Origin of the sequence: Streptomyces anulatus, from assembly GCF_000721175.1 — a bacterium.
In the GTDB taxonomy this organism is placed as follows: Bacteria; Actinomycetota; Actinomycetes; order Streptomycetales; family Streptomycetaceae; genus Streptomyces; species Streptomyces anulatus_C.
The window spans coordinates 170,009-211,828 of sequence record NZ_JOEZ01000018.1; the positions used below are offsets into that span (position 1 = coordinate 170,009).

20 protein-coding genes and 5 pseudogenes (1 of these 25 running past the window's edge) are annotated in these 41,820 nt (G+C 70.0%); 14 read left to right on the forward strand and 11 right to left on the reverse strand.

All coding sequences use genetic code 11. The features are described from left to right. The 4 genes from IG90_RS0122840 to IG90_RS0122855 form a co-directional block, all read right to left on the reverse strand. Positions 1–1,192: the 5' portion of a hypothetical protein gene (locus IG90_RS0122840; protein ID WP_030587529.1), read on the reverse strand. The gene continues 65 nt to the left of window position 1, outside the view; 1,192 of the gene's 1,257 nt are visible here — the first part of the coding sequence; its start codon is at positions 1,190–1,192; its stop codon lies beyond the left edge, outside the window. A 65-nt stretch (positions 1,193–1,257) separates the two neighbouring features. Continuing rightward, a complete protein-coding gene (locus IG90_RS0122845) occupies positions 1,258–5,289 on the reverse strand; it encodes an Eco57I restriction-modification methylase domain-containing protein (protein ID WP_030587532.1) in 4,032 nt (1,343 codons plus the stop codon). Then, entirely contained in the window at positions 5,289–8,246 is a 2,958-nt protein-coding gene (locus IG90_RS0122850; protein WP_030587535.1) for a DEAD/DEAH box helicase, read from the reverse strand. The genes IG90_RS0122845 and IG90_RS0122850 overlap by 1 nt, the downstream gene beginning before the upstream one ends. A gap of 50 nt (positions 8,247–8,296) precedes the next feature. After that, a complete protein-coding gene (locus tag IG90_RS0122855) occupies positions 8,297–14,593 on the reverse strand; it encodes a protein kinase domain-containing protein (protein ID WP_030587539.1) in 6,297 nt (2,098 codons plus the stop codon). Between the two features lie 339 nt (positions 14,594–14,932). On the opposite strand from IG90_RS0122855, the gene IG90_RS46065 reads away from it, so the two are divergent. From IG90_RS46065 to IG90_RS0122905, 9 genes are all read left to right on the forward strand, one after another. Continuing rightward, a complete protein-coding gene (locus tag IG90_RS46065; RefSeq protein ID WP_233436060.1) occupies positions 14,933–18,664 on the forward strand; it encodes a sigma-70 family RNA polymerase sigma factor in 3,732 nt (1,243 codons plus the stop codon). A 62-nt stretch (positions 18,665–18,726) separates the two neighbouring features. Beyond that, positions 18,727–21,900, forward strand: coding sequence for a helicase-related protein (locus IG90_RS0122865; protein ID WP_030587545.1), 3,174 nt, complete (start codon positions 18,727–18,729; stop codon positions 21,898–21,900). Then, entirely contained in the window at positions 21,897–23,750 is a 1,854-nt protein-coding gene (drmB, locus tag IG90_RS0122870) for a DUF1998 domain-containing protein (RefSeq protein ID WP_030587548.1), read from the forward strand. The genes IG90_RS0122865 and drmB overlap by 4 nt, the downstream gene beginning before the upstream one ends. After that, complete coding sequence (locus IG90_RS0122875; RefSeq protein ID WP_030587552.1) at positions 23,747–24,838, forward strand: DEAD/DEAH box helicase; 1,092 nt, start codon at positions 23,747–23,749, stop codon at positions 24,836–24,838. The genes drmB and IG90_RS0122875 overlap by 4 nt, the downstream gene beginning before the upstream one ends. A 603-nt stretch (positions 24,839–25,441) precedes the next feature. Next, positions 25,442–26,953, forward strand: coding sequence for a DUF1254 domain-containing protein (locus IG90_RS0122885; protein ID WP_233436061.1), 1,512 nt, complete (start codon positions 25,442–25,444; stop codon positions 26,951–26,953). Positions 26,954–26,971: 18 nt separating this feature from the next. Further along, positions 26,972–27,136, forward strand: coding sequence for a hypothetical protein (locus tag IG90_RS44360; RefSeq protein WP_157846334.1), 165 nt, complete (start codon positions 26,972–26,974; stop codon positions 27,134–27,136). Next, positions 27,136–28,527, forward strand: coding sequence for a SulP family inorganic anion transporter (locus IG90_RS0122895; RefSeq protein WP_030587557.1), 1,392 nt, complete (start codon positions 27,136–27,138; stop codon positions 28,525–28,527). Before IG90_RS44360 ends, IG90_RS0122895 begins: the two co-directional genes overlap by 1 nt. Before the next feature lie 260 nt (positions 28,528–28,787). Next, positions 28,788–29,213, forward strand: coding sequence for an aspartate 1-decarboxylase (panD, locus tag IG90_RS0122900; RefSeq protein ID WP_030587559.1), 426 nt, complete (start codon positions 28,788–28,790; stop codon positions 29,211–29,213). Between the two features lie 60 nt (positions 29,214–29,273). Then, positions 29,274–29,627 carry a GNAT family N-acetyltransferase gene (locus tag IG90_RS0122905; protein ID WP_030587564.1) on the forward strand — a complete coding sequence of 118 codons (354 nt, stop codon included), beginning with the start codon at positions 29,274–29,276 and terminating at the stop codon, positions 29,625–29,627. A 765-nt stretch (positions 29,628–30,392) separates the two neighbouring features. Here the strand turns inward: IG90_RS0122905 and IG90_RS0122910 are convergent. Further along, positions 30,393–31,790 carry a type III PLP-dependent enzyme domain-containing protein gene (locus tag IG90_RS0122910; protein ID WP_030587567.1) on the reverse strand — a complete coding sequence of 466 codons (1,398 nt, stop codon included), beginning with the start codon at positions 31,788–31,790 and terminating at the stop codon, positions 30,393–30,395. Between the two features lie 309 nt (positions 31,791–32,099). Beyond that, a pseudogene (locus IG90_RS0122915) lies at positions 32,100–32,993 on the reverse strand (NADP(+)-dependent, decarboxylating phosphogluconate dehydrogenase); the annotation flags it as partial. A gap of 220 nt (positions 32,994–33,213) precedes the next feature. Between IG90_RS0122915 and IG90_RS46070 the strand changes: the two are divergent. From IG90_RS46070 to IG90_RS43695, 4 genes and pseudogenes are all read left to right on the forward strand, one after another. Then, a pseudogene (locus IG90_RS46070) lies at positions 33,214–33,421 on the forward strand (transposase family protein); the annotation flags it as partial. A gap of 148 nt (positions 33,422–33,569) precedes the next feature. Next, complete coding sequence (locus IG90_RS0122920; protein WP_411572640.1) at positions 33,570–35,753, forward strand: S8 family serine peptidase; 2,184 nt, start codon at positions 33,570–33,572, stop codon at positions 35,751–35,753. Next, entirely contained in the window at positions 35,750–36,457 is a 708-nt protein-coding gene (locus IG90_RS0122925; protein WP_030587575.1) for a hypothetical protein, read from the forward strand. Before IG90_RS0122920 ends, IG90_RS0122925 begins: the two co-directional genes overlap by 4 nt. A 201-nt stretch (positions 36,458–36,658) precedes the next feature. Next, a pseudogene (locus tag IG90_RS43695) lies at positions 36,659–37,053 on the forward strand (transposase); the annotation flags it as partial. A gap of 15 nt (positions 37,054–37,068) precedes the next feature. On the opposite strand, the pseudogene IG90_RS0122935 reads toward IG90_RS43695, so the two are convergent. The 5 genes and pseudogenes from IG90_RS0122935 to IG90_RS47130 form a co-directional block, all read right to left on the reverse strand. Further along, positions 37,069–38,121 (reverse strand): annotated as a pseudogene (locus tag IG90_RS0122935) (IS110 family RNA-guided transposase); the annotation flags it as partial. A gap of 28 nt (positions 38,122–38,149) precedes the next feature. Then, positions 38,150–38,452, reverse strand: a pseudogene (locus IG90_RS42305) (integrase core domain-containing protein); the annotation flags it as partial. Positions 38,453–38,456: 4 nt separating this feature from the next. Next, positions 38,457–39,875 (reverse strand): IS30 family transposase, encoded by a 1,419-nt coding sequence (locus IG90_RS0122940; protein ID WP_078585370.1) that lies wholly within the window; start codon positions 39,873–39,875, stop codon positions 38,457–38,459. After that, entirely contained in the window at positions 39,826–40,551 is a 726-nt protein-coding gene (locus IG90_RS0122945; protein ID WP_078585371.1) for an IS3 family transposase, read from the reverse strand. Before IG90_RS0122945 ends, IG90_RS0122940 begins: the two co-directional genes overlap by 50 nt. Further along, complete coding sequence (locus tag IG90_RS47130) at positions 40,548–40,853, reverse strand: transposase (protein WP_209443562.1); 306 nt, start codon at positions 40,851–40,853, stop codon at positions 40,548–40,550. Before IG90_RS47130 ends, IG90_RS0122945 begins: the two co-directional genes overlap by 4 nt. Before the next feature lie 96 nt (positions 40,854–40,949). Between IG90_RS47130 and IG90_RS0122955 the strand changes: the two genes are divergently transcribed. Beyond that, positions 40,950–41,567 carry a hypothetical protein gene (locus tag IG90_RS0122955; protein ID WP_030587593.1) on the forward strand — a complete coding sequence of 206 codons (618 nt, stop codon included), beginning with the start codon at positions 40,950–40,952 and terminating at the stop codon, positions 41,565–41,567. Positions 41,568–41,820 lie beyond the last annotated feature (253 nt).

A 41,820-nucleotide genomic window follows, 5' to 3' on the forward strand; every position in this document is an offset into this window, starting at 1 on the left:
TCCCGCTGGAGAGCCTGCCCGTAGTCGTTCTTGCTCGGTCGAGGGTCTCGTTGCCGAGGCTCTTGGCGGCACCGACGCCCTTCGCTCCTGATTCCAGCGCCTTGTCCCTTGCCTCCGCCGCCGCGACCGCCCATCGTCTTGCTTCCGAAGATTGGCGACCGGACTCGATCCCGAGCCGCCCGTGGAGGCCATGGATGCCGGTCACGACATGGTTGCTCGATTGAACGACGGCCGGGGACTTGGTCGGGTGCAGCAACACCTTCGCGTTTGCCTCACCTGCGGCCGTGTTCATCCGGGCCAGCAGACGCTCTGTACTCCGCGAGATGAGATCCAGGCGATTCTGCCGGGCGATCCGAATCCCGATGCGATGCCGGTCCAGTTCGTCCGGAGCCGCGTCTAGCACGCGGTCGAGTTCGAGCACCGCGATCGCGTCATTCAGTTGGAAGCAACGAGCCAGAACGGCGAGCCATTCCGGCGCCTTGGACTCGGCTTCCTTGGCCGCCGTCGCGAGATCACCGACCTTGGTCTTGCGCTCCATCTTCTCCGCGAGGGCGTCGAGTCGACGCAGCGCGTACGCCTGGGTCGACGCGATCGTCTCCGACGTGTTCTGCACCTTCGACCACGTGATCTCGGAGACCCGGCCCACCTGGTCCCTGATGGTCATGGCCTCCCCGATCACGAGTTCCACTCCGACCATGTCCGCCAACGCCTTGTCCTCCTGGGCGCGGAGCACGTCGGTGACCTTCTCGTCGATCGTGGCGAGGTAGTCGGTGATCTCGTCCATGGTTTGCTGCATCGCAAGCTGTGCCATCATTCCCGCGGCACCAGACAGACGCGCTGGGTTGGTCAGGAATGAGCCAGCCCCCTTGTCGACCTGAAGCCAGTTCTTGATGGATCCAGGTTTCCCCACCATCGCATGGCTGATCCCTGGCGTCTTGCTGTCCATCAGCCCGAACTTCTTCACACGCTGCGCGGACTCCTTGGTCAACTTCACCCAGAGGGCGGAATTGGCGGCAATATCCGAACCTGCCTGCGCGGCTGCAGCCCCGGTACCGAAGACGGACTTGAGCCTTTTCGGTTCACGGTCCTTTGACGACAGTCCCTCCGAGACGAGGAAACGTTCGACGTCCGCCGCGTTCCCGATGACCGCCAGTCCGTCACCGTCACTGATCAGCTGTATCTCGTTGTCCATTGCCCGCTCCTGAGTGGTTTCTCGCAGTTGAGAGTGGTCGGGACGCGTGCGGCGATCGCCGACGGTCAGGCGGGGTGTCGGGGGCCGTGGCCCGGGGGCGGGGTGAGGGTGGAGGTGTAGTTCTCGCCTTCGACGAGCGGGGTCTCCAGGGTGAGACCGGCGGCGGCCATGCGGTCGTACTCGGCGAGGATCAGTTCCTTGGTGCGGTACGAGCCGTACTTGGCCTCGTCCTTGCGGCGGACGATGGGGAAGGTGTCGAGGATGTAGTCGACGTCGTCGCGGGCTACGCCGTAGAGGTGGAAGAAGAGGGCGTCGAGTTCGGCGCGGATCACCTGTCGGCGACCCTCGTTCCAGCGGAACGGAGCGCCGGTATCACCGAGGTCGCTCGCAAATGCGGTGAGGTCGTGCGAGGTGAAAGTTAGCTCCAGTACTCGGGGGCTGATGAATTTCTGGAGGCGCGTAAGAATTCCAGGCAGCGGAACTGGAATTTGCTCGGACGTGCCTTTAGGGATACTGGGTTGGCTGAGGCTATTCCGCAACGCATAATCGTAAGGGAAGGAGTTGAAGCACGCCTCAAGGAGGGCGAGGTGATCTGCTGATGGGCCAGCAGATAGTATCCATCCGTAGGAAGCTGACCCCCAAGGGATGATTGCCGCAATGCAGGTGCGCTCGTCATTGCTTCGCGCCACACGTCGATGACCTAGCATTCCGGTAGTACAGTCGAAGCGGCGACGCGCGTGGCGGGCACGTGTATCTTCGAACGAGGTCCAATATTGCGGTTGTACTAGGTATTCGGCAGAGTCCAGTTGCGCGACAGTCGACTCGGGGCTTCCTGTTGAGTTACCGAATCGGTGAGAATACTGGTGTCCCATGCGTCCTTCGTAAAGGGGGAGCATCTCGTCCTCCCCCTTCCGGAATGTGTTTCCCTCGAGTGACCAGCCTTCCGATTCCAGGGTCTCGCGAGTATGGAGCAGATTGGAATCATGGGAGAGGTTGAACAAACCCTGCATGAAGGACACGCCCCATGGGTTCCCGCTTGGCTGCTCCGTCTTGATCATGACGGGGAAGCGTCGGTACATTCCGAGCGTGATCTCGGCATCCCGTCGGGACCTAAAGACTGGCAGCGTTCCGGTGTTCGGATTGAGCAGCCTGATCTCGTCCGGCGTCAGCGAGAACGCCTTATCCGGGTCGTCCAGCTCGGTCGTTTCGCGGAGGAAGAACGCGAACCTTGCTGCCGGTTCATGTAGAGACCGGCCCACGATAGACAGGATGCTGAACTTGAATGAGCGGTGCACGCCCGGGAAGAGGGGCGTAGCGTTCTCAAAGTCGTAAAGCACAGCGATCGACCCGCTCTGCACGAGGTCCTTGGAGAAGTACTGAGTCCTCGCATCAGTAGCGATCCCTGTCGGCACGATTACCCCTGCCCGCCCCTTCGGTCCGAGCAGGATGCGGTCCGTCTCTGTGAAGACCGAGTATGTGTTGAGGTTCCCTTGGCCAGTCAACGGAACCCGGCCCGAGCGCCGCAGGAAGTGGCTCTCGGCGTACACCTTCCGCTTACCCGCCTCGAACTCTTTGTACAACGGAAGCGTATCCGGCGAGTCCTTGAGCGCCTCGATCATCTTCTTGCGTACGGACGTACGGGATGCGTCGGCGATCTCTGGTGCGCGGTGGGCGAAGAACTCCTGCTCAGGGAATTCAACGCTGTCCCACGGCGGGTTACCCACCACGGAGTCGAAGCCGCCAGCCCAGCCCGTCGCAGAGGAAACTCCCCGGCCGTTCTCCGGAACGGAGAAGACCTCGGGGAATTCCAAGTGCCAGTGGAAGAAGGTGAACTGATCCCGTAGACGCTCGATCTCGACGCCGGTCTCTGCGGCGACACCCCCGCCACTTGGGTCCTCCAGCGCCTTGAACACCGAATGCGTCACCGCGCGCGGAGCGTCCGGCGTCTTGAGCCACACGAACGCCGCGCACCAGGCGTCGGCGACAAGCCGGGCCCGCTGGTACGCCGAGGAGCCGGCCCACTCCTCGTACGCCTCCTCCTGACGGCGCACGTCCGCCAACTCCTCCGCCTGAGCCAGCGTGATGGACCGAAGCCCTCTCGCGAAGACGGTGTTGGCGACCTGGACCGACTCGTCGCTGATGTCGAACAGGCTGCCCTGCCCGATCCGCTCCTGCTGGTTGATCTTCTCCAAAGCCTTCGCGTGCTTCTTGTCGTCGCCCTCGGTGGCGATGAACGCATCGTCGGGAATCCCGTCCCGCAGCAGCTTCGGCGTTGCCCCGATCAACCCATTGCCGTGCTTCACGTGCGCGTCCAGGAAGCCCAGCGGCTTCCCTGGCTCCAACGCCTCCAACCACAGCGACACCTTGGCCAGTTCCACAGCCATCGGGTTGAGGTCCACGCCGTAGATGCACCGGGCGACGACCTCATGCAGCGCATGCCGCACCGCGTCCAATGTCGGCTCGGGGTTCCGCTCCCGGACCGCCGCCACCTGCTTGGCGATGCGCCGTGCCGACGCCACCAGGAAGTGCCCCGATCCGCACGCCGGGTCGCACACCGTAAGCGACAGCAACTCGCCCACGATCGCGTCCGCCGGGTCGGCCGCCTTCGACTCCGACGCCGCCTCCTCGCCCCGCTTCACCGCGTCCCGTATCACCGGGTCCAGAGTCGAGTCCAACAAGCACTCGATGAGCGAGGACGGGGTGTAGTAACTACCTGTCGTCTTACGAGTGTTGCCCGCGACCTCGACCAGCGTGAACGTACGGTCGGCGGTGCTGTGCTTCGGCTCCAGCTCCAGCAGGGACTCGTACACGGAGCCCAGCTCCTCCGCGTCCAGGTGTCGGTAGTCGATCGCCCGCCAGCGCCCCGAGCTGCCGTCCCGCACCTGCGACAAGTGCCGTACGGCGGTCAACAGCGCCTCGTTCGACAGCTTCAGCCCACGCAACGGCGCATCCGCGTCCGTGTCGTTGAAGAGGCCGCCGAGACCGGGCAGGCCCAGTTCGGGGCGGCCCTTCTCGTCGCCGAGGGCGTCGAGGACGATGCGCAGGGCCTCGTACAGGTCACCGTGTGCCGTACCCCGCCGCTTCCTCGCGTGCGCACGCAGTCGGGCCGACGAGAAGTACGCCTCGTACCGCTCGCGTGCCTGCGGGTCCGCCTTCGGCGACAGCAGCGCGTCGCGGTCCTCCGCCACGAAGACGAACAGCAGCCGGTACACGAGCCGCAGCAAAGAGGCCTGAAGGGGCTTCGGGCGGACGTCCTCGCGCAGGGCCGTGTTCTCCGGGTGCCTGAGGAAGCCCGTACCCAGCGCGGTGATCGCGTCCTGGACGCCCTTGCGGAGCTGGTCCAGGGCGCGGGTGCCGGACGCGATGGCCTCCGTGCGCCACTTCTCCAGCCGGCACGCGGACGGCGGCGCGTCCTCCGCCACGTCGAACCGCGACACGTGCAGCACCCGGTACAGCAGCACGAACTCGCTGAACAGCTCGCCGTCGAAGATCGCTTCGAGGTCGAACTCGACGTACGAGGCCGTGGCCAGCGCGCTGGAGTCACGCAGCAGCCGTACCTGACGACCGTTCGTCAGAACGCCCCACAGGTGGGTCTCCGTGCGGTTCAGGCACTCCTGGAGCATCGACTGCGGCGGGACCGTGCCCACGCCGCCGGGGCGCTTGTCCAGGTTGGCGTTCCAGGGCGTCTGGTGGATCAGCGCGTGCTGCCATCGGTGGGAGACCGGGAACCTCTTCTCCGCGTCCGAGTCGGCGGCGATGCCCGCCGCCCCGACCTGCGTCAGCGGGCCGAAGCCGAGCTCTCGCCAGAGCGGGGCCAGCCAGTCACTGCCGGCACGACCGGTTGAATCGGCCGCCGGGTCGCCCGTCTCGCGGTCCTCGGGGAGGTGTTTGCGCAGCTCGCGCCAGAGCGGCTTCAGGTACTCCCAGCTGCGCTCGGCCTCGTCGCGTACCGATCGGGAGGACGGCAGGCCGTAGTCGGAGGGCTTCGAGCCGGCGACGTCCTTGCCCTCGGAGATCCGTACCAGCATGTCGGCGGGCAGCAGCCCCCCGACCGTGTGGACGGCGGTGAACACCTGGTTGCGGGTGACGGCGGACATCAGGCGGACACTCCAGGAGCAGCGGGGGCGGCGGCCGGGGCAGCGGCGGGGGCGGCGGGCAGGTACACGTACGCGCCGAGGACGTCGGCGGGCTTCTGCACGGTGACGGACAGGCCACGGACGATCTCGCCGGACGCCTGGCGCACCCGGCGGTGCGAGGCGTCCAGCTCCGCCGCCAGCTCCTCGCCGTACGACTCCAGATGGCCGTACACGTCGGGGAGTTGGCTGAGCAGGCGCGTCATCGTGCGCTCGGCGTAGTGGCGGTCCGTACTCTCCGACGCCGTTGCGTCGAGCAGGTCCCGTGCCCGCTCCGGCGGCAGCCACTCCGCCTTCCTCGCCGAGCCCTCGAAGGCGACCAGCCGGGCGTCCTCCGCGACCAGCTGCTTCTCGCCGCTGCGGGAGGGCAGCGTGAGGTGGAAGCGGTAGCGGACCAGGAGCAGGGTGGTGAGGGTGCCGACCGCGTCCGTGGTGACCACGCCGCAGCGGCGGGCCGGGCGGGCACCGTCCGCCTGGGTGTCCAGGGCGGCGTTCAGGACGTGGGACGCGAGGGCGCCCACGACCGGGTCCGTCCGTACCAGGGCCGCCTCACCGCGTGCCACCGCCGGGTCCGCGCGGAACGGGATCGGGCGGTCCTTCTCGATGACCTCCGCGCCGACCGTCGGGGCGAGCGCGTCCCGCAGGCCGATGGGCGTGCCGCCGACCTGGGCCGTGAAGTCCTCGCCGTCGCCGCGGAGTACGGCACCGAGCGCGCCCAGCGACTCCCGTACGAACGTGTCGACCTCGCCCGCGCCGCCCAGCGCCTCGCGGACCGCCGCGACCTCGCGGGCCACCTCCTGCGGATGCACGGAGCGCTGTGCGAACCGCGAGCGTGACGCCTTCTCGCGTTCTGCCGCCGAGTTCCAGTCGCTGTCCAGCTTCGCCGTGCTCACCTTGAACGCGTCCGCGCTGAACAGGGCGTCCTGGTCCTCGCGGCCCCGCATCAACAGCCACTCCACGATGGCGTCCGTGACGCCCGTCGACAGCTCGTCGGGTACGGAGACGGAGATGCCGAGGTCCTTCTTGATCTGGCGGTGCTTCTTGATGAGGACTTCGAGGACCTTGCCGTCGATGCCGTTGTCGTCGCCGTACAAGGTGATGACGCGGACCTGGTCCTTGCGCTGCCCGTATCGGTCGACGCGGCCCTCGCGCTGGTCGTGGCGGGTCGGGTTCCAGGCCAGGTCGTAGTGGACGACGGCGTCGAAGTGGTGCTGGAGGTTCACGCCCTCCGACAGACAGTCCGTCGCGATCAGGACACGGCGGGCGGCGGCGTCCCCGCCGGCCTCCTCGGCGAGCTTCTCGATGCGCTCCAGGCGCTGCTGCGGGGAGAGCGTGCCGGTGACCGCCTTGACGACGGTCCTGGCGCCGAGCGGGCCGCGCCTGCCGGACTCCTTGTCGTTCTCCAGCTGGGCGGCGAGGTACTCGGCCGTCGGGATGTAGCGGCAGAACACGATCGGGTTGTGGCCGTCCGCGAGCAGCGCCTTGAGGTGCTTGATCAGCGCCTTCAGCTTCAGGTCCTTCGCCGGACCTTCCAACTGCGCCGCGATGTCCGCGAGTTCGGCGAGGTGCGAGCGGGGGTCCTCGGTCGTCTCCGCGCCCGGCGCGACGTCCATGCCCTCCATCGCGTCACTGTCGGCCGCGTCGCTGTTGAGCGGGGCGCCCAGCTTGTCGGCCTCCTCCGCCGACGCGGCGATCGCCGCCGCCGAGCGGGTCCGCAGCGTCTGCGCGGCGGCGCGCGGGGACGACACCAGCGAGCGGAGCAGGGCGATCGCCGACCACCAGGCGATGCGCGCCTCCCGCTTGCCCTGACTGCCCGCCTGCTCGACGCGCTCACTCGCGTACGCGATCGCGTCGTCGAGCAGGGCCCGGTACTCCGGCGACAGCTTGTACGTCTCGTCCTTGAAGTAACGGTCCGAAGGGAACGCCGTCCGCTCCGCGAGGGAGTCGTCGGTCAGACCGTCCTCCTTGGTGAGGTACTGGCGTACGTCCGCCCGCTTACGCGCCACGAAGTGCTGGGCGAGGAGCTTCCTGCCCGCCTCCGAATCCAGGCTCACGTCGGCCAGTTCGGGCTTGACCAGGCCGAGGAGGTTGCGGAACGCCGACTCCTTGCCGCTGTGCGGGGTCGCCGTCACGAGCAGCAGGTGCCGGGTCTCGTCCTGCGCGACGCGGCGCAGCAGTTCGTAGCGGAGCTGGTTCTGCGAGGCCGTCGAGGTGTCGTCGGCGACGACGCAGGTGTGGGCCTCGTCGACGATCACCAGGTCCGGGCAGTGACGTACGAAGTCGTCGCGGTGGCGCGGCGACTTGATGAAGTCCGTCGAGACGATCACGTGCGGGTACTTGTCGAAGAGGGACTGGCCCAGGTCCAGGCCCCGTTCGAGGCGCGAGACCGTCGAGGAGAGGACCAGCTCCGCGTCGATGCCGAACTTCGAGCGCAGCTCCTGCTGCCACTGCTCGGCGAGCGCGGGCGAGCAGAGGACCGCCAGGCCGGTCGCCTCGCCCTGCGCGAGGAGTTCGCTCGCGACCAGGCCCGCCTCGATCGTCTTGCCGATGCCGACATCATCGGAGATCAGCATCCGGACCGTCTTCTGCCGCAGGGCCATCAGAAGAGGAACCAGCTGATACGCGCGCGGCTCCACCGCGATCCCGGCCAGCGACCGGAACGGTCCCGCGCCCGAGCGGAAACCGACGCGCAGCGCCGTACGCAGCAGGCCCGCCGCCCGCTGGTCGCCGAGGTCGCCCGGCTCCGGCGGCGCGAACTTCGCCTCGTCCACCGCCTCGAACGCCGGGAACACGGCGGCGATGTCGTCATCCGAGCCGCCCAGCGGACGCAGGACGAGCAGATCGGGCCTGCTCTCGGGAAGCACGACCCATTCCCGGCCGCGGGCCTTCACCAGGGAACCGGCGGAGTACGTGAGTGCCATGTGAGTCTTCGAGTCCTCGTGTTGGGTCCGACCGGATGGGGCGGGGGCGGTCAGCTTGCGGCCGGAGAGCCGAAGTAGCGGGCGTTGGCGGCGGCGACGGCGTCCCAGTCCGCGCCGTGCGCGAAACGGATCACGTCCCAGCGGGCGTTGAACAGGCGGTCCTCGGCGTCCTCGTCACGGGAGCTGTCCCGCTCCCTGTCCGGCAGGTCCACGAAGACGGCCACGTTCACACCGGGCAGGCGGTAGACGAAGTCGGGGGTCGCCATCGCCTCGGTGAGGAACGAGCCCGGCTCGTCCGGCAGTCGCAGGCCACGCGCCTTCGCCCACCCCAGGAAGTCGCCCTGAGCCGCAAGCTCGGCTGCGGCCGTCTCGAGGGCCGTCGGCTCGGCGGGGGACCGGTCGAGCAGCCGCCGGTACTGCTCCGAACGCGACTCGCCGCGCGACTCGCGCCGGGCCGTCGCCGTCGCGAACCGCACCAGCAGGTCCCGCACCGAATGCCGGTCGATCAGGGCGTGGTTGAGCTGGTTGCCGTACGTCAGCAGACACTCGTAGCAGCCGCGCGCGCACGGCCGGTCCGGATGCGGGCCTCCCTGATCGGCGCCGTCCGCGTCGAAGTGGCAGATGTCCAGGGCGCGTACGGCGGCCTTCGCCAAGGCGTCGGGTTCGGCCTGGAGGCGGCGCAGCACACCCGCGCCGCCCTCGGCGGCCTCCGTGAACAGGACGCGGTTTCGGGGACCGTCGTCCGGCGGCAGCAGCTCGCTGGACAGCTCGGCGTCCTCCAGCTCGAACGCGGCCTCGACGCCCCGCTCCAGGGCGTACATCAAGGAGAGCGCGACCGGCTCCGGCAGCGGCTCGTCCAGGGTGACGACAAGGATGTTGCGGCGGTCCTCCACGTACGGGATGACCCGCTTCTTGCGGCGCCGCTCGTTGCCGTCCGCGTCGATCACCGGCAGCTCGCTGGAGTCGCCGGACGCCTCGGAGGCGGCCTTGTCGTTCATCCAGCGGCCGTCCGCGAGGTCCAGCCAGTACCCGGCCGGCTCGTCGCTCCTCGCGCGCACCCGGCCGGTGTTGGTGATGCGGACGGTCGCCGAGTCGCCGTACGCCACGTCGGCGAGCGGCGCGCCCGACGCGTCGGTGACCGCCGCGTTCAGGCGGCCCTTGCGGGTGCCGTGGTCCTGGAAGCGGTACGACGTCTCCAGCTTGAAGCCGGCGCGGCGCCGCTCCTCCTCGTCGGAGGAGATCCGCTCACGGCGGGTGGTGTACACGGTGTGCAGGTGCAGCAGACCGTACGTCGCCGCGCCCAGCGGCTCGTGGCACATGGCGCAGCGGTCCTCCAGCTGCTCCGGATCGTGGTGGTAGCCGCAACCCGCGCAGCGGCGGGCCTCGCTGGTCGCCAGCTCGCCCGAGGAGTCCGGCGGCAGCTGGATGCGGGTCACCTGGTAGCGGGCGCCCTCGTGGTAGATCAGCGAACCCGGACCGAACTCGCGGATCGCGAGGAAGCGCGGCCGCTGGAGGTAGTCGCCGTCCCCGCGGCGGCGGCCCACCGTCGGAATGTACGCGGCGAGCGGGAGCCGCGGGAAGCTGTAGCCGGGCAGAAAGCCCTCGGACGCGAGATAGCGGTACGGGTTGAAGTCGGAGAGGACCGACTTGCTGTCGACGCTCTCGTTCATCAGCAGGTTCAGCTGTGTCTCGGCCTCGCGGCGGCGGGCGTTCGCCCGGACGCGGTCGCCCTCGGTGAGGCTGTAGTCCAGGCGGCGCCTGTTCTGGATGTACTGGTCGTCGAGCGCGGAGCGGAACAGCTGCCGCCAGCGGTCGAAGGCCTGGTCGAAGCGGGTCGACACCGTCGCCACCCGGTCCTGGATCCAGTCGTCGTGCCACCAGGTGGTGTCGGCGAAGTCGGGCAGGAGCGGGCCGAGGACGCGCAGGGCCGCGTCGACGGTGCGGCGCCGGGCGCTCTCGTCGAGGGAGGCGGCGAGGATGTCCGGCAGCAGCCCCAGCGCGGGGTTCGGGCGCTCCCCCGTGTCCGGATACGACACGTCGAGCACCTCGGGGACGGCACGGCCCAGCTTCAGGCCGGCCTCCGCGATCCAGATGCCCTGGAGGTGGGAGAGCACCAGGTCCTCGTTGGCGAGGTCCAGGCGCGGCGGGGCGACGGCGCCCGCGACCATGCGCTCCGAGCGGCGGAAGTAGTACTGGTCGTGGCTGTTGCCCGTCGCGCAGTACGTGGTCACGAGCGCGGGCTGGCCGCTGCGGCCCGCACGGCCCGAGCGCTGCGCGTAGTTCGCGGGCGTGGGCGGCACGTTGCGCATCATCACCGCGTTGAGCTGGGAGATGTCGACGCCCAGCTCCATCGTCGGGGAGCAGTACAGCAGCTTCAGCTCCGCCTTGCGGAAGGCCTCCTCGCGCTGCTCCCGCTCCTGAGGCGAGACCTGCGCGGTGTGCTCGCGTGCGAACAGGCCGGACAGGGTGCCCGCCGCGTCCTTGTACAGGTCGCGGAAGAAGGTGTTGACGCGCGGGCCGTCGCCGCTCTGGTAGGTGCGGGTCAGCGGGTCGTGCGTACCCCTCTCGCCCCTGCCCGCACGCCAGACGAGGGACTGGGCGGCCACCCGGTAGCCCGTCGCGGCCGGGGCGGAGGACCTGCGGTAGCGGCCCGCGCGCTGCGGCGCCTCCGTCACCTCCTTCACCAGTCCCGCCTTGGCCAGGACCTTCAGCAACTCCTCGATGACCAGCTGGAGACCGGCCGGGTCGAGCGTCCTGAACGACGTGTCCGCACGCCGCAGGTACTTGCCGAACTTGCCGCGCGCCGACAGGAACAGCGCCGAGCGGTCCATGCCCGGACGGGACGGGTGCGGATAGGCGGTCCCGACCTTCGGCCTGTCGGCGGCGGACAGCACCCACGGGTCGATCAGCCGCTCCTCGCTCGCCCGCTGGAGCGAGTCGAAGTCGTCACGGAAGTACGAGACGTCGATGGCGAGGGACCGGCGCATCTCGTTGAGCAGCGCCTTCGTGACCTCGGCCCGCAACGCCGGGTCGGCGTCGCGCAGCGCCTCGTGCGTCCCCGCCCACCGGTCCTGCTCGGCCGCCACCCAGTCCAGGTCCTCGTAGCCGATCTCCAGCAGACCGGTCTGCTCCAGGTTCGGCATGGTGATGCGCCAGCCGCGCTCCAGATCCAGATACAGCCGGAACGCGATCACGTCACGGAGGGTCTTGGCGGCGTTGCGGGCGAGGGAGGGCGGCAGATCGCTCTCGCCGGTGTAGTCGGCCGGCCCGATGGCGAGCGCGTTCGTCACCGACGAGGCCAGCTCCTCGTGGTGGACACCGTCCTCGCCCGCGTCCAGAGCCGCCCGGTACAGGGCCCCGCGCAACTGCGTGATCTGCACGAAGTCGTTGAAGTGACCCGCCTGGAGGGACGCGTCCTGCCGGTTGTCGACGAACGTGAGGAGCTTGCGCGCCTCCTTGTCCAGGCTCTCCTCCGGCACCGACTTCAGCGAGCGCACCACCGACGCGGAGATCAGCGAGGTCGCGGAGGACCGGCCCTCCTGGTCGAGCGTCGCCAGCTTCGCGAAGTCCCGGCCGCGCGTCTGCTCGTACGCGACCCCGCAGTGCAGACAGAAGAGGAACGGGGAGGGGACGAACGCGGCCTGGAGTTCGCCGCTCCCCTCGCGGCCCAGCGGATCGACGGTGACGGCACGCGGCACCCGGTCGCGGTACGACTTCTTCACGACCTCCTGGCCCTTGTCGTCCAGCTCCAGCCAGGACTCGGGCAGCCGGCGGTCGTCCACGGCGTACTGCACGTCGGACGGCCACGCCCGTTCGTGGTCGACGTACAGATAGCCGTCGCCCTGCCGCCCGCCCGTCGCCGAGGTGTCCCGGCGGGCCTCGTACCGGACCTCGCCGTCCCGCTCGGTCCGCCACACCGTCAGGTACTCCTGGCCGCACTCCCGGCAGAACGCCAGCGGCATCAGCAACTTGCCGTCGCTGCCCGGCTGTTCGAGCTGGTACGAGCGGGTGAGATGGCGGGTGGGTTTGTCCTCCAGGGTGACGTACACGGTGTCGCCCTTGGAGAGGAACTGGTGCAGCCGGAAGGCGAACAGGGGCCGCTCGGTCACCGGGTGGCGCGCCTGCGAACCTGCCTCCAGGGTGGCGCGGATCGCGGCGACGCACCGGTCCTCGGCGACTCCGGTCCGCTCGTGCAGCTCCCTCGCCGCGACCTCGATCTTCGTGGGCCGCTGCCGGACGAGCCGCCCCGTGGCCCCGTCGGTGGCCAGACCGAAGCGGGTCTCGATCCAGCGGGCCAGCGGGTCACGCACGAGATCGTCGTACGCGCGCGGCGCGGCGGGGGAGCCCAGGCGCTCGGCGGGCACGGTGTCGGGCGCCTCGTGGGTCGCGCGGACCAGGGTCTCGCCGATGACGTGCTCCGGGCGCACCGGCGTGCCGAACAGGGTGCTCGCCACCCCGGCGACGACCTTCTTCTGGTCGTCGAGCGTGCCCTCCGTCGACATGGTGGCCGAGGTGCCGATGCACTGCAGGTCCTGCGCCTGGCAGGCCTCGCGGACCCGGCGGATCAGCAGGGCGACGTCGGCGCCCTGCCGGCCACGGTAGGTGTGCAGCTCGTCGAAGACCAGGAACTCCAGGCCCCGCGCCATCCTGATGAGGCTCGCCCGGTCGGCCGGGCGGGTCAGCATCAGCTCCAGCATCACGTAGTTGGTGAGCAGGATGTCCGGCGGGTTGTCGCGGATCTCCTTGCGCTTCTCGTCGTCCTCCTGGCCTGTGTACCGGGCGAAGGTGACCGGCTCGCGACCCGCGCCGTAGCCGTCGCGCAGGTACTTCTCCAGCTCCTTGAGCTGGCTGTTGGCCAGCGCGTTCATCGGGTAGACGATGATCGCCCGCACCCGCTTGGGGGCGTTCGGCCCCTCGGTGTCCCGCTGGTGGAGCACCTTGTCCACGATCGGGACGATGTACGCGAGTGACTTGCCGGACCCGGTGCCCGTCGTCAGGACGTACGAAGCGCCGGACGCGGCGGCGTCGACGGCCTCGCGCTGGTGCTGGTGGAGTGTCAGCGGGCGGCCGTCGGGAACGGTCCCGCCCTCGGTCTTCCTCGCCTGGAAGATGCGGGCGCACTCGTCGTGCAGGACCTTCTGCCCGGCGAGTTCGACCACCGTGCCGCCGCTCTGGAAGAACGGGTTCAGCGACAGCCACGGGTCGGGCCACTGCGACTTGCTGTTGAGGTCGTCCTCGACGAACGCCGCGACGCGGTCGTCACGGATGACGGTGCCGCCCTCGGTGAAGGAACGGTAGTCCCTGATGAGTGTGCGGTGGACGCCGAAGACGTCCATGCCCGCGCCGGACGCGGTGACCGGAGCCGGCTCCCGCTTCGGCGGGCGGGCCTGCCGGGCGGGGGCCTGGGCGGCGGAAGCGCGCAGCGGGCGGGTCGGGTCCAGGGCGCCCCAGTGCGGCAGCCGCGGGGTGTCCCCGTCCCGCCCGGCCGGCGGAAGCAGTGCGTCCCGTACGGCCACGGCGTCCGCGGGACGGGCCGCCGGGTCCTTGGCGAGCAGGCGGTCGACGAGCCGGGCGAGCTCCGCGGGGATCTCGCTGCGGATGAGGGTGATGGGCGTCGGGTCCTCGCGCGTGTGCTTGACCGCGAGGTCGAAGGGCGATTCGCTGGTGAACGGCGGTACGCCCACGAGCATCTCGTAGAGCACACATCCCAGTGCGTACAGATCGGCGGCCTGCGTGACCTGCTTGGCCTCGAACTGCTCGGGAGCCATGTAGCGGGCGGTGCCCACGCTGACGCCCGTGCTGGTCAGCCGGGCCTCGTCCGGGTCGTCGACGATGCGGCCCATGCCGAAGTCGAGGACCTTGACGGTGCCCCCCTGCGTCAGCATGACGTTGGCGGGCTTGAGGTCGCGGTGGACGACCTCGGCGGCGTGCGCGGCGGCGAGACCGGAGGCGATCTGGGCACCGATCGCGGCGGCCCAGCTGACGGGGAGCTGCCGTTCCTCCGCGATGAGGTCGCGCAGAGTCTCGCCGCTCAGGAACTCCATCGCGAGGTAGGGAAGGCCGTCCTGGCCGCCCGCCACACCACCGGCGACGATCCGGGTGAGGTTGGGGTCGTCGAGGCGACGCATGATGCGCACCTCGCGGGCGAAGCGCTCGGCGGCCTTGAGGTCGGTGCCCGTGCCGATCCGGATGCCCGTGCGGCGGCGCAGGATCGTCTTCACGGCGACCGTGCGCTCAGGAGTGCCTTCGGCGGCCTGGAGATCCTCGGCCCGGTGCACCTCACCCATGTTGCCCTTGCCGATGACGTGCCCGATGCGGAACCTGCCGTCCAGCAGCTCCTGGCTCACTGCCGCTCCCCTCGTCCTCTGCCGTCTCGTTCCCGCCCCCGCGCGTGAGGGTGAGGAAACGGAACGTGCCCCCTGCATACGTTGCCGCACCGCTCATCGTGGCAGAGCGGAGGTGCGGTGTCCGCCACCGTACACGAAGTGGGCTTAGTTCGATGGCTAGTCAGTCTGTTGACATCGTAAACGCGTCGCCATATGCTCTGCGGTGTCATCGGGTAGGGGGTGGGTGGTGTGAGGCACCAGTCCGTCGGAGAGCGTGGGGCGCCAGGTGGCGCGTCTGAGCGGGAAGCGGGCCGCGCCGCTGGGGAGGCGGAGGGCGCCCAGTCGGGTCGTGGCCCCGGAATGAGGGCCGCTCTGACGGGATTGCTGGCCCGTCTGCGCCATGCGGCGCTCGACGGCGCCGTGCCGGAATCCGTGTTCCTGGAGCAAGCCGGCTTGCTGGGGCTCGGTGACGTCGAGCGGGAACGGCTTCGCGAGGAACTGGCGAGGTTGGGGCTGCCCGTCCTGGCGGCGGTGGTGCATGCAGACGGTGACGGTCCGCATGCGGAAAAGGTTGTACGGATCGGTGACGAAAACGTGTCCAGCCACGCTTTTCCCGCTGACGACGTGGTTCGGGCGCTGCTGAGCCGGTACGCCGACCCCGAGGGCTACGTGACCCCTCGCGCCCTGGATGGCGTCGCCCGTCTGGCCGGACTCGGTGCGCGGGACGCGGCGGCCCTGCGGGCCGGGGCGCGCGTACGGGGCGGGGGCGCCGCAGCGGCCGGAGCGGCGGTGACGAGCACGGAGACCGCGGCCGGTCTCCCCGACGTCGAGGAGCACGCGCCGGAGGGCGGTGCGGAGGACGAGCCCTTCCCCTTGCGAGAGACGGAGACCGGAGAAGGCGTCGGGGACCTCGCGGCCGCGGCTGCCGCCGCGCTGACCGTCCTGGAGAACGACCGCTTACGCAGGCGGCCGGAGACGCGTCTGCTGAGTGCCGAGGCGGAAGTCGGACTCGCCGTGTTGCTACGGGGCGGACCGGACCGCATGGCGGAGGAACCCGACGACGACACACTGAGCGGCCTGCCACCCGACGACATCCGGATCCGCGCCCGGGACTGTCTCGTCCTGCACAACCAGCGACTCGTGCACAAGATGGTGCCCCGGTATCTGGAACAGGGGCTGGACTACGACGACCTGTTCCAGCACGGCGCGCTGGGGCTGATGCGGGCGGCGCGGAAGTTCGACCCGGCCAAGGGCTTCAAGTTCTCGACGTATGCGACCTGGTGGGTCCGCCAGTCGATCAGCCGGGCCATCGCTGACGAGGGCGCCGTCATCCGCATCCCGGTCCATATGCACGAACAGGTTCGCAAAGTGGCGTTGGCGGAGCGCACCCTCGCGACACAGGGGCGGCCCGCCGGAGTCGCCGACGTGGCCGTGTACTGCGACATGACCCCGCAGAAAGTCGAGGAAGCCCGGAAGCTGAGCAGGCGCACCGACTCCCTCGACCGGGTCATCGGGGACGGGGTCACCCTGGGCGACTTCATCGGGTGGACGAACCCACTGCCGCCGGTGGAGAAGGGTGTGCTGGACACGATGCTGCTGGAGCAGGTCAGGAGTGTGGTGGACACGCTCTCCGAACGCGAGGCCCACATCCTCGTCCGGCGCCTCGGCCTGGACGGGGACGAGCCGTCGACGCTGGACGAACTGGGGCGGCAGATCGGACGGACCCGCGAGCGCGTCAGGCAGATCGAGTCGAAGGCCAAGAAGAAGCTCCAGTACCGGTTGGCGGAGGCCGGACTTACCGCCGCGTACCGGTACGACGGGGACCTCGGAGAGGAACCGGGCACGGCCGGGGAACCGGCCGGCAGCGGAGCGGGGGCCGGAGCGGGGGCCCGGGAGGAGGGTTCCGAGGCGCAGCGGGTGCCCGACACGCTGCCCGACCCCGCACCGGAGCAGGCTCCGCCGGCAGTGATGGCACAGTCCGTCGAAGCGGGGGAGACGCCGGACGGCGAACGCCCCGACGAGCACATGCCGGCCGAGCCCGGCGAGCACACCGCACCTGGTGAGGCGTTGACGGACTCTGCGACGGATACACCGTCGGAGACTCTCACCGCACGCGCGGTTGAGCCGGAGGAGCCGGAGGCCCGTCGGCCCGCGGTGCGCTCGGACGATCCCCCACCGGTGACGGAGCAGGGGCTTGGACCAGTGGCCGAAGCGCACGATGCCGAGTCGGGTACCGGGCTGGTCCCGAGGCCGCGCACGGAGCCGGTGCCGGAGTCCGCGCCGGAGCGTTCACGCTCGGCGCAGGCGGTCACTGGGGCGAGCGGGCCGTCAGTCCCTGAGCCGGTGGCTCCCGAACCCCCGCAGTACACGGCGGACTGGCAGAAGGCGCTGCGGATGCCGACCGAGTTCGGCGGGGGAGTGGCGTGGCTCGCCGAGTACGCGCTGCTGGCGCTGGGGCGTGCGCAGCTCACCGTGCTGCTCGGTCCGTCCTCGGCCGACGCCGTCGCGCGTGCCGCGCGGGACAGGGGGGTTCTCGACCGGCCGGTGACAGTGGCCCTGGAGGTGTTACGGCGCGTGTTCGACGCCGTGAAGGAGGCCGGGCTGCGGCCGGAGGACTTCTTCGAGAAGCCGGCGCAGGCACTGGCAGGCATGACTCCGCGCGCGTACCTGGCGGCCAGGCCCCTGGTGCTGAGCGAGTCGCGCATCGCACTGCGCGACGCCTTGCGGGACTTCGTCGCCGAGGTCCCGCTGCGGGCCGACCAGGGAGCGGCGCCCGCCGACAGTTCGCCGGGCAGCCTCGTGGCGGGGCCTCGTTCAGAGCCGGTTCCAGGGCCCGCGGACAGCGCGGAGGTGTGCGCGGCCGGAGTGCCGGGCGAGGTCATAGCGGCCTCACCCGACGGCCCTCGGGCGGACGTGTTCAGCCCTTCATCGCAGTCGCCGGACTCGCCGGACTCGCCGGACTCGCCGGACTCGCCGGACTCGCCGGACTCGCCGGACGAGGACCGGCCCGGGGCGGCCGGCGGGGAGGGGCCGCTCGAAGCACGCCGCGACCAGGTGGACACAGAGGCCAGGACCGTGCCGGCCGGCGAGCGGCCCGAGGACGACATCCCGCCCCTCAGAGGGGGCAACCCGGCGGCCGGCCACAGTAGTGCTGACGCACCGACGGCCCAGGAGCAGCCTGTGTCTCTGCTCAAGGCCGGGCGCCGATCCGCGCCCGCCGGGACCCCCGAGGAGATGTCCCGGGCCCGGACCGCGGACCGGGGCACCGGGTGGGGGGAGGCGGAGCCCGACGACGAACGGCCTGCCACCGACGTACGCCGTGCATACGAGGCCGAGCTGGTGCGCGAACGGGACGAAGCCCGGCGGCAGCTCGCCGAGGAGCGGCTGGCCGCCGAAGCCCGGCACGTCGCCGCCCTCGCGGACACCGAGCGGCAGCTCGACGCCTTGGAGGAGACGCTGCTGCGCCGAGCGGACAGGGCGTTGCTCCACAAAGAGCAGCACCTGCGCGCACAGGCCGAGGAGCGGATCGCGCGCCTTGAGGACGGGCATCGCGACGCGCAGCGGCCCCTGGTCGAGCGGGCCGAACACGCCGAGCTGCGGGAACGCGCGGCACGGACGGCGCTGGCCGCGGCCGGCGAGCGCGGTGCCCGGGCGGAGCAGCGCGCCAAGGACGCTGAGCAGCTCGCCCGCACGGCCGAGCAGCGCGCGAACGATGCGGAGCAGAGGGCGAGCACGGCCGAAGAACGGGCGGCGGTGCTGCACATGCGAGCGAACGAAGCCCAGCGGCGGGCGGAGGGAACCGGCCAGCGGCTTCGGCGCTACCGCGAGGAAGGGGAGGCCCGCATCGCGGGCCTTGAGCAGCGGCTACGGCAGGCGGAGGCCCTGCTCGCCGAACGCGACAGGACTCTGCGGGCCGCCCAGCAGCAGGCATCGGCTCAGGTGGCGGCGGCCGAACAGCGGGCAGCGGCGCGGATCGCCCGGACCGAGCAGGACGCCCGGGCTCGCATCACCGAGCTGCAGCAACAACTCGCCACCGAACGCGAAGCAGCCGTGGACCGTCCCACGCTTCGGGACCGCTGGCGCCGGTCCTGACACCGGACTCCCGGCCTCGCGCGACCCACACCCCGCACCACCCGTACCGCTTCAGGAGCACCATGGACCCCAGACAGGAACTCGTCTCCTACCTGCACCGCCGACTCGTCGGTCCTGCCTCCGGCGAGAACGAGCTGCTCGACGCGCCGCCCGACCGTGAGTACCTGATGGGCACTCTGTATCCGCAGGAGGCCGATCTGCAGAGGCAGTTGGACCTCGCAGCGGAGGAGCTCGACGGCACCGGCACGGAGGGCGGCGCCGAGGACACGGCGCCCGCGGCGGACCCCGTGCCCGAGTCCAACTCCTGGCTGCCGTCCTCGCTCGGCCTCAGCTTCTACACCGACGCCACGACCGTCGACATCCGCTGCGCCGGAGCCCGCTACAGGACTCTCGCCGCCACCGGGGGGCGGGGCCGCCGCTGGGAACGCGTCCCGCTGCCCGAGGAGACCCACGCGCTCGGACCCGACCGGGACCACGTCCCCGTGCTCGACGGACGTGCCGAGATCCGCATCCGCAGGCGCGCCTTCGGCTCCGGACAGCTCGTCACCGTAGCTCTGGTCAACACCGCCCACCACGAACAGGCGCTCGGCAAGGCCGCGCAATGGGACCGGATGCTCTTCCAGGTCGAACTGGAAGCGCGGCCCGCGGACGGCGATGTGCTGCCCTACCCGAGCGTGCGACTGGCCAGCCGTGACCCGGAGGAACAGGAACTGCGCCTGCAGTACCGGCACGTCCGCACACACGCCGTCGGACACGGCTGCGCGGTCGAGGAACGATATGCCTCGCACGACGAGCACGACGAGCACGACGAGCACGACGAGCACGACGAGCGCGGCGAACGGGTGGTAGTGGCTGTCAAGGCCGCCGTCATGCCCGAGGCCGAGGTCAGCGCCGTACGGGCGGCCGGCTTCACCGGATCGCCCGTACTGAACGTGCTCCACCTCGCCGACCCCGCCGTGCCCCTCGCCCGACTTCACGAGGAGCTCGCGGAGTTCGCCGCCGACTACCGAGCCTGGTACGTGGGACAGCTGAACACCGAGGTCCCCGCCTGGGGCCGAGAAGCCGCCGACCGCGTCCTGGCCCGCATCAACGCCGCCGTCACCCGGATCGAGTCCGGCGTCCGAACCCTCTGCGATCCGGCGCGGCCCGAGCTGCTGCACGCCTTCCGTACCGCGAACCGCGCGATGGCCCTCCAGATGCGGCACTCCGCCCGCGATCAGGCAGGTGAACGCCGCGCCCGCCGCGACGCGGTGCTCCTCGACCCGGAGCCGAGCCCGGATGCCGTATGGCGGCCTTTCCAGCTGGCGTTCTTCCTGCTCGCCCTGGACGGCGTGGCCAACCCCCGGCACCGCGACCGGGCGACGGCCGACCTGATCTGGTTCCCGACCGGCGGCGGAAAGACGGAGGCCTACCTCCTGCTGGCCGCGTTCGCCATGGTGCTCCGCCGGGGCGAGGAGGGCGGTGGGGGCACCGCGGTGCTGAGCCGCTACACCCTGAGCCTGCTCACCACCCAGCAGTTCCAACGCGCGGCCACCACCATCTGCGCTCTGGAGACGCTGCGCCGCGCCGACCCGGCACCCTACGGTGACGAGCCGTTCTCCATCGGCCTGTGGGTGGGCGAGGCCACCTCCCCGAACTCGTACGAGAACGCAACCGCGGTCTTCGACGACGTGCGCGGTGCCGCCCGGCCCGACGACGTCTTCATCCTCGACCGCTGCCCGTGGTGCGGCACACGCATCATGCCCGCCCACAAGTCGCCCGACATCGGGGACTACGGAGTACGCGCCACCGCCGACTCGTTCACCTTCTACTGCCCGCGCGAGGAGTGCGCCTTCCACGACGCGCTGCCCGTCGCCGTCGTCGACGAGCAGCTGTACGACCGGCCGCCCACCTTCGTCCTGGGCACCGTGGACAAGTTCGCCCGGCTCGCATGGGAACCGCGCTCGGGACGGCTGTTCGGCGCGGGAACCGCGAACCTGCCGCCGTCCCTCGTCATCCAGGACGAACTGCACCTGCTCACCGGACCGCTCGGCACCACCGTCGGGCTGTACGAGGCGGCGGTGCTCGGGCTGTGCACCACCCGCGACGGCATCGGACCCAAGGTCGTGGCGTCCACGGCGACGATCCGCCGCTCCGGCGAGCAGATCCGGGCCCTCTACGGCAGCGACGCCCAGCTCTTCCCGCCCGCCGGAGTCGACGCCCGGTACTCCTACTTCGCCGAACCCGACACGTCCCGGCCCGGCCGCCGCTACCTCGGCGTCATGGCCCAGGGACACACGGCGGGTCGCGCCGCCGTCGCCACCGCCGCCGCGATGCTCCAGGGCGCCCACGAACTCCCGGAGGAACATCGAGACGCCTACTGGACGCTGGTCGCCTACCACCACAGCCTCCGCGAACTCGGCCGTACGGTGACCGCCGCGGCCGATGACATCCCCGCACAGCTCACAGGCCTGGATTCGGGGTCGGGAATCCGGGGACTGGCGGACCACCAGGTGCAGGAACTCACCAGCAACCTGCCGCGCGCCGAACAGCCCGTCCTCCTCGACCGGCTCGAAAAGCCCTGGTCCGACACTCAGTCGGTGTCGTTCCTGCCCTGCACCAACATGCTGTCCGTCGGCATCGACGTGAAGCGGCTCGCGCTGATGCTCATGCAGGGGCAGCCCAAGACCACGGCCGAATACATCCAGGCCACGAGCCGGGTCGGCCGGCACACCGTGCCCGGTCTCGTCGTCACCTTCTTCAACGCCACCCGCCCCAGGGACCGGTCGCACTACGAGACCTTCGACGTGTACCACCGCTCGCTCTACCGGCACGTCGAACCGACGAGCGTCACCCCCTGGTCCGTGCCCTCACGTCGGCGCGCCCTGCACGCCGCGCTGGTCATCCTCGTACGCCACCGCCTCGGCCTCGCCGCCGAGAACCAGGCCGGGCACATCCTCGACCGGCTGCCCGAAGTGGAAGCCCTCGGCGGGCAGCTGGCGGAACGGGCCGCCGCCGGTGAACCGTATGCCGCCGACGCCGTGCGCAAGGAGGTCGCGGAACTCCTCGCCGACTGGGAGGACGCCGCGCGCGAGGCCCGCAAGAACGGCCGCGAGCTGTACTACCGCAGCCAGGGCAAGGGACAGTCCAATCTGATCAAGAGCTTCGAACAACGCTACGGCCTGTGGGAGACACCGAACTCCATGCGCAACGTCGACCGGGAATGCCAGGTGATGGTGAAGGGGGCCGACCTGTGAGCCGAACACTCCGTGTACGCCAGTCGCAGACCGTTCTGCCGTTCGGCGTCGGGGCCGTCTTCGACATCCAGGGCGAGTCGTTCGTCGCCACGGGCATCGGCGACTGGCCGCAGAAGGCCAGACAGCGCGTCGAGTCGCCCCGGCTCGCGGCCCGTCTCGGCGTCACCGGCTTCTACGCCGCGCCCCCCACGGCCAACGACCGCTTCGACACACCCGACGCTCCCGGAGCCCCCTACATCCGCTTCCCGTCCTGGCTGTTCTGCGGGGCCTGCCGCCGTATGAAGCGGTGGCGCATCGCCGATGAGAAGCCGGGTCAGCCGCCCCGCTGCCCGTCCTGCTCACCCGGCCGGACCCTCGCCCCCATACGGTTCGTCCAGATCTGCGCGGCCGGTCACCTCGGCGACGTCGACTGGTGGTTCTGGGCACACTCGCGGCGAGAAGCAGGCGAACGGCGGCAGTGCGGCGAACGTGAGAAGCTCCGCTTCCTCGTGTCCGAGCGCGCCTCCGGCCTCGAAGCGCTCTCCGTCACGTGCACGGCCAAGGGGTGCGGGGCCTCCCGCGACCTGCTCGACATCCTCGGCACGCACGGCATGCGCTGTTCGGGACGTAACCCCTGGCAGCGGGCCAACGAAGCCACAGAGTGCGTCATGCCCGTACAGATCGTGCAGCGCACAGCGGGCAACCTGTACTACCCGGTGGTGCACTCGGCGCTCGACATCCCCGAGTCGGACGCGCCTGCCTCGCACGGAGACGAGGAACGCGCCGGACGCGTACGCGAGCACGACCTGTGGGTGTCGCTCTGCCGGGTCGCCGGCACCCCGCGCGCCGACGTCTTCCGCACGATGATCCAGGAGGACACCGGCGCCGAAGACCGGCTTCTCGACGCCCTGCTCGCCGAGGAGACCGGGCAGCCCCTGCCCGTCGCATCGTCCGACCCGGCAACGGCGCCCGCCCGCCCCGACCTCAGTCGCGAGGAGTGGGTCGCCTTCACCGCACCGGCCCCGCCCGCCACCCGGGACTTCGCACTGCGCGGGACCACCCTCGGACTCGCACAGGAGACCGCCGAACCCTGGGCCGGCCTGCACCGCCGCATCGGCCGGATCGTGCTCGCCGACCGATTGCGCGAGGTGCGCGCACTGTCCGGCTTCAGCCGGGTCTCCCCGGACGCGTCCCTCGTCCCCGCCGACACCGCCCGGCGCCTGAAATGGCTCCCTGCCGTCGAAGTCTTCGGCGAGGGCATCCTCCTCACCCTCGACAAGGACGAACTCACCTCCTGGGAAGGCGCCCCAGAGGTGTGCCGGCGGGTCGCGGGCATGCGCGCCGACCTCGACCGGTCCTTTCAGAAGGAACGGCTCCAAGCCCTGACCGGGGAAGAACTCTCCCCGCGTTTCGTCCTCCTGCACACACTGGCCCACCTGCTGATCCGCCAGCTGTCCTTCGAATCCGGCTACACGACTGCCAGCCTGCGCGAACGCGTGTACGCACGCCCCGAGCAGGACCAGTACGGCATCCTCGTCTACACCGCCGCGGGCGACGCCGCAGGCACCCTCGGCGGGCTCGTGCAGCAGGGCGAGCCGCCGCGTCTCGCCGAGACCCTGCTGCGGATGACCGAAGCCGCCGCCTGGTGCTCCGCCGACCCTCTGTGCGCCGAACACACCGGCCAGGGCTTCGGCAACCTCAATCGCGCGGCTTGCCATGCCTGCGCCCTGCTGCCCGAGACGAGCTGCGAGACCGGCAACACCCTTCTCGACCGCGCTCTCGTCGTCGGCGGCGAACAGGTGCCCGGCTATCTGGAGGCGATCGTCACGACCGCCCGGAACGCCGCGGTGGACGCCCTGGAGGAGATGTGACCCTCACCTACCTCGACCTCGTACCGGAGCAGCGCGCCTGCCTCGAAGGCCTCCCCTTCGACGGCAATCACCTGATCAGTGGTCCGCCGGGCAGCGGCAAGAGCCTCCTGGCGGTCCAACGGGCCATCATGCTCGCCCTCACCGGAACCCCGGCAGTCCTGTTGACCCGGTCCAATCTGCTCCGCCAGTCACTGGCCGCGACCGTCCACGCGCTCGGACCGGCGGACCGCGGCGTGCGCGTGGCGACCGCACACGCGTGGCTCACCGAGTGGTACGGCGGACAGCCCCCACGCGGCACCGACGGCTGGTTCGACTGGCCCGACCTCTACGACCGTGCCGGGGAGACCGGCCCGGTGCCCGGACTCACCCTGGTCGTCGACGAAGGCCAGGACCTGCCCCCGGAGTTCTATCGCCTCTGCCGTCTGCTCGGAGCCCGAACGACGGTGTTCGCGGACGAATGCCAGCGGCTGACCGACGCCAACTCCACGCTCACCGAGATCGCCGGGCGTCTGGGCCGCTGCACACGCCTCGCACTTGAGGGCAACCATCGCAACACACGCCAGATCGCGTCCTTCGCCGCCCACTTCCACACGGGGGCCGGCCTGCCCGCCCTCCCGGAACGCGAGGGGCCGCCCCCGCGACTGCACCGCCTGCCGCCCGGAGGCGCAGCCGACCTGCTGATCCTTCTGGCACAGAGGCGCCCGCAGCAGAGCATCGGCGTCATCGTGAACTCCACGCACATCCAGTTCTCACTGCTCGGCAGTCTGGAGCGCAGAGCACCCCGGCTCAAGCCACAGCTGTACACCTCCCGGGCCCGAGCGGCACAAGGCCGCTACCGCACGCTGGACCTCGGCCGCCCGGGGATCGTGCTCGTCCACCGGGCGAGCGCCAAAGGGCTGGGATTCGACACCGTCGTCATCCCCGACACGCATACGGACGCGGCGTTCGATCCCACTTCGGCTGCCCTGCGCATGACCTATTACGTGCTGGCAACCCGGGCACGACATGAACTCCATCTGGCATACGAGGGAGAAGCGGAGCCACCGTTGTGCGCTCAGATGGGGCCCGGTGACCTGCTGCGCGGATGACGAAGTCCATGGAGGCGTGCCGGCCCTGCGCGGTCAGCCGACGTCGATCACGACCTTGCCCTGCGCGGTGCCACGCCCGACGGCCCCACGGGCGCCGGCGACGTCGTCGAGGGTGAAGTGCGGGGGGGCGAGCACGGGCTTGAGACCCCCCGCCTCGGCCGAGGCACGGGCTTGAGAGCCCCCGCCCCGGCCGAGGGCGGCCGCTCGCTCATGACGTCGCCGTGGTGCTCCCGCCCGCTCCCGGTCGCAGGGCCGGCCGGGTGAAGACGCCGGAGCAGGTCGCCCCACAGAAGGACAAGGGCGCGATCCTGTGGGTTCCCCGGTCCAGCGCGCCCACGACGCGACCCGGGCGAGCAGGCACCACCTGAAGGCGGGTGGTTTCCCCGGCGTCCGTCAGCCGTGAAGCCCGCCGCAAGCCGCGCACAGCCCGGACGCGAAGGCTCCGTACGGCCCAGGTGCAGTGGTGGCCCGTGCAGGAACGGACGACATTTGGCGAGGTGCTGTTTCCACGGGAACCGAGAACGGAGCAAGTCCTTGCAGCAGGCCACACGGACCTCGCAATCCATTTCGACTCCAGAGCAGGTTGAGACGCACCTGGGTACTTTGGAGTTTCCGCTCGGTATTCCCACCGAAGAGACCGCGAAGCGCGTCTACGACCACGTGGACCACGTGCACGCGGTCAGCGCCTTTCTCGACGCGTACTCCGGTGTCAGCATGTGGGCGTTCCGCAGGGGATTTCTCGCAGCGGGGATCCAGGACCACGACGTCATGATCTGCTCGGAGTTCATGGATCCGAAGAGCCTGGTGCTCACCGGAAACGCGGACACCGTCTATTTCGTGACGTTCCTCGACCTGACCGAGGGGCCCATGGTCGTGGAAATGCCCCCACGCACCCTCAGTTTCGTCAACGACATGTGGTTCGGCTGGGTCGTGGACCCCGGTCTGCCCGGACCCGATCGCGGGGTGGGCGGCAGGTACCTCTTCGTGCCACCCGGATATGAGGGCCCGCTGCCCGAGGACGGGTTCTTCACGTGCCGGGCGCGCACCACGCGGCTGGTCCTGGGCGGGCGGGCGTTCCTGGAGGGCGACGACCCGAAGCCGGTGGCCGAGCGCATCAAGGAGGGGCTGCGCCTCTACCGCTACGTCCCGGGACTGTACGGAACGAGTCTCGCGGAGATCGTCACCGGTGGCACGGCCCCGCCGCTGCCGTGGACCGCGGAGACATGGACCGCCGCGCTCCAGGAACCCGCCCCGCCCCGCTTCGTCGAAGGCACCGGACTCTCCATGAACACGGTCCCGCCCTCGGACGCGACGTACTTCGACTTCGCGAGTGAACTGGTCCATGACCAGCCGGCGGAGGCGCTCGATCCCGAGATCGCCGGTGCTCTCGCCGCGATCGGGATCGTCAAGGGCAAACCCTTCCAGCCGGACGCTCGTATGAAGAAGATCCTCACCGAAGCGGCCGCGGTGGGGAACGCCACGGCCCGCACGCTCGCCGTCCTCCCGCGACCGGCGGAGGGAGCGCACTACTACGGCGCCTCCTCCCAGTGGCTCAACGGCCTGATGGCATCAGGCTACGACTTCATGACCCCACCGGCGAGGGTCACCGACACGGGCGTCGAGCCCTGCCCGAGCGACGGCGCCCGGAAGCTCAACCTGCGGGCCTGGTGGTGGTACTTGGCCGTGGGCATCAGCCCGGCGTTCTCGACGGCGCTGACCGGTATCGGCTCGCAGTATGTGTTCGCGTTCGCCGACCGGGACGGCCGGCCCCTCGACGGCGGCAGGAACTACCGTCTGGTGCTGCCGCCGGACATCCCCGCCGCCAGGTTCTGGTCGTGCACCGTGTACGACAACCAGACGCGCTCGATGCTCGACACGCCGCAACGATTCCCCCGGGCCGGCAGCCAGGCCTACCCGAGCCCGGCAGCGATCGCTGATGCCGACGGCACGACGACGGTCCACTTCGGGCCCGACCGGCCCGACGGCGTGCCGGAAGGCAACTGGATCCAGACGATGCCGGACAAGGGATGGTTTCCGGTCCTGCGGCTCTACAGTCCCCTTCAGCCGTTCTTCGACAGGACCTGGCGGCCGGGCGAGATCGAGGCGGTTGACTGATCGCGGCGTGCGGCTGCGGTGATCCGAAGGCGCGAGGAGCCGGAGTACATCCTCGCCCGCACCGGCCGATCACCGCGCTTCGCGGCCGGCAACGACGACGTGGACATCGACATCGAGATGCTGCGATCTCCTCAGTTCGCCCTCCTCGTCGTGCACGACGACGACGAGCGGGAGTGCGCCTGATGACGGCGGCACTGGCCCTCACGGTGGGCATCGCGGCGCGCCTGGCCGGACTGCTGCGTCTCGGTTTCCTCGCCGGTTTCATCTCCGAGCCCGTGCTGAAGGGCTTCATCGTCGGCCTGGCGCTGACGATCATCGCGGGCCAGCTGCCGAAGCTGTTCGGTGTCGAGGGCGGGTCGGGCGATTTCTTCGAGAAGATCTGGGCCCTGATCAAGGACCTCGGAGGAACCAGCGGCCTCACCGTCCTGGTCGGCATCGGCAGCCTCGCACTCATCTTTGTTCTCAAGCGGGTCGCCCCGATGATGCCCGGCTCCCTCATCGCGGTGGCGCTGGGAATCGCGGCGGCAGCGGGCTTCGGCCTGGAGGACCACGGTGTCGAGGTCGTCGGCAGCGTCGAGGCCGGCCTGCCCTCGTTCGGCTTCCCCGACGTCTCGCTCGACGACCTCGGCGACCTGGTCGCCGGGAGCGTGGGCGTGCTGCTCGTCGCCTTCGCCGAGGGACTCGGAGCGGCGAGGAACTACGCCGCCCGCGGCCACTACGAGGTCGACGCCAACAGCGAGCTGATCGGGCTCGGGGCCGCCGGCGTCGGCGCCGGTCTGTCCAGCGGCATGGTGGTCAACGGCAGCCTCTCCAAGACCGCCGTCAACTGGTCGGCGGGCGCGCGCACCCAGCTCTCGGGCATCTTCGCGGCCGCCCTGACCGTGATCACGCTCCTCTTCCTCACCGGCCTCTTCGAGAAGCTCCCCGAGGCGGTGCTCGCGGGGGTGGTGATCGCGGCGGTGGTCGAGCTGGTCGACATCCCCTCGCTGGTCTCTCTCTACCGCGTCTTCACCCGCAGGCTCGGCCAGGCCTACGGCGTCGCCGCGCGGCCCGACTTCCTCGCCGCGATCGCGGCGATGCTCGGGGTGATGGCGTTCGACACGTTGCCCGGCCTGTTCATCGGCATCGGCGTCTCCTTGCTTCTGCTGCTCTACCGCTCCTCGCGTCCAGTCATCAGCGAGCTGGGGCAGCTGCCCGGGAACGGACACTTCGCCGCGCTCGACAGGTGCGCGGACAGCCGCAGGATCCCGGGCCTGACCGTGTTGCGCGTCGAGGGCGGCATCTACTTCGCCAACGTGGAGCGGATCCGATCCGAGGTCCGCAGGGTTGCCGCCCGGAAGGAGGTGACGGCGGTCGTGATCGACGCCGAGTCGATTCCCTTCGTCGACGTCAGCGCCGTACGCATGCTCGACAACGTGGCCGGGGAGCTCGAGGCCCTCGGAGTCCGGCTCCTGCTTGCCCGTGACACGGGGCAGGTGAGGGACGTGTTGCGCACAGCCGAGGCCAGGGCGGAACTGAGGCGCGTATATCCCACCGTGCGGGCGGCGGTCGACGCGGCCAGGGCCGGCACGTGACTCGACCTGTCGACACGGTGCCCGCCGAGCCCCGACGCGCACGGGCACCTGAGCCGAAGCCGGTCCGGGGAGGCTGAGCCGGGTGACGGAGCTCAGCCGGGAGGGCGGCCTCGGCCCCGGCCGCCGCCAGGTCGGCGGGGCCGCTGGCCCCTGGAACACCTGGGCACACAGCTGACTGCAATGCGACTCGTTGTATTCTCCGGAAACCGCCCTTGACCTGCTATCAGCGGGCAGGGAGCAGACGAATCGGGAGCATTTTCATGTTTCGTACCATGTTCAAGTCCAAGATCCACCGGGCCACCGTCACCCAGGCCGACCTGCACTACGTCGGTTCCGTGACGATCGACGCCGACCTGATGGACGCCGCCGACCTGCTGCCCGGCGAGCTGGTCCATATCGTTGACATCGACAACGGCGCCCGCCTGGAGACGTACGTCATCGAGGGCGAGCGCGGCTCCGGTGTCATCGGGATCAACGGCGCGGCCGCACACCTCGTGCACCCCGGTGACCTGGTCATCCTGATCAGCTACGCACAGGTCGACGACGCGGAGGCCCGTGCCCTCGTGCCGCGGGTCGTGCACGTGGACGCGGACAACCGGATCGTGGCGCTCGGCACCGACACCTCGGCTCCGGTGCCCGGGACCCGTACGGAGCGGAGCCCGCAGGCCGTCGTCGCGGGCGGCTGAGGCCCCGTCCGCGTTTCCGGACGAGCGCCGTCCGCGTCGACGAGCGAGAGAGCAGGAGCCATGGCGGAGAACGCAGCCGTAGAGATCAGGGACGACCGGGAGCACGGCAACCTCGTGGCGTACGAGGGCGGCGAGTCGGCCGGGACCATCGCGTACTTCGTCATGGACCCGGCTCCCGGCGCGCTCGTGGCCGTGCACACCGTCGTCCGGCCCGAACACGAGGGCAAGGGCGTCGCAGGAGCGCTCGTGCGGGAGTTCTACGCCATGGCCGCCCGCGAGGGCGTCCCCGTCGTTCCGCTGTGCCCCTACGCGGCGAAGTGGGCGCAGCGCCACCCCGACGAGGCGCCCGAGGCGCCGGCCGAGCTCGTCCAGGAGGCGGAGCGGCAGCTCAGGAACCACCCCGAGCTGTTCTGACCGGTCCGCACCCCGGCACCACGCGTCCCGGGGCGGGTCAGGCGCCCAGTAGGCGGCCCGGGGCCGACTCCGGCACCTTTCGTGTCGACGGTGGTGGTCACGGCGACCTGGCAGGACTCGGGCACCTTGCCCGAGTCCTGCCCGCTCCGGGCGGGCCGGACCGCGCCGGCACGGCTGCGTGCGCCGCTGTCGCCGGGCGTACGTGTGGACTCGGCAGGCGCGGGCAGCCGCACCGGGAGACGGTGGAGGAGAGTTCCATCTGTCCTGTTCGTGCAGTTGTGGAGGAAAGCGATGACCCATCCGTACCCCGACCCCGTACCGCCCTCGCCGACGCCTCCGCCCGTACCGGGCCCGCCCACTCCGGTGCCCGGTCCGCCGCCCGTGCCGCCGGGGCCCGGGCCGGTGCCGCCAGGTCCTGCGCCGGACCCGATCCCGCAGCCGCCGGCCCCCGGACCGGACCCCGTACCGGCTCCGGAACCCGAGCCCCAGCCCGCCGGGACGTGACCGAGGGCCCGCCTCGGCCCGCCTCGGCCGGACCGAGGCGGGCCGTGTCGCCGGCCGGCCGTTGCGTCGAGGGTCGGAGCCTGGTGGAACGTCGTGGCCGGCAGGCTTTCGAGCACGGCCCGGGTGGCGTAGTGCGCCTGTCCCGTGATCTGTCCGTCGACGCCGCGGATCGAGGCCGGCGTGGTCGGCCAGGCGGCCCCGGCCTACCGGTATACCGCCCCGACCGCTCAGGTGCTCTGACCGCTCAGCGCGTCCGCTCGCTCAGACGCCCCGCTCGATCAGCGCGTCCGCGTGCGCGAGACCGCTCTCCGCGGCGATGGCGTCCATCGACTGCGCGTCCCGCACCGTCGTGAACGTCACCGCCGCCCCGTCGTGCCCCGGCCCGCCCTGCCCGGTCGTGCTCTGCCCCGCCACCGTCCGGAATCCGTACACCGCGGGTCGCTGCAGGCTGTTGTACGCCCACGGCGTGGAGAAGTAGTACGCCCCCGTGTCGTACAGCACCACCACGTCGTCCTCGGCCAGTTCCGGCAGCTCCCTCCCGTACGCCACCACGTCCCCCGCGAAGCAGCACGGCCCCGCGATGTCCTGCGGCAGCACCGGGCCCGTCTTGGGGTTGCCGTCCGGGCCGAACGCCCCGATCCGCAGCGGCCAGGCGTCGGGCATCAGGACGGTGCGGGTGGCGGTCTGCGCACCCGCGTGGGTCAGCGCGATCCGGCGGCCCCCGGCGTCCTTCGTGTACTCGACCCGGGCCCCGATGAACCCGTTCTTCGCCAGCAGCGACCGTCCGAACTCCGTGACCAGAAGGTAGCGCCCGGAGAAGAGGCCGGGGGCCGCCGCCGTCAGGGCCGCCACGTAGTCCGTGTAGGCGGGGTGCACGGTCTCGTCGGCGAAGTTGACCGGAAGTCCGCCGCCGATGTCCAGACTGGTGACCTGTCGGACGCCCAGCGTCGCGTTGATCTCCTCGGCCAGCTCGTACGTCTGCGCCACCCCGGCCGCGATCAGCTCCAACGGGCACCCCTGCGAGCCGACATGGGCGTGCAGACGGGTGAGCCACGGCCGCTCCCGGAAGGCCCCCACGATCGCCTCGCGGGCCCCGGGGTCGCGCAGCGCCACTCCGAACTTCGCCGTGTCCGTCGCCGTGCTCATCGGTCCGATCGCGCCTCCGCCCACCTGGGGATTGACCCGCAGCCCGAGTACCGAGGCGGTGCCCGGGTTCCGGAGTGCGTCGATGCGGCGCAGTTCGTCGAGGCTGTCGGCGTTGACGGCCACGCCGAGGGCGAGCGCCAGCCGGATCTCCTCGCGGGTCTTGGCGGGGGAGTCCAGGACGATCCGGGACGCGGCGAACCCGGCCTCCAGGGCGAGGCGCAGTTCACCGGGGCTCGCCACCTCGCAGCCCATGCCGCAGTCGGCGAGCAGGCGCAGCACCGGGATGAGGGAGCAGGCCTTGGCCGCGAACGTGTGCAGCACCCCGGGTGTGGCGGCGAAGGCGTCGTGCAGGGTCCCGACGGAGGCGCGTACCCCTTCCGTGTCGATGAATCCGGCGACCGGGCCGTCCTCGCCCAGCAGCCCCTGCTGGACGGCCGCTCGGACGGCGGCGTCAAAGCGGGCGGCGGGCGGTGCCGTGCCGTTCTCGTGGTGTGCGGGAGTCGTCTGCGTCATACGGCCAGAGTCCCTGATGGCTGCCCCCGGGTCTTCGGCGGCACGGGGGCGCTCGGCTGCCCGGCCCCGCGCGGGTGAGCGCCCCCGGACGGCGTCGGGCATGCACGCACTCCACTACGACGGTGAAACAAAGGCCTTGACGACGGTGAAACAGGGCCTTGACGACGGTGAGACAGGGCTTCTACGACGGTGAAAGAGGGCACTCGCGATCGTGAACGGGCTCGCAGCCACCAAGCCACGTCCTGCGTCGGCCGCACCCGGGACGGAGCGGCCGGGGGAGCACTGGACCGGCCCCGAGCGCCGGCCGGCTCAGCCCGCCTCGATCTCGGACCGGTCGCCGCCCCAGAGCGTGTGGAACGAACCCTCCCGGTCCGTACGCCGGTAGGTGTGCGCCCCGAAGAAGTCCCGCTGCCCCTGGGTGAGCGCCGCGGGCAGCCGGTCCGCACGCAGCCCGTCGTAGTACGCAAGCGCGGCGGCGAAGCCCGGGGTCGGCACGCCCTGGCGCACAGCCTCGGCCACCACCGCCCGCCAGTCGTCCTGTGCCGCGCCGATCTCCTGTTCGAACTCCTTGTCGGAGAGCAGGCTGACCAGATCCGGCCGGGAGTCGTAGGCGGCGCGGATGCGGTCCAGGAACGCCGCCCGGATGATGCAGCCCGCCCGCCAGACCGCCGCCACGGAGCCGAGGCCGATGCCCCAGCCGTAGGCCTCGCTGCCCGCCCTGATCTGGTGGAAGCCCTGTGTGTACGAGACGATCTTGGAGGCGTACAGGGCCTGCTCCACCCGGTCCGCGAACGCTGCGGCCGCCGCCCCGTCCAGCGGCTTCGGGGCGGGCCCCGGGAGGTCTTGCGCCGCCTCCCGCAGGTCGGCGTGGCCGGACAGCGACCGGGCGAAGACCGCCTCGGCGATCCCCGACACCGGGACCCCGAGGTCGAGGGCGATCTGCACGGTCCAGCGCCCGGTGCCCTTCTGTTCCGCCCGGTCCCGCACGATGTCGACGAACGGCTTCCCGGTCGCCGCGTCCGTGTGGGCGAGGACCTCCGCCGTGATCTCGATGAGGTACGAGTCCAGCCGCCCGGTGTTCCACGTACGGAAGACGTCGGCGATCTGCGCGGGGGAGTACCCGGCGACGGCGCGCAGCAGGTCGTACGCCTCGGCGATCAGCTGCATGTCCGCGTACTCGATGCCGTTGTGGACCATCTTCACGAGTACTGGGAGGCGATGCTAGCACTGTGCCTGTTACCTGCGTTTTCCCACGTCAAGCACGGCGCAGTGCGATTCTGCCTCGGCGGCTTTTGGCCGTGCGAGGCGGTCTTTGGCGGGGGTTGTGCTGACCTCTTGCTGAGTTTACTGATGGGTCGTCAGGCGTGGATGGGTGGAGTTCCGACCCACTGAGGGCATTCTGCGCACTCGCTAACCAGACGTGGGCGACCGGATTTCGCGGAACCGGACTGTCCTGGTCGCTCGGGCCTACTTGCGCGCCGTCACGACACCCTCACGCGCATCGCGGCGGGCTTGGGGATGTCCGTCGGCACCGTTCACGCATACGTCACTGCCATCTTCGGTCTGCTCGCAACGGTGCTCCGGCCCTGCTGAAGGTGCTGCGCGTGAGTGCCCCGGACTTACGTCTTCTACCCGAGCGACGTCATCGGCAAGGTGGGCTCCGTCCTGGACCCGCAGCTGTTCAACGTCGACGGCCTGGTTCGCGACGGGTACGACGACTCCCGTGCCGACGCACTGCCGCTTATCGTGCGGCGCTCCGGCGCCGAGCGGCCGCAGGCCATGTCCGACGACGGTCTGCTGCCCGCCGAGCGCGATTTCCGCTCGCTGAAGGCGAGCACGGCGGCCCTCGACAAGGACGACGCGGCCGAGCTCGGTGAGGCTCTGGAAACCAAGGGCGAGCTGAAGGGTGTCGAGAGCATCTGGCTGGACGGCAAGGTCCACGCCGACGCGCTCGATCGCAACCTCACCCAGATCGGCGCCGACACCGCCTGGCAGTCCGGTCGTACCGGCAAGGGCGTCAAGGTCGCCGTGCTCGACACCGGCGGCGACCAGACCCATCCCGACCTCGCGGGCCGGATCAGTGAGACCAAGGACTTCTCGGGCAGTGGCAGCACGCTCGACAAGCAGGGCCACGGCACCCATGTCGCGGCGACCGTGGCAGGCAGCGGCGCGGGTGCGCCGGGCCTCCGGTCCGGCGTCGCGCCGGACGCCGACCTGATCGTCGGCAAGGTCCTCGGCGATGACGGCTCCGGCTCGGACTCGCAGGTCATCGCCGGTATGGAGTGGGCTGTCGCACAGGGTGCGAAGGTCGTCAACATGTCGCTGGGCAGCGGACCGACGAACGGCACCGACCCGGTCACCCAGTCCCTCGAAGCACTGGCCACCTCGTCCGGCACACTCTTCGTGGTGTCGGCCGGTAACAGCGGCCCGAACATCAGCACCGTCTCGGCCCCCTCGATCGCCCCGCACGCCCTGTCGGTAGCCGCGGTGGACTTCGCCGGCGGCACCGCCTCGTTCTCCAGCCGCGGCCCGTCCTTCAACGGAACGGTCAAGCCGGAGATAGCCGCCCCCGGCGTCAACGTCGTCGCGGCCCGTGCCACCGGCACGAACCTCGGCACCGTGCAGTCGGACCCGGCGTACACGGCACTGTCCGGTACGTCGATGGCCGCCCCGCACATCGCCGGAGCCGCGGCCCTGCTGGCCCAGGAGCACCCCGACTGGACCCCGGACCAGCTCAAGCACACACTGATGGGCACCACGACCGCTCCGCTGAACGGCCAGTCGCTGTACGACGTCGGCACCGGTGTGCTGAACCTTCCCGCCGCGCTGAAGCAGACCGTCGTGGCCGACGCGGGCGCCCTGGACTTCGGGCGCCTGGACGTCGCCGACGGCACCGCGACCCGTACCGTGAAGCTCACCAACAAGGGCGGCGTGACCGTCGCCCTGGACCTCACGGGCACGCTGGCCGCGACCGGTTCGCCCGCTCCGGCCGGCCTCCTGAAGCTCTCGACGTCCGCCGTGACGTTGGGCGCCGATGAGTCCGCCGAGGTCAACCTCACCGTCGATGCCACAGGCACGCCGACCGGCACCTACACCGGCTCCCTGACGGCGCTTCCGGCAGAAGGCGGCCAGGCGCTGCGCGTCCCGCTGCTCCTGGACCGGGCACAGTCCCTCAAGGTCACCACGCTCGACCGCGCCGGAAAGCCCGCGGCCGCCCAGATCTCCCTGCTCAACGCAGACAGCGGCGCCGCCGTGAACGCCGAGGTCCGCGCCGAGGGCACCCGCGACCTGCGGGTCCCAGAGGGCCGCTACATGGGTCTGGCGATGATCGGGATGACCATCGACGGAGTCCGCCAGATCGCCATCGTCAGCGCCGACCTAAAGGCCGGTTCGAACGAGCTGGTCTTCGACGCCCGCAAGGCCCGGCGCTGGACCGCGTCCCTGGAGGGCAAGGACACCAGGCCCGAGTTCATGGCCGGCAACCTGAGCCGTACGACCGACGACGGCAAGTTCGGCATCCGGCACAGCATGCTGGCCGACGGCGCCTACGGAGCCTTCCCGAAGGACGCGCTCTGGATCACGCCCACCACCGAACCCCACCTCGGCAAGGTCGCGTTCAACGAGCGCTGGCGCCTGGCCGACGCGGACAGCGACAACGCCGTGGGCGACGCCTCCGCCCTCTACGACGCTGCGTACGCCGAGACCGAGGTCGGCGACGACCCCGAGCGACGGCTGACCCGCGACGAGGTCGAGACGTTCGCCAAGGTTCGTACGACCTACCGGGGACTGAACGAGAAGCTCCGCTACCAGGAGGGCAGCACGGTCTACGGCACCGGCCTGGGCGGCCTCAACTCGTCTTCGCCGTCCTGGGTGATGGTGCCCCGGGAACGTACCGAGTACATCCAGGCCGAGGACCGGACCTGGCTGCGGTTCAGCTACCGCAACCAGGGGGTGTGTCGATGAACTACACGCCGGCGCAGTTCACCTACCGGCCGGGCACCAGCACGAAGTACACCTGGCTCGACGGGCCGTTCTCCGTGCTCGCCACCGGCCAGTCCACCGGCGCGCGCCTCCAGCTGAAGATGGACGACAGCGTCAACCCGGGGGGACGCGTCGGGCAGAACGGCGACTTCAACTCCCCCCAGCGTGTCCAGACCACGACCCGGCTCTACCGCGACGGAACCTTGGTCGCCGACCGGGGCTCGCTGATCGACAAGACCTTCGCCGACGCCGGCAAGGCCTCGTACGAGCTGAGCCGCACGTACACCTCCGCCGGCATCTTCCCGATGGGCGGCGAGGCGACCTCCAAGTGGACCTTCACCGCTGGCGGCGCCGGTGACACAGCGAACCCGGTGAACCTGCTCAACGTGTCGCTCGACGCACCACTGAACAACCTCAACCAGGCACGGGCCGGCCTCCCGCTGCTGGTGAAGGCCGATGTCACGGGGGCGGTCGAGGGGCTGCGCAAGGTTCGCGCCTGGGTCACTGCCGACAACGGCGCGACCTGGAAGCAGGTCCTGGTCGTCGGTCACCACGGGAGCTACGGGTTCCTCGCACCGCACACGGCGCTGAAGTTCGGTGGGTTCCTTGGTGTCCGTGTCACGGCCGAGGACGGCAGCGGCAACACCGTGGACTCCACGCTCCCCCGGGTGATTCCGGTCGGGTGACCTTGAGCTGACGACATGACGGTGCCACCGCTCCCCCCGGGGCGGTGGCATCTTCGCGCTACGCCCCCGGCCGACGCAGCGCGGCCAGGGCCGACTGGTAGCACTTGGGCGACTCCCGTCCCCTACGGGCTCGTAACGCGATCTTGCTAAGGTGTGCTGGTGGGGCGTAACCGGTGTGACGATTCGGCCGTTCGTGAAGGTGTGGGTACTCGACCGTGGATCGTGGACGATGAGTTGTGGGCGTTGATCGAGCCGTTGCTGCCGCCGTGGCCGGATCGGTCGCCGGGACCGCGGCCGGTGTCGGACCGGCTCTGCCTGCAAGGCATCCTGTTCGTCCTCTACAACAACATTGCCTGGCAACTGCTGCCGTTGGAGCTGGGGTTCGGCTCGGGGCAGACATGCTGGCGGCGGCTGGACCGATGGCAGAAGGCAGGGGTTTTCGACCGGCTGCACCGGGTCCTGCTCGCCGAACTGAACGCGGTCGGCGAGCTCGACTGGTCGCGGGCGTGCGTGGATGGTTCCCACATCCGCGCGAAAAAGGGGGACCCAACACGGGTCCGTCGCCGGTCGACCGGCGGAAGACGGGCAGCAAACACCTCCTAATGTTGTTGTCAAGCCGCTGGTGTGACGGGGAGTTCACGTTCAAAGCACCGTCCGTCACGGATCAGGGCCCAAAGAACGTTCACCCGTCGCCGGGCCAGAGCGAGGACGGCTTGGGTATGCCGTTTGCCTTCAGCGCGCTTGCGTTCGTAGAAGCGACGAGACTCGTCACAACTGCGGATGCTGATCAGCGCGGAGGTGTAGAAGACTCGCTGGAGGCCACGGTGGTAGCGCCGGGGCCTGTGCAGATTGCCGCTGACGTTGCCGGAATCTCGGGGCACCGGAGCGACCCCCGCGAAGCTGGCGAGGCGGTCGGAACTGCCGAAACGGCTCATGTCACCGGCGGTAGCCGCCAGGAACTCGGCACCCAGCAGTGGCCCGATCCCGGGCATGCTGGAGATCACCTTGGCGAGCTCGTGTTCGCGAAACCGAGCGGCGATGAGCTTGCCGATCTGTGCGATCTGCTCGTTGAGAGCGATCACTTCCTTCGCCAGGGTGTGAATCACTTCTGCGGTGATCTTCTCTCCAGGGATAGCGGTGTGCTGACGTCCGGCTGCCTCCAGGACGGTCTCGGCGAGGGCGTCGGCGCCCCGGACTTTACGATTCCTGAGCCACGTCTGCAGCCGGTTGCGGCCGGTGCGGCGCAGGGCAGCTGGGGTCTGATAGCCGCTCAGGAGGATCAGCGGGCTGGCGTTACCGAGATCCAGCACGCGTTCCAGTGCGGGGAAGATACTCATGAGTTGGCCGCGGAGACGGTTGACCCGGCGCGTGCGGTCCGCAGTGAGGTCAGAATGACGGTCGGTGAGAATTCTGAGCTCAACGACATTCTCATCGTCAGGCTGCAGGGCCGTCAGGTCCCGGCGCATCCGGGCCTGATCAGCGATAACCGTCGCATCCTTAGCGTCGGTCTTGCCCATGCCCCGATAGCCGGCGGATGCCCGATTGACCGCCAGACCCGGTAGATAGACGAGTCGTTGCCCGTGATTGAGCAGCATGTTGATCCACAGTGCTGCCATGCCGTCGGCGACGTCGACCGCCCAGACCACGTCCTCGTCGAGGGTGAGGGGCCTTGCCCCCGGATCTTGAACACGTCTATGCGGCTCGGGCCAGGCTAGTTGATGTTGAGTGGAAGGTGTTCTCGAAGACGATGGGAGATCGCTGTCCGAGCCGGGAATGCCGACGTCGGGTGTTGTATCGGGTCAGCCAACGGAAGGCGTCGAGCCGGGCCTCGCGCTCGTTGGTCCAGCCCTTTCGCCCTTGCAGCGTCTCCCTTTTGAAGGTCGCGTTGAACGACTCCGCCAGTGCGTTGTCCGCGCTGGAACCGACTGCGCTCATGCTCTGTCGGACCCCGGCTGACCTGCAGGCTTCGGCGAAGGCCCGGCTCGTGTATTGGGCGAGTTCAACCCGTCGTTGCAACACCGGGCTGTTGCAGCGAGCGTAGCTGCTCTTCGAAGACCTCGGCCGGTGTCCGCCAGCCGAGGATCTTGCGGGGCCGGTTGTTGATTGCCATGGCGACGGCTTCGAGGTCCGTGGACGACCAGCGGGAGAGATCAGTGCCTTTCGGGAAGTACTGACGCAGCAGCCCGTTCGTGTTCTCGTTCGTCGGTCGCTGCCAGGGCGAGTGCGGATCGGCGAAGAACACCTTCGTCCCGGTATCGAGAGCGAACTGGGCATGGCCGGAGAGTTCCTTCCCGCGGTCCCAGGTGAGGGTCTTGCGTAGCTGCTCGGGCAGCTGCGTCATCGACGTGATGAGTGCCGCGTTCATCGCGGTCGCGCCGTAGCCCCCGAGCGAGGGGCCGTTCTTCACGGGCGGATTCTCACCCCAGCCCTCGAGCCGGGGAAGGTGCACCAGGAGTGTGGAGCGGCTGCTGCGCTCGACCAGCGTGCCGATCGCGGAGCGGCCCGTCCCGATGATCAAATCGCCTTCCCAATGTCCGGGGACCGCGCGGTCTGCGGCCTCGGCGGGGCGTTCGCTGAGGACGACATCGGCGGTGACGTGCCCCTGCGGTTTGTTCTGCGAGCGCGCCCGGGGAGTCCGCAGCGCCCGACCGGTACGCAGGCACGTGACCAGTTCCCGCTTGAGCGCGCCACGACCCTCGATGAACAGCGCCTGGTAGATCGCTTCGTGGCTGATGCGCATGGACCCATCATCGGGGAAGTCGACAAGGAGCCGGTGTGAAATCTGCTCCGGGCTCCATGCCGTCGCCCATCTTCTGTCCTGCCGGTGCGGCTTGTTCAGCCCCTTCCACGGGGGTGTCCGCGGTCCTTCGACGACCGTCCCGTCAGGTCGATGAACGTTCCCGGAAAGCCTCTCCTGCACGTACTCACGCAACCGTTCGTTCTCCAGGAGCTTCGCGCTCTTCGGGCGCTTGGCCGCCTCCTGAGCCTTCCACTGGGCGACCGTCGCGCGGTACTCCTGCTTGCCGCTGCGCGTGGCGGCGTTGCGGCGCAGTTCGCGAGAGATCGTCCCGGGGTCACGCCCCAGGGCGCGGGCGATCTCGCGCACGCCCTTGTCCATCGCCCTGAGGATCGCGATCTCCTCGCGCTCCTCGAACGCGAGGTACCGGCCCGTGGGCTGGGCCAACGAGATCGGAGGCATGCCGCCAGCGTGGCGGAACCACCTCGCACCCACCGGCCACGACACCCCGACCGCCAACGACGCCTCCACCGTCGTGACCCCCGTGGCGATCAGCCGCCAGAACTGGCGCTGCACGACTCGAGACGGATCAGGCCGCCCCGGTGAACGCATCGCCGGCCGCAACGCACGATCAGCGCGCCACTGCCGACGCCGACCCTCCGGAACATCGCTTGTCTTCAAACTCCAGTCCGCCGTGGCCACGTCGCACACCTCCGAGATCAAAGTGTTGCGACGACCAGTTGAATTCACCTTGCGCTCCGTGGTCGGTGTGCATGACCGCTCCGGCGAGGCTGCCGCGAGTCCGGACCGCGGCCGCGAGGGCGTCGGTGACAAGGTCAGTTCGCATGTGATCGGCGATCGCCCACCCGGCCAGACGGCGCGAGTACAGGTCGATCACGGTCGCGAGGTAGCAGAACTTCCCGCCGCCGACGGCGAGGTAGGTGATGTCGCCGACGTACTTCGCGTTCGGAACCTCGGCGGTGAAGTCCCGGCCGATGAGGTCCGGGGCCTTCGCCGTGGCCGGGTCCGGGACGGTGGTGCGGTGCCGACGGCGGAGACGGACCCCTTCGAGGCCGATGGTCCGCATGATCCTCGCGACGCGCTTGTGGTTCACCGCCAGGCCGTCGCCGTCGCGGAGCTCGGCGGTGACCCTCGGGACTCCGTAGGTGCCGTCGGAGTCCTGATGGACCGTGCGCATCCGGACTGCGAGCCGGGCGTCGGCGGCCTCGCGGGCCGCCCGGGCAGGGGCGGTGCGGCGCCAGTAGTAGAACGTCGAGCGGGCGATGCCCAGGATGTCGCAGAGCCGCTTGACGCCGAACCGGCGCTGGTGATCGTCAACGAACTGGCAGCGGGTCACCAGCGCGTCTCCGTCGCGAAATACCGGGCCGCCTTGCGGAGAATGTCGCGTTCTTCTTCGAGCTCGCGGATCCTCTTCCGTGCGGCGGCCAGCTCTTCCTGAACCGCGCCACCGACGGACTGTGCAGCGGCCGGCGGCACGGAGTGGGCGCCGGAACGGCGTCCGTCGGCGGCACGGATCCAGTTCCGCAGCGTCTCGGTGTTCACCCCGAGATCACCGGCGACCGACTTGATCGTCGCACCCGGCCTCGACCGGTACAACGCGACCGCGTCCGCCTTGAACTCGGCGGGATAGTGCTTCATCCCCACGGGGACTCCGTTCTCCTGGACCATCAAGATCCAAGTGTCTACGGTGTCCAAAATCCGGGGTCAGGGCCCGTCGAGTCGTCGCCCGTCACATTGCACAGCCTCGCGGCCACGGCGACGTTCGTTCTGGTTGTCGACCTCGACCACAAGCAGCTCCAGATCATTGAGGAGCACCGCACGGGCGGGATCAAGTTCCGGTTGGAAGTCACCGGCACGGCCCTGACAGACGGCAACCTCGAACGCATCGGGGTCGGCAGTATCGAGTACGAGATCAGCCACAGCAACTGGGCGGCGATCCTTGAGCAGATGCAGTACCGCCGCCTGCTCCTGATCGAGCTGGACGTACCCGACGGCAACCTGTCAGCAGAGTTCGCCGAAGCTCTCGACTACTACCGCGACGCCGAGAAGCAGTACGGCAACGAGAAGTGGCGCCACACCGTAGAAGCGCTCCGTCAGACCCTCGCGGTGCTCGTCGGCAAGAAGGCTGACGACGAGGACGAGACGGCAGACGTTGAAGCGGTGGCGAGGGCGCTCCGCAAGGAGTCGCGGATGACGGACGTCGGCTACCCGCCGCGCGTCGAACTGGTACGGCTGGCTCTCAAGTTCATGTGCGACCTGGGAGCACATCCGGAGATCACGAAGACGACCAAGACCGAGGCGTACTCGGCTCTTCTGATGGTCGGCGGCCTGCTGCACGGGTGGAGACGCTGAACACGCAGGTCGGCCCGCGGTGCATCAAACAGTAGATCTGGCAGATCAACCGTGTGCCGGCCCCGAACCTTGGGGCGAGCAAAGCTACCGACGCTCATGTGGTTCGTGGATACATCCCGCAACTCGTCGCCGCTTGGTGCTCCTCGGCTTTATCTAGCCTGCGCGTTTCATCTGGGGTTGCGTCCGGATCATGATCGGAAAAGCGAAAGTGCCTTCTGAGCTGCAACGATGAGGCTTGTCTAGGGTCTCGATC

Bases quoted from the DNA above. Each gene is read 5' to 3' on its own strand.
- IG90_RS0122920 (WP_411572640.1), top strand. From the start codon at position 33,570: ATGTCCGACGACGGTCTGCTGCCCGCCGAGCGCGATTTCCGCTCGCTG.
- IG90_RS0122850 (WP_030587535.1), bottom strand. From the start codon at position 8,246: ATGGCACTCACGTACTCCGCCGGTTCCCTGGTGAAGGCCCGCGGCCGG.
- IG90_RS0122895 (WP_030587557.1), top strand. From the start codon at position 27,136: ATGACGGCGGCACTGGCCCTCACGGTGGGCATCGCGGCGCGCCTGGCC.
- IG90_RS47130 (WP_209443562.1), bottom strand. From the start codon at position 40,853: ATGAAGCACTATCCCGCCGAGTTCAAGGCGGACGCGGTCGCGTTGTAC.
- IG90_RS0122905 (WP_030587564.1), top strand. From the start codon at position 29,274: ATGGCGGAGAACGCAGCCGTAGAGATCAGGGACGACCGGGAGCACGGC.
- IG90_RS0122865 (WP_030587545.1), top strand. From the start codon at position 18,727: ATGGACCCCAGACAGGAACTCGTCTCCTACCTGCACCGCCGACTCGTC.
- IG90_RS46065 (WP_233436060.1), top strand. From the start codon at position 14,933: ATGAGGGCCGCTCTGACGGGATTGCTGGCCCGTCTGCGCCATGCGGCG.
- panD (WP_030587559.1), top strand. From the start codon at position 28,788: ATGTTTCGTACCATGTTCAAGTCCAAGATCCACCGGGCCACCGTCACC.
- IG90_RS0122925 (WP_030587575.1), top strand. From the start codon at position 35,750: ATGAACTACACGCCGGCGCAGTTCACCTACCGGCCGGGCACCAGCACG.
- IG90_RS0122845 (WP_030587532.1), bottom strand. From the start codon at position 5,289: ATGTCCGCCGTCACCCGCAACCAGGTGTTCACCGCCGTCCACACGGTC.
- IG90_RS0122910 (WP_030587567.1), bottom strand. From the start codon at position 31,790: ATGACGCAGACGACTCCCGCACACCACGAGAACGGCACGGCACCGCCC.